The sequence below is a fragment of the Micromonospora psammae genome (genome assembly GCF_036902725.1).
In the GTDB taxonomy this organism is placed as follows: domain Bacteria; phylum Actinomycetota; class Actinomycetes; order Mycobacteriales; family Micromonosporaceae; genus Micromonospora.
Genome location: NZ_JBAKHM010000014.1, coordinates 57,307 through 114,103, shown reverse-complemented (window position 1 = coordinate 114,103; position 56,797 = coordinate 57,307). Strand labels below are relative to the sequence as shown.

The 56,797-nt window shown below is 72.7% G+C and carries 52 protein-coding genes and 1 tRNA gene (1 of these 53 cut by a window edge); 20 read left to right on the top strand and 33 right to left on the bottom strand.

Features of this window, described 5'->3' with window-relative positions; genetic code table 11:
- Positions 1–195, bottom strand: partial view of an excinuclease ABC subunit UvrA gene (gene uvrA / locus V6U79_RS18080; RefSeq protein WP_334522734.1) — the beginning only. Its footprint begins 2,751 nt before the window's first position; 195 of the gene's 2,946 nt are visible here — the first part of the coding sequence; the start codon lies at positions 193–195; the stop codon falls past the left edge of the window.
- Between the two features lie 171 nt (positions 196–366).
- Positions 367–1,419, bottom strand: coding sequence for a ribosome small subunit-dependent GTPase A (gene rsgA / locus V6U79_RS18075; protein ID WP_334615262.1), 1,053 nt, complete (start codon positions 1,417–1,419; stop codon positions 367–369).
- 177 nt (positions 1,420–1,596) lie between these two features.
- Between rsgA and V6U79_RS18070 the strand changes: the two genes are divergently transcribed.
- Both V6U79_RS18070 and V6U79_RS18065 read left to right on the top strand, forming a co-directional pair.
- Positions 1,597–2,313: a maleylpyruvate isomerase family mycothiol-dependent enzyme gene (locus V6U79_RS18070; RefSeq protein WP_334522729.1), complete on the top strand. Its 717-nt coding sequence runs from the start codon at positions 1,597–1,599 to the stop codon at positions 2,311–2,313.
- An 8-nt stretch (positions 2,314–2,321) separates the two neighbouring features.
- Complete coding sequence (locus V6U79_RS18065) at positions 2,322–2,975, top strand: MBL fold metallo-hydrolase (protein WP_334522727.1); 654 nt, start codon at positions 2,322–2,324, stop codon at positions 2,973–2,975.
- A 16-nt stretch (positions 2,976–2,991) separates the two neighbouring features.
- On the opposite strand, the gene V6U79_RS18060 is transcribed toward V6U79_RS18065, so the two are convergent.
- Positions 2,992–3,609, bottom strand: coding sequence for a DedA family protein (locus tag V6U79_RS18060; protein ID WP_334522724.1), 618 nt, complete (start codon positions 3,607–3,609; stop codon positions 2,992–2,994).
- A 90-nt stretch (positions 3,610–3,699) separates the two neighbouring features.
- Positions 3,700–4,383 (bottom strand): class I SAM-dependent methyltransferase, encoded by a 684-nt coding sequence (locus V6U79_RS18055; RefSeq protein WP_334615261.1) that lies wholly within the window; start codon positions 4,381–4,383, stop codon positions 3,700–3,702.
- 184 nt (positions 4,384–4,567) lie between these two features.
- Between V6U79_RS18055 and V6U79_RS18050 the strand changes: the two genes are divergently transcribed.
- Complete coding sequence (locus V6U79_RS18050; protein ID WP_007072071.1) at positions 4,568–4,771, top strand: cold-shock protein; 204 nt, start codon at positions 4,568–4,570, stop codon at positions 4,769–4,771.
- A gap of 48 nt (positions 4,772–4,819) precedes the next feature.
- Here the strand turns inward: V6U79_RS18050 and V6U79_RS18045 are convergent, their stop codons facing one another.
- From V6U79_RS18045 to V6U79_RS18030, 4 genes are all read right to left on the bottom strand, one after another.
- Complete coding sequence (locus tag V6U79_RS18045; RefSeq protein WP_334522718.1) at positions 4,820–6,127, bottom strand: MFS transporter; 1,308 nt, start codon at positions 6,125–6,127, stop codon at positions 4,820–4,822.
- Positions 6,124–6,699 carry an ArsR/SmtB family transcription factor gene (locus V6U79_RS18040; RefSeq protein WP_334615260.1) on the bottom strand — a complete coding sequence of 192 codons (576 nt, stop codon included), beginning with the start codon at positions 6,697–6,699 and terminating at the stop codon, positions 6,124–6,126. Before V6U79_RS18040 ends, V6U79_RS18045 begins: the two co-directional genes overlap by 4 nt.
- A 117-nt stretch (positions 6,700–6,816) precedes the next feature.
- The gene (locus V6U79_RS18035; protein WP_334522712.1) at positions 6,817–7,683 is read right to left on the bottom strand and encodes a hypothetical protein; all 867 of its coding nucleotides are present in this window, start codon (positions 7,681–7,683) and stop codon (positions 6,817–6,819) included.
- 320 nt (positions 7,684–8,003) lie between these two features.
- Positions 8,004–8,516, bottom strand: a complete 513-nt coding sequence (locus tag V6U79_RS18030; RefSeq protein ID WP_334522710.1) for a MarR family winged helix-turn-helix transcriptional regulator — start codon at positions 8,514–8,516, stop codon at positions 8,004–8,006.
- 186 nt (positions 8,517–8,702) lie between these two features.
- Between V6U79_RS18030 and V6U79_RS18025 the strand changes: the two genes are divergently transcribed.
- A complete protein-coding gene (locus V6U79_RS18025; RefSeq protein WP_334615259.1) occupies positions 8,703–10,829 on the top strand; it encodes an MMPL family transporter in 2,127 nt (708 codons plus the stop codon).
- 40 nt (positions 10,830–10,869) lie between these two features.
- Here V6U79_RS18025 and V6U79_RS18020 read toward each other — a convergent pair whose 3' ends face one another.
- Positions 10,870–12,123 carry a transglycosylase SLT domain-containing protein gene (locus V6U79_RS18020; RefSeq protein WP_442933794.1) on the bottom strand — a complete coding sequence of 418 codons (1,254 nt, stop codon included), beginning with the start codon at positions 12,121–12,123 and terminating at the stop codon, positions 10,870–10,872.
- Between the two features lie 134 nt (positions 12,124–12,257).
- Here V6U79_RS18020 and typA point away from each other — a divergent pair, with 134 nt between their 5' ends.
- Both typA and V6U79_RS18005 read left to right on the top strand, forming a co-directional pair.
- A complete protein-coding gene (typA, locus tag V6U79_RS18010; RefSeq protein ID WP_334522704.1) occupies positions 12,258–14,126 on the top strand; it encodes a translational GTPase TypA in 1,869 nt (622 codons plus the stop codon).
- A gap of 130 nt (positions 14,127–14,256) precedes the next feature.
- On the top strand, positions 14,257–15,123 hold the full coding sequence (locus V6U79_RS18005) for a serine hydrolase (protein ID WP_334522702.1): 867 nt from the start codon (positions 14,257–14,259) through the stop codon (positions 15,121–15,123).
- Between the two features lie 51 nt (positions 15,124–15,174).
- Here V6U79_RS18005 and V6U79_RS18000 read toward each other — a convergent pair whose 3' ends face one another.
- Complete coding sequence (locus V6U79_RS18000) at positions 15,175–15,972, bottom strand: tyrosine-protein phosphatase (RefSeq protein ID WP_334615258.1); 798 nt, start codon at positions 15,970–15,972, stop codon at positions 15,175–15,177.
- 44 nt (positions 15,973–16,016) lie between these two features.
- On the opposite strand from V6U79_RS18000, the gene V6U79_RS17995 reads away from it, so the two are divergent.
- Both V6U79_RS17995 and V6U79_RS17990 read left to right on the top strand, forming a co-directional pair.
- On the top strand, positions 16,017–17,114 hold the full coding sequence (locus tag V6U79_RS17995) for a mandelate racemase/muconate lactonizing enzyme family protein (protein ID WP_334522699.1): 1,098 nt from the start codon (positions 16,017–16,019) through the stop codon (positions 17,112–17,114).
- 32 nt (positions 17,115–17,146) lie between these two features.
- Entirely contained in the window at positions 17,147–18,088 is a 942-nt protein-coding gene (locus tag V6U79_RS17990; protein ID WP_334615257.1) for a C40 family peptidase, read from the top strand.
- Between the two features lie 64 nt (positions 18,089–18,152).
- On the opposite strand, the gene V6U79_RS17985 is transcribed toward V6U79_RS17990, so the two are convergent.
- Positions 18,153–19,151, bottom strand: coding sequence for a TerC family protein (locus V6U79_RS17985; protein WP_334522696.1), 999 nt, complete (start codon positions 19,149–19,151; stop codon positions 18,153–18,155).
- 403 nt (positions 19,152–19,554) lie between these two features.
- On the opposite strand from V6U79_RS17985, the gene V6U79_RS17980 reads away from it, so the two are divergent.
- Positions 19,555–19,848 carry an antibiotic biosynthesis monooxygenase family protein gene (locus tag V6U79_RS17980; protein ID WP_334615256.1) on the top strand — a complete coding sequence of 98 codons (294 nt, stop codon included), beginning with the start codon at positions 19,555–19,557 and terminating at the stop codon, positions 19,846–19,848.
- A gap of 128 nt (positions 19,849–19,976) precedes the next feature.
- Here the strand turns inward: V6U79_RS17980 and V6U79_RS17975 are convergent, their stop codons facing one another.
- From V6U79_RS17975 to uvrB, 4 genes are all read right to left on the bottom strand, one after another.
- Positions 19,977–20,879, bottom strand: coding sequence for a helix-turn-helix domain-containing protein (locus V6U79_RS17975; RefSeq protein WP_334615255.1), 903 nt, complete (start codon positions 20,877–20,879; stop codon positions 19,977–19,979).
- A 187-nt stretch (positions 20,880–21,066) separates the two neighbouring features.
- A complete protein-coding gene (locus tag V6U79_RS17970; RefSeq protein ID WP_334615254.1) occupies positions 21,067–21,435 on the bottom strand; it encodes a VOC family protein in 369 nt (122 codons plus the stop codon).
- Between the two features lie 24 nt (positions 21,436–21,459).
- Positions 21,460–22,335 (bottom strand): helix-turn-helix domain-containing protein, encoded by an 876-nt coding sequence (locus V6U79_RS17965; protein WP_334615253.1) that lies wholly within the window; start codon positions 22,333–22,335, stop codon positions 21,460–21,462.
- A 13-nt stretch (positions 22,336–22,348) separates the two neighbouring features.
- Positions 22,349–24,457 (bottom strand): excinuclease ABC subunit UvrB, encoded by a 2,109-nt coding sequence (gene uvrB / locus V6U79_RS17960; RefSeq protein ID WP_334615252.1) that lies wholly within the window; start codon positions 24,455–24,457, stop codon positions 22,349–22,351.
- A 377-nt stretch (positions 24,458–24,834) separates the two neighbouring features.
- Here uvrB and V6U79_RS17955 point away from each other — a divergent pair, with 377 nt between their 5' ends.
- A complete protein-coding gene (locus V6U79_RS17955; RefSeq protein ID WP_334615251.1) occupies positions 24,835–26,475 on the top strand; it encodes a hypothetical protein in 1,641 nt (546 codons plus the stop codon).
- Between the two features lie 4 nt (positions 26,476–26,479).
- Here V6U79_RS17955 and coaE read toward each other — a convergent pair whose 3' ends face one another.
- Positions 26,480–27,661, bottom strand: coding sequence for a dephospho-CoA kinase (gene coaE / locus V6U79_RS17950; protein WP_334615250.1), 1,182 nt, complete (start codon positions 27,659–27,661; stop codon positions 26,480–26,482).
- A 462-nt stretch (positions 27,662–28,123) separates the two neighbouring features.
- Entirely contained in the window at positions 28,124–29,617 is a 1,494-nt protein-coding gene (rpsA, locus tag V6U79_RS17945) for a 30S ribosomal protein S1 (protein WP_334450540.1), read from the bottom strand.
- A gap of 404 nt (positions 29,618–30,021) precedes the next feature.
- On the opposite strand from rpsA, the gene V6U79_RS17940 reads away from it, so the two are divergent.
- From V6U79_RS17940 to V6U79_RS17920, 5 genes are read left to right on the top strand one after another with little or no spacing between them, the layout of a single operon-like run.
- A complete protein-coding gene (locus V6U79_RS17940; protein WP_334615249.1) occupies positions 30,022–30,825 on the top strand; it encodes a class I SAM-dependent methyltransferase in 804 nt (267 codons plus the stop codon).
- A gap of 58 nt (positions 30,826–30,883) precedes the next feature.
- Positions 30,884–31,294, top strand: coding sequence for a Uma2 family endonuclease (locus V6U79_RS17935; RefSeq protein WP_334615248.1), 411 nt, complete (start codon positions 30,884–30,886; stop codon positions 31,292–31,294).
- Positions 31,239–31,487 carry a Uma2 family endonuclease gene (locus V6U79_RS17930; RefSeq protein ID WP_334615247.1) on the top strand — a complete coding sequence of 83 codons (249 nt, stop codon included), beginning with the start codon at positions 31,239–31,241 and terminating at the stop codon, positions 31,485–31,487. The genes V6U79_RS17935 and V6U79_RS17930 overlap by 56 nt, the downstream gene beginning before the upstream one ends.
- A gap of 46 nt (positions 31,488–31,533) precedes the next feature.
- Complete coding sequence (locus V6U79_RS17925) at positions 31,534–31,752, top strand: hypervirulence associated TUDOR domain-containing protein (RefSeq protein WP_334522676.1); 219 nt, start codon at positions 31,534–31,536, stop codon at positions 31,750–31,752.
- The gene (locus tag V6U79_RS17920) at positions 31,739–32,173 is read left to right on the top strand and encodes a DUF3140 domain-containing protein (protein WP_334615246.1); all 435 of its coding nucleotides are present in this window, start codon (positions 31,739–31,741) and stop codon (positions 32,171–32,173) included. Before V6U79_RS17925 ends, V6U79_RS17920 begins: the two co-directional genes overlap by 14 nt.
- An 88-nt stretch (positions 32,174–32,261) precedes the next feature.
- On the opposite strand, the gene polA is transcribed toward V6U79_RS17920, so the two are convergent.
- The 10 genes from polA to V6U79_RS17870 all read right to left on the bottom strand — a co-directional run bounded on the left by polA (position 32,262) and on the right by V6U79_RS17870 (position 44,231).
- Complete coding sequence (gene polA, locus V6U79_RS17915) at positions 32,262–34,961, bottom strand: DNA polymerase I (protein ID WP_334615245.1); 2,700 nt, start codon at positions 34,959–34,961, stop codon at positions 32,262–32,264.
- Positions 34,962–35,109: 148 nt separating this feature from the next.
- Positions 35,110–35,919, bottom strand: a complete 810-nt coding sequence (locus V6U79_RS17910; RefSeq protein WP_334522669.1) for an amino acid ABC transporter ATP-binding protein — start codon at positions 35,917–35,919, stop codon at positions 35,110–35,112.
- Positions 35,916–36,893 carry an amino acid ABC transporter permease gene (locus V6U79_RS17905; RefSeq protein WP_334522668.1) on the bottom strand — a complete coding sequence of 326 codons (978 nt, stop codon included), beginning with the start codon at positions 36,891–36,893 and terminating at the stop codon, positions 35,916–35,918. The genes V6U79_RS17910 and V6U79_RS17905 overlap by 4 nt, the downstream gene beginning before the upstream one ends.
- 2 nt (positions 36,894–36,895) lie before the next feature.
- Positions 36,896–37,807: an ABC transporter substrate-binding protein gene (locus V6U79_RS17900; RefSeq protein ID WP_334615244.1), complete on the bottom strand. Its 912-nt coding sequence runs from the start codon at positions 37,805–37,807 to the stop codon at positions 36,896–36,898.
- Between the two features lie 37 nt (positions 37,808–37,844).
- A complete protein-coding gene (locus V6U79_RS17895) occupies positions 37,845–38,555 on the bottom strand; it encodes an ABC transporter ATP-binding protein (protein ID WP_334522664.1) in 711 nt (236 codons plus the stop codon).
- Entirely contained in the window at positions 38,545–39,390 is an 846-nt protein-coding gene (locus tag V6U79_RS17890; RefSeq protein ID WP_442933289.1) for an ABC transporter ATP-binding protein, read from the bottom strand. The genes V6U79_RS17895 and V6U79_RS17890 overlap by 11 nt, the downstream gene beginning before the upstream one ends.
- Positions 39,383–40,492: a branched-chain amino acid ABC transporter permease gene (locus V6U79_RS17885; protein ID WP_334522662.1), complete on the bottom strand. Its 1,110-nt coding sequence runs from the start codon at positions 40,490–40,492 to the stop codon at positions 39,383–39,385. Before V6U79_RS17885 ends, V6U79_RS17890 begins: the two co-directional genes overlap by 8 nt.
- The gene (locus tag V6U79_RS17880) at positions 40,489–41,439 is read right to left on the bottom strand and encodes a branched-chain amino acid ABC transporter permease (protein ID WP_334522660.1); all 951 of its coding nucleotides are present in this window, start codon (positions 41,437–41,439) and stop codon (positions 40,489–40,491) included. The genes V6U79_RS17885 and V6U79_RS17880 overlap by 4 nt, the downstream gene beginning before the upstream one ends.
- Positions 41,440–41,545: 106 nt before the next feature.
- Positions 41,546–42,706: a branched-chain amino acid ABC transporter substrate-binding protein gene (locus V6U79_RS17875; RefSeq protein ID WP_334615243.1), complete on the bottom strand. Its 1,161-nt coding sequence runs from the start codon at positions 42,704–42,706 to the stop codon at positions 41,546–41,548.
- Positions 42,707–43,610: 904 nt separating this feature from the next.
- The gene (locus V6U79_RS17870; RefSeq protein ID WP_334615242.1) at positions 43,611–44,231 is read right to left on the bottom strand and encodes an ANTAR domain-containing response regulator; all 621 of its coding nucleotides are present in this window, start codon (positions 44,229–44,231) and stop codon (positions 43,611–43,613) included.
- Positions 44,232–44,324: 93 nt separating this feature from the next.
- On the opposite strand from V6U79_RS17870, the gene V6U79_RS17865 reads away from it, so the two are divergent.
- Positions 44,325–44,401: transfer RNA gene (locus tag V6U79_RS17865), tRNA-Leu, on the top strand.
- Between the two features lie 31 nt (positions 44,402–44,432).
- Complete coding sequence (locus V6U79_RS17860; protein WP_334615241.1) at positions 44,433–45,182, top strand: transcriptional regulator; 750 nt, start codon at positions 44,433–44,435, stop codon at positions 45,180–45,182.
- 80 nt (positions 45,183–45,262) lie between these two features.
- On the opposite strand, the gene V6U79_RS17855 is transcribed toward V6U79_RS17860, so the two are convergent.
- On the bottom strand, positions 45,263–46,438 hold the full coding sequence (locus V6U79_RS17855; RefSeq protein WP_334615240.1) for a trans-sulfuration enzyme family protein: 1,176 nt from the start codon (positions 46,436–46,438) through the stop codon (positions 45,263–45,265).
- A gap of 83 nt (positions 46,439–46,521) precedes the next feature.
- On the opposite strand from V6U79_RS17855, the gene V6U79_RS17850 reads away from it, so the two are divergent.
- Positions 46,522–47,001, top strand: coding sequence for an Lrp/AsnC family transcriptional regulator (locus V6U79_RS17850; RefSeq protein WP_334615239.1), 480 nt, complete (start codon positions 46,522–46,524; stop codon positions 46,999–47,001).
- Positions 47,002–47,052: 51 nt separating this feature from the next.
- Here V6U79_RS17850 and V6U79_RS17845 read toward each other — a convergent pair whose 3' ends face one another.
- On the bottom strand, positions 47,053–49,569 hold the full coding sequence (locus tag V6U79_RS17845; RefSeq protein ID WP_334615238.1) for a hypothetical protein: 2,517 nt from the start codon (positions 49,567–49,569) through the stop codon (positions 47,053–47,055).
- A 131-nt stretch (positions 49,570–49,700) separates the two neighbouring features.
- Here V6U79_RS17845 and V6U79_RS17840 point away from each other — a divergent pair, with 131 nt between their 5' ends.
- Positions 49,701–50,711, top strand: coding sequence for an LLM class flavin-dependent oxidoreductase (locus V6U79_RS17840; RefSeq protein ID WP_334615237.1), 1,011 nt, complete (start codon positions 49,701–49,703; stop codon positions 50,709–50,711).
- Positions 50,712–50,934: 223 nt separating this feature from the next.
- Entirely contained in the window at positions 50,935–52,368 is a 1,434-nt protein-coding gene (locus V6U79_RS17835) for a pyridoxal-dependent decarboxylase (RefSeq protein WP_334615236.1), read from the top strand.
- Between the two features lie 320 nt (positions 52,369–52,688).
- On the opposite strand, the gene V6U79_RS17830 is transcribed toward V6U79_RS17835, so the two are convergent.
- The 4 genes from V6U79_RS17830 to pyk all read right to left on the bottom strand — a co-directional run bounded on the left by V6U79_RS17830 (position 52,689) and on the right by pyk (position 56,769).
- Positions 52,689–53,702, bottom strand: coding sequence for a sulfite exporter TauE/SafE family protein (locus V6U79_RS17830; protein ID WP_334615235.1), 1,014 nt, complete (start codon positions 53,700–53,702; stop codon positions 52,689–52,691).
- 209 nt (positions 53,703–53,911) lie between these two features.
- Positions 53,912–54,382 (bottom strand): RrF2 family transcriptional regulator, encoded by a 471-nt coding sequence (locus tag V6U79_RS17825; RefSeq protein ID WP_334522638.1) that lies wholly within the window; start codon positions 54,380–54,382, stop codon positions 53,912–53,914.
- A 57-nt stretch (positions 54,383–54,439) separates the two neighbouring features.
- Entirely contained in the window at positions 54,440–55,324 is an 885-nt protein-coding gene (locus tag V6U79_RS17820; RefSeq protein ID WP_334522635.1) for an acyl-CoA thioesterase, read from the bottom strand.
- The gene (gene pyk, locus V6U79_RS17815) at positions 55,321–56,769 is read right to left on the bottom strand and encodes a pyruvate kinase (protein WP_334522632.1); all 1,449 of its coding nucleotides are present in this window, start codon (positions 56,767–56,769) and stop codon (positions 55,321–55,323) included. The genes V6U79_RS17820 and pyk overlap by 4 nt, the downstream gene beginning before the upstream one ends.
- Positions 56,770–56,797 lie beyond the last annotated feature (28 nt).

Here is a 56,797-nt window from a genome sequence, read left to right as displayed (position 1 = left end):
GAACTGCCGGGCGTACGACGACAGCGACTCGACGTACCGGCGCTGCCCCTCGGCGAAGATCGTGTCGAAGGCCAGGCTCGACTTGCCCGAACCGGAGAGCCCGGTGAAGACGATCAGGGCGTCCCGGGGCAGGTCGAGACTGACGTCACGCAGGTTGTGCTCGCGCGCGCCACGGATGATCAGTCGGTCGGCCACGGTGCGTGTGCTCCCGGAAGAAGAAAGTGAGGCGGATCTGTCCGCTCAGAGCGAGGTCTGTGCGGTTTTCGAGGCGCATACAAGACGCCTCGGCAACCTTAGCCCCGAGGTACGACAACTTCCCGCGCCACCGCATTCCCCCAGCTCAACCGGCCCCGCGGCCCGCGCCGGTCAGGGGCGGGCGGTCCGCTTCCGGCCGCTGCGCCAGCCGCCCCGGCGCTGCGCGGCCAGCCGGGCCTCGCGCCGGCCGCTCTCGTACGCCACCTCGCGTTGCAGCCGGCGCCAGTGCTCCCACCGGCGGGCGGGCAGCTCCCCGGTCGCCAGCGCCTCCCGCACGTCGCAGCCCGGCTCGGCCTCGTGCCCGCAGTCGGCGTACCGGCAGCCGAGGGCCAGCTCGGCGATGTCGGCGAAGGCGCGGTCCAGCCCGGCCGACCCGTCCAGCAGGCCCACCGCCCGCACCCCCGGGGTGTCCAGCACCGCCCCGCCGCCGGGGACCGGGACGAGCGCCCGCCAGGTGGTGGTGTGCCGGCCCTTGCCGTCCACCCGGCGGATCGCCTGGGTCGGCATGACCACCGCCCCGGCCAGCGCGTTGACCAGGCTCGACTTTCCCGCCCCGGAGGGCCCGACGAGCCCGAGGGTCCGCCCGGGGGCGACGAGGGGCCGCAGCGGCTCCAGGCCGGTGCCCCGCTCGGCGCTGACCGGCAGCACCGGCACGCCGGGCGCCACCGCGGCGAACTGCCGGGCGACCGCGGCCGGATCGGCGGCCAGGTCGACCTTGGTGAGCACGACCAGCGGCCGCGCCCCGGACTCGTGGGCGAGGGCGAGCAGCCGCTCGATCCGGGCGACGTCCGGCTCGGGGTGCACCGGCTCGACGACCGCGACGGCGTCGAGGTTCGCGGCGAGCACCTGGCCGCTGGCGTCCTTGCCGGCGGTACGCCGGACCAGCGCGGTGCGGCGCGGCAGCACGGTCTCGACGGTGACCGGGCCGTCCGGCCAGGTGGCCAGGAGCACCCAGTCGCCGGCGCAGGGCAGGGCGGTCAGGTCACGGGCGGCGGCGGCCAGCACCGCCGGGCCCAGCGAGGCGCGGACGGGGCCGTCCGCGCGGAGCACGGTGCACACCCCGCGGTCGACCCGGGCCACCCGGCCGGGCCGGCGGTCCGGGCGCCGCCGCGCGTACTCCGCCCGCTCGGCGTCGAGGCCGAGGGCGGTCAGATCGATGGTCATGGCATCCTCACGAAGGTCGGACCGGGTGGTGGCGGAACACGCGTGCTGAGACCGGCATTCGTGACCACCCCCTCCGACCTCCGGCGCCGCGTACGCCACCGACGGTAGGGGGCGCGCCGACGCGCCGAAAGCGATTTCCCCGGCGACGGGGCGGCCCCGGACCACTAGGGTCGGAGCGTGACCACTGATCCGCTTCTGCTGACCGGCGAGGTGGACGACGCCACGGCCCGCCTGCTCCGCGCGGCGACCGACCTCGACGCCGCCGACATCGCGGCGCCCTCCCTGCTCCCGGGCTGGACCCGCGGCCACGTCCTGGCCCACCTGGCCCGCAACGCGGACGGCTTCGTCAACCTGCTCACCGCCGCCCGCACGGGTGAACGCATCCCGATGTACGCCAGCACCGCGGCCCGCACGGCCGACATCGAGGCCGGCGCCGCCCGGCCGCCCGCCGCCCACCTGGACGACCTGCGCCGCTCCGCCGAGCGGTTCGCCGAGGCGGTCGCGGCGATGCCGGTGGAGGCGTGGACGGCCACCGTCGAGGCGCGGCTCGGGCCGTGGAAGGCCGCCATGCTGGTCTGGGGCCGGCTGCGCGAGATCGAGGTGCACCACGTCGACCTGGACGTCGGCTACCGGTGCGCCGACTGGCCGGAGGCCTTCTCCCACCACCTGCTCCACGAGGTGACCAACGGCCTCGCCACCCGGGCCGACGTGCCGGCGATGGTGCTGCGCTTCGACGGCAGCCGGCACGAGGTGGTCCTGGGTGACCGGGAGAACGCGCCCCTGGTCACCGGTCCCGTCACCGAGCTGGCCGCCTGGTTGATCGGCCGCAGCAGCGGCGACGTGCTGACCGTCACCCCGGACGGTCAGCTGCCGACCCCACCGGAATGGATATAGCCACCGTCATGAGCTACACCGGAGACGTCTCGCCGGGCGGCGCGCCCGCCGTCCGGGACCTGGACCGGCTCACCGTCACCAAGCTGTCGGTCGGTCCGATGGACAACAACGCCTACCTGCTGCGCTGCCGAGCCACCGGCGATCAGGTGCTGATCGACGCCGCGAACGAGGCCCCCCGCCTGCTCGACCTCGTCGGTGACGGCGGGCTGACCGCGGTGGTCACCACCCACCGGCACATGGACCACTGGGTGGCGCTGGAGGAGGTGGTCGCCAAGACCGGCGCGCGCGTCCTGGTGCACGGCGACGACGCCGACGGGCTGCCCATCGCGGCCGAGACGCTCGCCGACGGCGACACCGTGCCGGTCGGTGACTGCGCCCTGGAGGTGATCCACGTCCGGGGGCACACGCCGGGCTCGATCGCGCTGCTGCACCGCGAACCGGCCGGCACCCCGCACCTGTGGACCGGCGACAGCCTCTTCCCCGGTGGCGTCGGCAACACCGACCAGGACCCGGAGCGCTTCGGTCAGCTCATCGACGACGTGGAGCACAAGCTCTTCGACCGGCTGCCGGACGAGACCTGGTTCTATCCGGGTCACGGCAAGGACAGCACCCTCGGCGCGGAGCGGCCGTCGCTGCCGCAGTGGCGGGCCCGCGGCTGGTGAGCGTTCCCGGCGTCGGTCAGCTCGGCTGGCCGACGCCGGTCAGGGCGCGCAGTCGGCGCCGGGTGCCGAGCAGCACCACCCCGGCCAGCGCCAGACCCACCGCCATCGTGACGAGCAGCGGACTGCCCGGCAGCAGCCCCGCCAGGGACCGGGACGCGGTCCCCAGCGCCAGGTAGAGGCCGGCCCAGAGCGCCGCGCCGACGGTCGCGCAGCCCAAAAACCTCCGGTACGACATCCGCAGCCCGCCCGCGGCCAGCGGCAGCAGGGCGTTGAGGACCGGCAGGAAGGGCGCGATCAGCACCATCCGCCCGCCGCCGGAGCGCAGGACGCTCTCGGCGGCCGCCCAGCGGGACTCGCCGATCCAGCCGCCGATCCGGCTGTGCCGCAGCCGATCGCCGTACAGCCGGCCGGCCAGGAAGCTCAGCGACCAGCCGGCGACGCAGCCGGCGACCACCGCGGCGACGGTTGCCGCCCCGGTGGCCGGGCGACCCGCCGCCACCGCGGCGAGGATCGCGACGTCGCCGGGGACCAGCACCCCGAGCAGCGGCACGGCGTCGAAGAGCATGACCAGCCCCAGCGCTCCCATGAGGAGGATGACGGGCAACTCCCCGACCTGTGCCAACGAATCCAGCATGGCCTGAACGCTATGGCCGCGGCGGGTCGGGCACATCCGGTCCGATCCCCCACCGTCCCCTGAACCCACCTCGGGGTTCAGCCCTGAGCGTCAGCGGGGACGCAGCACCTGGACCCGGCGCACCGGCGAGTCGACGAACGGCTCGGTGGTCGGCACCGGGTAGCTGGCGACGACCTCCAGGGCGTCCGGCGGCACGTGCCCGCGGTCGGGGTCGCCGACGAGCACCTGCGCGCCGCCGGCCACGACCCGACGCAGGAACGGCAGCACCCGCCCGACCAGCGCCTCGTCGTAGAGCACGTCGCCGGCGAGCAGCAGGTCGACGTCGCCGCCGTCGCCCTCGAGCAGGTCGCCCTCGCTCGTGGCGACCGTCACCCCGTTGGCCCGGGCGTTGACCGTGACCGCGGCCAGCGCGTACGGGTCGATGTCGTTGGCGACGACCTGGTCGGCGCCGGCCAACGCGGCGGCGATGGCCACCAGGCCGGACCCGGCGGCCAGGTCGAGCACCCGACGTCCGGCGACCAGTTCCGGGTGGTCCAGCAGGTGGCGGGCGAGCGCCTGCCCGCCGGCCCAGACCGAGGCCCAGTACGGCGGGGGCAGGGTGCGGCCGGCCGCCGCCTCCATCCGGGCCCACCAGACGATCGCGTCCTCGGCCAGGTGCAGCCGGACCTCGGGCACGAACAGGGTGGGCACCAGCCGCAGCCGGTCCAGCCCGTCCCCGGAGGCGGCGATTTCACGCTCCAGAACGGACAACGCCGACGTGCTCGGTGCGGTCACCGGTCGAGTGTGCCGGAGCCGACCGGACGCCGCGCGGGTTTTCCGGCGCGACCCGCGGATGTTTTCGGTTCGCGCCATGCGGCACTTCAGCCAGCGAACGGCGGATTCGCCGGTTACTGTCGGGGAGGCACAGGGCGATCATCCGCCGACGCGGTGATGGCCCGTCTTGAGCAGGGAGAGATGCATGGCAACCGGCACGGTCAAGTGGTTCAACTCGGAAAAGGGCTTCGGCTTCATCGAGCAGGACGGCGGAGGTCCGGACGTGTTCGTCCACTACTCGGCGATCGCGACGAGCGGTTACCGGGAACTGAACGAGGGCCAGAAGGTCGAGTTCGAGGTGACCCAGGGGCAGAAGGGTCCGCAGGCGGACAACGTCCGCCCGATGTAGCAGCCGTGCCGGGTGGCGGCGGCCGAACGGCCGCCGCCACTGGGCGCATCAGGCCGCACCGGCCCTGGCCGGCAGATCCCGCTGCCGCCACAGGGGACCGAACAGCAGGATCAGCGGGGTCAGCGCCAGCCACCCGGTCATCGCCAGGACGGCCGGGCCCGGCCCGTACGCCGCACCCAGCGCCCCGGCCAGCAGCGCGGCCAACGGGATCGTCCCGTAGTTGAGCAGGTGCCCGCTGACCGTCACCCGCCCGAGCAGGTGGTGCGGCGTGTAGGTCTGCCGGAAGCTGCCCTTGACGACGTTGCCGACGGCCACGCCGAGGCTCACCAGCACCCCGCCCAGCGGCAGCCAGAGCAGCCGCGCCCCGGCGCCGGTCAGCGGGATGAGCAGCGCCGGGGGCCCGGTCAGAGCCCCGGCGAGCAGGACCGTCCGGGCGGTGCCGATCCGCCGGGCGACGACGGGGGCGACGAGTGCGCCGGCCACACCGCCGAGGCTCGACCCGGCGATCAGCACGCCGACCAGGCCGGGGGCCACCCCGACGTCGCGGACCAGGAACACCACCAGCACCGCCTGATAGCCGACGAGCCCGATGTTGCTGGCCGCGCCGAAGGCGGTCAGCACCCGCAGGTAGGGATCCCGGGCGACGAACCCGATGCCGTCGGCGATCTCCCGACGCAGCGACGCCGAGCGGTCGCGCCGGGCCGGTGGCGGCTCGGTCGTCCGGATCCGCAGCAGGCAGAGCGCCGAGAGCAGGAAACTCACCGCGTCCACCAGCAGCGCGGTCACCGCGCCCGCGAGCTGGGCGATCACGCCGGCGAGCCCCGGCCCGACCACGTAGCCGACGGTCTGGGTGGCCTGGAGCTTGGCGTTGCCCTCCGGCACCTCCTCGGGCCGCAGCAGCACCGGCAGGTACACCTGGTCGGCGGTCTCGAAGACGACCCGGGCCGCACCGGCGCCGCACGCCACGGCGAGCAGCTGGCCGACGGTCAGCAGGTCGAGGAGCGCGGCCACCGGGACGCTCAGGAACAGCAGCGCGGAGATCAGGTCGCAGGCGACCATGACGGGCCGACGGCGGACCCGGTCCACCCAGACGCCCACCGGCAGCCCGATCACCAACCAGGGCAGCCAGGCGGCGGCGGTGAGCACCGCCACCTGGAAGGTGCTGGCGTCCAGGACGGCGACCGCGACCAGCGGCAGCGCCACGGCGCTGACGTTGCTGCCGACCGCGCTGGCGGTCTGGCCGGCCCAGAGCAGCCGGAAGTCCCGGTGCCACAGCAGTCCCCCGCGGCGCCGCGCCGGCGGCTTCGTCGTCGTCCCGGACGGGCTCGTCGGGCGGGGCCGGGCGACGGCGGTCACGGCCGGGCCGGGACGCCGTGGGCGAACAGGAAGACCGGCCGGCGCTCCCGGCCGTCATCCGGGATCTCCCGGTCGCCCCAGCGGGCCAGCAGGTCGATCACCTCGCGGCCGAGTTCGGCCAGCTCGTCCGGGGTGAGGTGCAGCCACCGGTCGGTGGAGAACGGCCCCTGCCCCCAGGCGGCCCGCTCCTCGTCGGCGGCGGCGTGCCAGGCCCGGGCGTGGGCGACGTGGCGGTCCAGGTTGAGGGAGGTGGCGGCGTCGGCGACCGCCCGCGCGGCCGGGTCGGCCTCGAAGTCGGCGTGGGACCAGCGCAGCCCCCGGGTGGCCAGCCGCCACCACCTCTCCCGGCGGTCCCGGGCCAGCTCGGGGGCCTCGACGACGAGGTCGCCGGCCGCCAGCACCTTCAGGTGGTGGCTGATGTTGGCGGGCGCCTGCCCGGTTCGTTCGGCCAGCATGCCGACGGTCGACGCCCCGTGCACCTTGAGCACGTCCAGCAGCCGGCGGCGCAGCGGGTGGGACATGGCGGCCAGCACCCGCGAGTCCGTGATCTGACGTACCTGGATCGGTTCCACGAGGCCAGCGTGAGATCCCGAACCCACTTACGCAAGAGGTGTTGCGCAATGCTCATTGCTGACTGGGGCCTCCGCACCTCCCCGGCATCGACCCGGAGAGGTGCGGAGGCGATGGGGTCAGGCGACCATGCGGCGGGCCAACTCGTCGGCGACCTGCTTGGCGATGGTCGGCGGTATCGCCGCCGCGATCTTCTCCGGGGTGAGCCCGGCGAGAACGCCGGTGACGATGGCCGCCTCGTCGGTCACGTCCCGGTTGGCGAGAGCGGTCAGCTGCGCTCCGATCGCGTCCGTACGCATCATGAGGTAGTCCAGCTTGGCGACCAGGCTGTTGCCGCTGGGCCGGGGGCCGGAGCCGTCCGGGTCGACGCTGCGCCCCATGCTCGACCCGCCGTTGAACATGCCGGTGAAGATGCTCTGGATCTGATTCTCGGCGGTCGTGCTCATGGTGTCCTCCAGGAGACCGATGGTGGTGAGGTAGCGGCGGAACAGCGGGGTCTGGTCCCGGCCGGCCCTGGTCGAGTCGCGGAAGAAGCTGAAGTGGGTGTGGAAGAGGTGGGAGTCGTCCCCGCTGGTACGCCGGCGGAGGCGGTCCCACCGCCGGACGGTCCGGCCGTCCGGGGAGTAGATGATCTCGCGTACGTCGCGGCTGTCCGATGTGTTCGCCACGCACTGCGCGACGCACCAGGTCGAGAAGCTGTAGAGGGTGTGGGTGCGGCCGCCGGAGCGGACGGTGAACAGGCCGACGTCCAGCGCGGAGGCGTTCAGGGTGAGGCCGGAGGAGTCCCGGGTGGACTCCACCACCGAGTAGTCGTTGGTCACCACCCGGTCGGAACCGCAGTGGTATCCGCCGCGGTGGCTCGGGTCGCCGACGATGCCGACCTCGGCCGGTTCGAGGTCGTCGCCGCGGACCGTGTCGGGATCGATGTTGAGGTGGGCGAGGAGCAGCCGACGGACGGCCAGCAGGTTGGCTGGAGCCGTTGTCATGGTTCCCCTTTCCGTCTGGTCAGGGGTCGGGCGCGACGTGACACCGGGTGAGCGATGTCGAAGCCCAGCGGCGAGCCCGACCTGTGGTGCACAGCGCCGGGCGTCGATTAGGACGGTAGCCCTCAGGTGGAATCAATCCCCAGCTCAAAGGGCCTATTTTCAGATGGATCGAACCTGTGAGAACGCTGGGACGAGCGATTTGTCGCTCGGAACGATCACCACAGTCTTCACCAGTCCAATGCGGAGGGTGACATTCGCACGTGACAATCGGGGGCGACGGCGAATCCGGGGCTCCGCCGGGCGGCCGGGAAACGGACCGCTCAGCCCGGCCGGCCGGGCGAGTCGGGACGGGCGGCGCGGACCGCGTCCCGGTGTTCCCGCATCGAGGCACCCATCGTCGCCATGAACCGGTGGACGACCTCCAGCTCCTCGTCGCTGAAGCGGGCCATCACCTCGTCGGTGCGCCGGCCGAGCGGGCCGAAGAAGCTCATCGCCAGGGCGGCGCCCTGGTCGGCGTAGTGCAGGAAGACCTTGCGGCGGTCGGCGGTGTCCCGGTCGCGCCGGATGTGCCCGGCCCGCTCCAGCCGGTCGACCAGCGCGGTCACCGACCCGGAGGAGATGTTGAGCTGCTCACCCAGCCGGCCGGGGGTGATCGGGTCGCCCGTCAGCTCGGCGTCCATCACGGCGATCAGGGCGTGCAGGTCGGTGGCGTTGAGCCCGTGCAGGCCGGCGAAGGCGTGCCCGACGTGCTGCGCGTCCACGGCGTAGCGCCGAAGGTCGTTGGTGATCTCCGCGATCATCCGCGCGCGCGGGTCGTCCCGTCGCCGATACATGCCGTGCGCTGCCACGTCTCGTCGCTTCCCCCTGTCGGAACGGCCGGTTGCAGCATAGAGCAGCCGGAAATAACCTCGGCTGTCAAGATACTTGAGATTCGCGAATTCACCCGTGTCGCCGTACTCTCGACAGGCGAGACTCTCGGCAGTCGAGATTCTAACGTCGAAGGACCATGAGGGCATCCGATGTCTCTGTTCACCCGCGTCGCCCGTAGCCGGCTCGCCGCCTGGCTCACCGTGGTGGCCGCCATCGTCGTCGGCGCGGCCGTCTTCGGGCTGCCGAAGCCCGACAACCCCGCCCCCGTCTCCTCCACCGGCCTCTCCGTCCAGTGGCAGTCGACCCAGGTGGAGCGCCTCCAGGACCAGTTGCCCTCCAACGAGGTCCAGCCGGCCGTCGTGGTGGTCAGCCGCGCCGACCGCGGCGCGCTCACCGAGGCCGACCGGGCCACGCTCGCCGGGGCGTCGGGCGAGCTGAGCCGCTTCGCCGTCGGCGGTCGGGTCAGCCCACCGCAGGTGTCCCCGGACGGCACGGTGGCGCTGGTCGCCGTCCCGCTCTCCACCGCCGGCGGCCAACAGGCCGTCGCCGACTCGGTCGCGCAGGTACGCGACTCCCTGGCCGCCCTGCCCGACGGCCTGACCGTGGAGGTGACCGGCGCGCCGGCGTTCACCGCCGACCTCACCAAGGTCTTCGAGGGCGCGGACGTCACGCTGCTCGTCGTCACCGCCGCCGTGGTCGCGCTGCTGCTCCTCATCACCTACCGCAGCCCGTTCCTCTGGATCGTCCCCCTGGTCGTCGTCGCGGCCACCGAGCAGCTCACCCTCCGCGCGGTCGACACGATCGTCCCGGCGGTCGGCATCCACCTCCAGGAGGGCGCGGTCACCGGCATCGCGAGCGTCCTGGTCTTCGGCGCGGCCACCGACTACGCCCTGCTGCTGATCGCCCGGTACCGCGAGGAGCTGCACCGCGAGGAGGACCGCTTCGCCGCCATGCGCGCCGCCGTGCGCCGCACCGCCGAACCGATCCTCGCCAGCGGCTTCACCGTGGTCCTCGGCGTGCTCACCCTGCTCCTGTCCGAGCAGGAGACGAACCGGGCGCTCGCCGTGGCCTGCGCCACCGGCGTCGTGTTCGCCATGCTCTCGGCCCTCTTCGTCCTGCCCGCCGTCCTGGTGATCTTCGGCCGGGGCCTGTTCTGGCCGTTCGTGCCGCGGGTCGGCGGCGCGGTTCGCGAGGGCCGGCTCTGGGGCCGGCTCGGCGCCGCCGTGGTCCGTCGTCCGGCGCCGGTCGCGGTGCTGGCGACCCTGCTGCTGGCCGGGCTCGCCCTGGGTGGGCTCGGCATCCGCACCGGCCTGTCGGAGACCGGGCAGTTCCGGGTCGAGCCCGAGGCCGTCGCCGGCGCGGAGACCCTCGCCCGGGCCTTCCCCGCCGGGACGACCCAGCCGGTCGCCGTGCTGACGTCCCCCTCCGCCGTAGCGGCCGTCACCCGGGCCGCCACGGCCGTCCCCGGCGTCGCCTCCGCACGTCCCGGTACGGCCGGCGCCGCCGTGGCCCAGGTCGACGTCGTCCTGACCGCCGAACCCGGCACCACCGCCTCCGACCGGACCGTCGAGGCGCTGCGGGACGCGGTCGCCGCGGTCCCCGACTCCGCCCCGCCGGCGGCACCGGGCGCCGACGCCCCGCGCGGCGCCCTGGTCGGTGGCACCGTCGCCGCCACCTACGACAGCGACGAGGCCAACGCCGAGGACCAGCGGCTCATCCTGCCGATCATCCTGCTGCTGGTCGGCGCCGTGCTGGTGCTGCTGCTGCGCGGCCTGCTCGCGCCACTGCTGCTGGTGCTCACCGTCATCGCGTCGTTCTTCGCCAGCCTCGGCGCGGCGTGGCTGCTCTTCGCACACGTGCTGGGCTTCCCGGCGCTGGACAGCGGCGTCCTCCTGCTCGCCTTCGTGTTCCTGGTGGCGCTCGGCGTGGACTACAACATCTTCCTCGTCACCCGGGCCCGCGAGGACGCGCGGCGGACCGGCACCCGGGACGGCATGCTCTCGGCGCTGCGGGTCACCGGCGGCGTGATCACCAGCGCGGGTGTGCTGCTCGCCGCGGTCTTCGCCGTGCTCGGCGTCCTGCCGCTGATCACGCTCACCCAGATCGGGATCATCGTCTGCATCGGCGTCCTGCTCGACACCCTGCTGGTGCGGACGGTCCTGGTCCCGGCGCTGGCCTTCATGCTCGGCGACCGGTTCTGGTGGCCGGGCCGGATCGCGCGGGGGACCGCGGCGGCCCCTCCGGCCGCGTCGGAACCGGTGACGGCGCGGGACTGACCGGCCCCCGGGGGTCGCGGCGCGCCGCGGCCCCCGGGCGTCAGTAGTCCAGGCAGACGCAGTCGCGCATCAGCGCACGCACGTTGTAGACGTACTGGGAGTTGGGGATCACGATCGGCCCCTGTTCCTCCTGCGGGATCACCGCGCCCACCCCGAAGTTGTACGCCGCGATCACGGCGTTCAACAGGCAGGAGTTCAACTCCTCTCCACACAGGGCGGAGTCGAGCCGGTAGTCCGAGGCGAAGTGGGTGTCGCCGATCTTCTTGGTGAGCCAGGCCAGGTACGTGCCGCCGAGGTAGGCGTTGTCCTGGTGGTCGTACACGTCGTAGTCCCGCTCGAAGCGCTGGTTCATCCACTCGGCCGTCTCCGGCTGCACCTGCATCAGCCCGATGCCCTTGTCACAGGCGATGATGTTCGACTGCCAGCCGCTCTCCTGCCAGGCGGTCGCCTTGACCAGGCTGACCGGGATCCTGATCTCCGGCGCGGAGACCGGCCAGTAGCTGCGCTGCGCCGCGTCGGTCAGTGCGGCCTTCACCTGGCTGCGGCTCACCGCGGAGCCCCGGTAGCTGGGCGCGCACCCGGTGGGCGCCGGAGGCCGCGGCGCGGGCGGGGCCCCGGTCTCGGTCAACGGCTTCGTCGGAGGCCGCGGCGCGCCGGCCCGGGTCGGGGCACCGGTCGACTTCGGCTTCGGCTTCGGAGCGGCCGAGCGGCTGGGCGCGACCCCCATCGACTCCACCGCCGGCGGCGTCGCGGTCGGCTCGTCGACGGGCGCGTCGACCGCCCCGGGGGTGGGCAGCTCCACCGGCGCGGCCACCTCGACCGGACGCTGCTCCGCCCGGGCGCAGCCGACCCCCGCCGTCGTCAGCAGCAGGGCGGTGAGCACCGCCGGCGCCAGCCGACCAGACCGTCGACGCATGTCAACCCCTCCCCGTGGTGGCCAACGGCACCGTAACAGGGGTGCGGCGCCGCGCGGGGCCCCGCGCGACCGCGTCCTGGCCCACCGCTCGGGCCCGACCCGGGCGCCCGGCCCGCCGGTCCGCAACCGGGGGCCGTGGCGGCGACCGGACCGGGAGGCGAGTGTGTCTCCCATCACCGCGACAATGATCATTACGAGCAGCGCCGGCACGAGCCGCAGCGTGCCCGCGTACGCTAGGAAGCCGACCAGCAACAGGGTCGCCTCGCCCGGCACCAGCAGACCGAAGATCACCGCGGTCTCCCCCGCGACGATCGTCGCGGCGATCACACAGATCAGCAGGGACGACAGGCCCTGCAGCGAGGTCAGCAGGTCATGCATCCGGTCCCCCTGCACACGGGGGCCGGCATGCCAGCCGCTGGAACGGTCGGAACAGCAGTTCCGGCACAGATCCGGGCCATCTGGGGGTGACCCCGACACGTGCCCCGGCAACCGTAGACAGGAGTATGGAGGGTATGCAGCTTCGCACCGACCTCCGCAACGTCGCCATCATCGCTCACGTCGACCACGGCAAGACCACCCTGGTGGACGCCATGTTGCGGCAGGCCGGCGCCTACGGCGCCCGCGGCGAGACGACCGAGCGGGTCATGGACTCGATGGACCTCGAGCGGGAAAAGGGCATCACCATCCTCGCCAAGAACACCGGCGTGCGGTACCTGCCGGCGGACGGGTCCGACCCGGTCACCATCAACATCATCGACACTCCCGGGCACGCCGACTTCGGCGGCGAGGTGGAGCGCGGCCTGACCATGGTCGACGGGGTGGTGCTGCTGGTCGACGCCAGCGAGGGCCCCCTGCCGCAGACCCGGTTCGTGCTCCGAAAGGCGCTGCGCGCCCGGATGCCGATCATCCTGGTGATCAACAAGGTGGACCGTCCGGACGCCCGGATCAAGGAGGTCGTGGACGACACCTACGAGCTCTTCCTCGACCTGGACGCCGACGAGGAGCAGATCGACTTCCCGATCGTCTACGCCTGCGCCCGCGACGGCATCGCCTCGCTCACCCAGCCCGCCGACGGCTCGGTGCCCAGCGACAGCAACTCCCTGGAGCCGCTGTTCCGCACCCTGCTCGACACCATCCCGGCTCCCGCGTACGAGGCGGACGCGCCGCTGCAGGCGCACGTCACCAACCTCGACGCCTCGCCGTTCCTCGGCCGGCTGGCGCTGTGCCGGGTCCGGCAGGGCACGATCAACAAGGGCCAGAGCGTGTCCTGGTGCCGCACGGACGGCACCACCCAGCGGGTCCGCATCTCCGAGCTGCTGATGACCGAGGGGCTGGAGCGCAAGCCGGCCGACTCGGCCGGCCCGGGCGACATCATCGCGGTCGCCGGCATCCCCGAGATCATGATCGGTGAGACGCTCGCCGACGCGGAGAACCCGATCCCGCTGCCGCTGATCACCGTCGACGAGCCGGCCATCTCGATGACCATCGGCACCAACACCTCGCCGCTGGTCGGCCGGGTCAAGGGCGCCAAGGTCACCGCCCGGATGGTGAAGGACCGGCTGGACAAGGAGCTGATCGGCAACGTCTCCCTGCGGGTGCTGCCGACCGAGCGGCCGGACGCCTGGGAGGTGCAGGGCCGTGGCGAGCTGGCGCTGGCCATCCTGGTCGAGCAGATGCGCCGGGAGAACTACGAGCTGACCGTCGGCAAGCCGCAGGTGGTCACCCGGGAGATCGACGGCAAGGTCTGCGAGCCGGTGGAGCGGCTGACCATCGACGCCCCCGAGGAGTACCTGGGCGCGATCACCCAGCTGCTGGCCACCCGCAAGGGCCGGATGGAGCAGCTGGTCAACCACGGCACCGGCTGGATCCGGATGGAGTGGCTGGTCCCCGCGCGCGGGCTGATCGGCTTCCGTACCGAGTTCCTCACCGACACCCGGGGCACCGGCATCCTGCACCACGTCTTCGAGTCCTACGAGCCGTGGTTCGGTGAGCTGCGCACCCGCAACAACGGCTCGCTGGTCGCCGACCGCTCCGGCGCCGTCACCGCCTTCGCCATGATCAACCTCCAGGAGCGTGGGCAGCTCTTCGTCGAGCCGACCACCGAGGTGTACGAGGGCATGATCGTCGGGGAGAACTCCCGCTCCGACGACATGGACGTCAACATCACCAAGGAGAAGAAGCTCACCAACATGCGGGCGTCGACCTCCGACGAGACCGAGAAGCTGATCCCGCCGCGCAAGCTCTCGCTGGAGCAGGCGCTGGAGTTCTGCCGCGAGGACGAGTGCGTCGAGGTCACCCCGAGCGCGGTGCGCATCCGCAAGGTGGTGCTCGACCAGCAGCTGCGCGGCCGGGCCGCCGCCCGTCGCAAGCACGCCGGCTGACCGGCGTACCCCGATCGCTCCGGAGCCCGGACCGCCCCGCGCGGTCCGGGCTCCGCCGCGTCACCCGCCCACGGACGCGGCCGGCGCCGCCCCGCGCGGGCCGGTGAGCCGATCGGCTACGGTCACCGGCATGACGTGGGATGATCTCGACGCTCACCTGGACAAGGTGCCCGGCACCGTCTCGGCCTACGTGGGTCGGCTCAACGCCGCCCCCACCTGGACCCGGCACGCCGACGCGACCCACTACGCGGCCAGCACCATGAAGGCCGCGGTGCTGCTGGCGCTCTGGCGGGCCGCCGAGGCGGGCACCCTCGACCTCGACGCGCCGACCCCGGTCACCAACGAGTTCGCCTCGGCGTTGCCCGGGGCGCCCCGGTTCTCCTGCGCCCGGCACTACGACAACGACGAGGCGGTCTGGGATCGGGTGGGCGGGACCGCCCCCCTGCGCTGGCTCGCCGACCGCATGATCACCCGGTCCAGCAACCTGGCCACCAACATCGTCCTGGACCGGGTCGGCCTGCCCGCGGTGGCGCAGGCGTGGGCCCTCGCCGGGGCCCGGCACAGCGTCACCGGACGCGGCATCGAGGACTTCGCCGCCCGGGAGGCCGGGATCACCAACGTCGTCACCGCCGCCGACCTGGCCGCTCTGCTCGGCGGCCTGGCGACGGGGGCGGAGCGCCCCGGGCCGCTGGCGACCCCGGCCGGGTGCGCGGCGATGGTGGACGTGCTGCTGGCCCAGGAGTACCGCGAGGACCTCGCCTCCGGACTGCCCGACGGCACCCGGATCGCGCACAAGAACGGCTGGGTACGCGGCGTGCGGCACGGCGCCGGCGTGGTCCTTCCGGACGACGCGCCGCCGTACGTGATCGTCGTCTGCACCACCACCGACCTGGCCGACGGCGGCGCGACCGGCGAGGAGGTCGAGGACGACGCCTGCCGGCTGATCGCCAACGTCTCCGCGGCGGTCTGGGCCGCCCGGCACGAGCTGGCCGGCTGAGGTACCGCGGCTGCCGACCGGCCCGCGGTCGGCAGCCGACCCCGGGCCGGGTCACTCCAGCAGGTTGTCCCGCAACGCCTCGCGCAGCTCGTCGGTGACGCCGAGCCCGTCGCGCAGGTACGCGTCGAACGAACCGTGCACCCGCCGCACCTCGTCGTACGCGGCGTCCAGGTACTCCGCACGCACCTCCAGCACCGGCCGGACCGTCTCCGGGTCCAGCGTCGGATGGCGGCTCACCATCGCCTCCAGCAGCACCTCGCGCAGGCTGGCCGTCAGCTCGTTGTTGCACAGGTAGTCGTCCCGGATCGCCGCGTCGTCCACCCCGAGCGCGGTCAGCAGCACCACCGCCAGCCAGCCGGTGCGGTCCTTGCCGGCCGAACAGTGGAACAGCAGCGGCAGGTTGCCCGGCTGGGCCGCCAGGCGCACCGCGCCGCCGAACCCGGCCCGCGCCGACTCCCCCGTGACGAACCAGCGGTAGATCGCCGCCATCGCCGCCGGCGTCCCCTGCTCGGCCAGCTGGTCGTACGCCTCCAGGTCGTGCCCGAGCAGCACCGCCGAGACATACGTGAAGACCGGGTGGGCCGGGTCGTGCACCGGCAGGTGCACCACCGTCGGCTCACCGACCAGCCGGTCCGGCGGGGCCACCGACATCTCGGACGCGTCGCGCAGGTCCACCACGCAGGCCGGGGCGAGCTTGCCCAGCACCGGCAGGTCCTCGTCGGTGAGCCGACCCAGCGCCGGGGTCCGCAGGAGCCGGCCGGCGCGTACCCGGCGCCCGTCGACGGCGACCAGGCCGCCCAGGTCACGCGCGTTCGGCGCACCCACCAGTTCCCATTCCCGCAGGCTCATCGCCGCTCCCCTCCGCTGCCCGTCTGCCGTATAGGGTGCCGCACATGACGATCGCCGCGGTACGCACCCACCGGCTTTCCGCCCCCTTACACACCCCGTTCGTCACCGCGCTGCGCCGCACGACGACGGTGGAGACCCTGGTGGTGGAGGTGATCGACGACGACGGGCGGTCCGGCTTCGGGGAGGCGCCGCAGGTCTGGAAGGTCACCGGCGCGTCGGTCGCCGGCGCGGAGGCGTGCGTCCGCGACATGCTCGCCCCCGCGGTCGCCGGCCGGGACGCCGACGACCTGGTGGCCCGCTGCGGCGAGGTCCGGGACGCGGTGACCGGCAACGAGTCCGCCAAGGCGGCCGTCGACGTCGCGCTGCACGACCTGGCGGCGCGGCGGCTCGGCGTACCCCTGGTGCGGCTGCTCGGCGGCACGGACCTGCGCGTGCCGACGGACGTCACCCTGGCGGCCGGGGACGCGGTGGAGCTGGCGGCGGCGGCCAAGCAGCGGAGCGCGGAGGGCTTCGACGTGCTGAAGCTGAAGGTCGGCACGGACGCGGCCGGCGACCTGGACCGGGTCCGCGCCGTCCGGGCCGCCGTCGGCCCCGGGGTGCGGATCCGGTTGGACGCCAACCAGGGCTGGACGCCGCGCGAGGCGGTCCGGGTGATCCGCGGCATCGAGGACGCCGGGCTCGACGTCGAACTGGTCGAGCAGCCGGTGGCCCGCTGGGACCTGGACGGCCTGGCCTGGGTCAGCGACCGGGTCCAGGTGCCGATCCTCGCCGACGAGTCGGTCTTCGGCGCCCGCGACCTGGTCGAGGTCATCCGGCGGCGGGCCGCCGACATGGTCAACGTCAAGCTGGCCAAGTGCGGCGGCCTGCACGCCGCCCGGACCCTGCTCGACCTGGCCCGCGACCACGGTCTCGGCACGATCGTCGGCTCCATGATGGAGAGCCCGGTGGGGGTCGGCGCGGCGGCCAGCCTGGTCGCCGCCTACCGGACCACGGCCGTCTCCGACCTGGACGCCGCCTGGTGGCTGGCCTGGTCGCCGGTGCGCGGCGGCCTCCGGTACGACGGCGCCGCGGTGGTGCTGCCGGACGCGCCGGGACTCGGCATCACCGGGCTCGCTGAAACAAAGATGCAGCGGCGCGGTTGATGATCGTATGTTTCTTTCATAGGGTCCGGTAGGTGTCCACCCGCGAACCGGAGGTCGATGTGGAGCTGCAACCGGGCCACGAGGCCGCCGTCCGGGTCGCCGTCGCCACGCTCTGGTCCGCCCCCGAGGCGGTCCGCCCGATCGACCGCCCCGCCCTCGGCGCGCACACCGACATCCCCGGCTGGATCGCCGGCATGGACGCCGAGCAGCAGGTCGGCGAGTGCGTGCTGAGCCAACTGCTGCTCGGGGAGCGGGTGCTGGTCACCCAGGTCCGCCCGGACGGCTGGGCGCACGTGGTCGCCGTGCACCAGCCCGCGCCCCGGCTCGACCCGCGCGGCTACCCCGGCTGGCTGCCCACCGCCCACCTCGCCCCGCTCACCCCGACGCAGGGGGGCGGGCCGGGGATCGTGGTGGACACCGGGGTGACCGGGCTGCGCGCCACCCCCGGCGGTCCGGTCGCCGTCGCCGGCGTCGTCCTCGGCACCCGGCTGCACCGCGCCGGGCCGCCCCGGGACGGCTGGCTGCCGGTGCACGTCCCCGGGCACGACCGGCCGCTCTGGATCCGCGAGACCGACGGGGTCCCGCTCCCCGCCGCGGCGCCCGAGGCCGCCGAGGTGCTGGCGGTCGCCGAGCGGCTCCGCGAGGTGGCCTACGTCTGGGGCGGGGTCTCCGGACACGGGATCGACTGCTCGGGGCTGGTGCACCTGGCCTGGCGACGGTTCGGCGTCACGCTCCCCCGCGACGCCCGCGACCAGGCCACGGCGACCACCCCGGTGCCAGCGGGCCAGGAGCGCCCCGGCGACCTGTACTTCTTCGCCCGCCCCGGACGCGGCATCCACCACGTCGGGATCGTCAGCGCCGCACCCGGGGACGACCGGCGGATGCTGCACGCCTGCTACCGCCGACGGCAGGTGGTGGAGGAGGCGCTCCCGGCCGAGCGGGTCGCCACCCTGGTGGCCGCGCACCGGGTCTGATCCCCCGACCTACGCCGAAGGGGCACCCCCGCTCGCGGGGGCGCCCCTTTTCGGCATGCCGTGGTCAGCGGCGGGCTTCGGCCAGCTCCCGCCGCCGGTCCCGCGACGACTTGATCAGGCTGGCGGCGGTCGCCACGGCGAGGGTGCCGAGGATGACCGTCAGCGACAGCCAGATCGGGATGTGCGGGGCCCAGCCGACGTGCTCGCCGCCGTTGATGAACGGCAGGTTGTTGTCCGCAAGGGCCTCCAGCACCAGCTTGACGCCGATGAAGCCGAGCACCACGGCGAGGCCGTAGCTCAGGTAGATCAGCCGGTCCAGCAGGCCACCGAGCAGGAAGTAGAGCTGCCGCAGCCCCATCAGCGCGAAGACGTTCGCGGTGAAGACCAGGTACGGCTCCTGGGTGATGCCGAAGATCGCCGGGATCGAGTCCAGCGCGAAGATCAGGTCGGTGGTGCCGATCGCGATCATCACGATCAGCATCGGGGTGAAGAGCCGCCGGCCGGCCTGGTGCGTGGTGAGCTTCGCGCCGTCGTAGTCCTTGGAGATCGGCAGCGCCTTGCGGCTCCACCGGATCAGCATGTTCTCGCTGAACTCGTCCTCGTTCGGCTCACCCTGCCGGGCGAGGTTGACCGCGGTGTAGATCAGGAACGCGCCGAAGATGTAGAAGACCCAGGAGAACTGGGAGATCAGCGCCGCGCCGGCGGCGATGAAGCCGCCGCGCATGACCAGGGCCAGCACGATGCCGATGAGCAGCACCTTCTGCTGGTACTGCCGGGGCACCCCGAACCGGGCCATGATGATGACGAAGACGAAGAGGTTGTCGACCGACAGGCTGTACTCGGTGAGCCAGCCCGTGTAGAACTGGCCGGCGTAGCTCGCCCCGGACGTCAACCAGAGACCCGCGCCGAAGACCAGGGCGAGGGCGACGTAGAAGCCGACCCAGAGGCTCGACTCACGGACACTGGGCTCGTGCGGGCGTCGACCGACGACGAGCAGGTCGACGAGGAGCACCGCCGTCATCGCGACGAGCGTTACTCCCCACACCACTCCGGACACGTTCAAATCAATCCTCCGGCAGACACGCTGCGTGGGCACACCGTACGCCGCAGCGCGGGCGGGACGGGTGGTGACGCGAACTCTGGTGACTGTCGGAGGTCTCTTCCGCCGACGACCCGCAGGCGGGACGTCGACCGACGGGGCCGGGTCGGGTGCCGAGGGTTGGCGATCGACCGTGCTGACGACTCCGTCGCGAGGGAATACTCCCCTCCTCCGCCGCCATTCTTCCCCATCCGGGGTGGCGGGCGCACCTTCAGGGTCCTCGATTGCCGACAGCATCACGTTCGGACACGCTGCGGAGCGGCGCACACCCGCTATCGCTTCCTAGGAGGCTAGGTGTCATGTCCCGGGCGTCGGACAGGGAGCCCCGGGCCGATTCGGGCACTGGGGGGCGTGCGACGCTTCCCGGATGGTTCTTGAAGTCGCGCTCATCGACGTACTGCCCGGGCACGAGGACGATTTCGCCGCCGCCTACGCGCAGGCGCGCCCGCTCCTCGCCGGCGCCGAGGGGTGCTGGTCGGTCCGGATGACCCGGGGCATCGAGACCCCCACCCGCTTCGTGCTGCTGGTCGAGTGGGACTCCGTCGAGGCGCACGACCAGAACTTCCGGGCCACCGAGGCGTTCGGCAAGTGGCGGGCGCTGATCGGCCCGCACTTCGCCGGCCCGCCCCGGGTCGAGCACTTCGTCGACGTGCCGGCCTGACCAACCGATCCACGGCCGTCGTTGTCGCACCCCTGGGCTACCGTGCGGCGCACGCGCGGCACACCGGCCCCGACGCGTTCGGGGGCGCCGGGTCCGGTGGTCGCGGCTGGCGCCCCGGCTGCTGAGCTTCAGCCGGCGTCGGCCCGCACCGCCTCCACCACCGGCGCGTCCGCCCTGTCCGCCAGCCGGCCCAGCAGCGCCCTGGTCTCCTCGACGGTCAGCGCCGCCGCCGACAGCCATCCGGTGAGCCGCTCGTAGCGGCCGACCTCGACGTCGGCCGCCAGCCGGACGTCGGTGGTGAGCGCCTCCAGCATCACCGTCCGCGGGTCCGCCGGGTCCGGGAACGAATAGACCGAGTACCCGGTCAACGGGTGCACGCCGCCGGGGGGCGTGGCCCCCACCGGCACGACCCGCAGCGTCACGTTCGGCAGGTCGCCCAGCGCCAGCAGGTGGTCCACCTGCTCACGCCACACCCCCGGCGGCAGCCCGGCCGGCTCGAAGATCCGCGCGTCGAGCAGCCCGGTGTAGCGCGGCGGTTCAGGACGGCGCAGCACCTCCTGGCGAGCGAGCCGGGCCCGCACGTCGGCGTCCACGTCGACGTCCGGGTGCAGCAGCCGCCCCGCCGCGACCCGCGTCCGGGCGTAGCCCGGGGACTGGAGCAGCCCCGGCACGACGGCCGGCTGGTACTCCACGATCGCCGCCGCCCCGGCCTCCAGCTCGGCGTAGGTGCGCTGGCGCTCGCTCATCTCGCCCAGCGCCTTCCACCACCCGCGGCTGGTCGCCGCGTCCCGGGCGATGACGATCAGCGCGTCCCGCTGCGGGGGCGGGACCGCGTAGACGTCGAGCAGGTCCAGCACGTCGGCCAGATCCGGTCGGCTCTGCCCCAGCTCGATGCGGGACAGCTTGGAGGTCGAGGCCCAGCCCAGCCGGCCGCACACCTGCTCCAGCGTCAGCGCCTCCCTCCTGCGCAGCTGGCGCAGCTCCGCGCCCAGCCGCGCCCGTCGGATGACAGGACTTGATGACAATGGCATCCCGGCCTCCCCACGACGGAGGGTACGCAGGACAGTCACGCAGGGCAATACCTCGCTCGCGCACCGCAACGACCGGTGCGGTGGCTTCCAGGAGGGCGGCACGCGCGCGGTCCGCAAGCGGCGGCCGTCCCGCCGGCACGGTGGCGGCGGCCGGCGCCCCCGTGACGCCGGCCACCGCGCCGTCGGGTCAGGCCCGGTACGTCCCGAACGACCAGACGTTGCCGGCCAGGTCCCGGGCCACGTAGTCCCGGGAGCCGTAGTCGGTGTCGAACGGCTCCCGGGCTACCTCCGCCCCGGCCGCCCTCGCCCGCTCGTGGTGTGCGTCGACGTCGTCGACGCACACGTAGACGGCGTAGTCGTCGTCGGCCGGCCGAGCCCCCGGCCCGGTCCCCGCACCGACCATGATCATGCCGGTGCCGAAGACCAGCTCCGCGTGCGCGACCGTCCCGTCGGGCCCCTCGTGCACGGCGTGGACGCGAAAGCCGAACGCGGCGCAGAGCCAGTCGGTGGCGGCGCGGGCGTCGGCGTACCGGAAGACCGGGTAGATGGTTCGCATGGGCACAGCCTGCCGCCGGGACGGTCAGCCCGGATTGGACGAATGCGATCCGGACGACGCCAGGGCCGCCGGGGTGGCGCCGGCGAACTCACCGAAGTCCCGGATCAGGTGCGACTGGTCGTAGTAGCCACACTCGACGGCGAACTCGGCCCAGCCGCCCGGCCGCCCGAGCCGGTCCTCGCCGCCGGCCTCGTCCGGGGTGGGGGCGGGCACGGCGAGGGAGCGGCCCACCGCGGCGTACGCCCGCTGGAAGCGGAGCAGCCGGCCGGTGGTCTTCGGCGCCAGGCCCAGCTCCTGCCGGAACCGGACCGCCAGGTGCCGCCGGCTCCAGCCCAGCTCGTCGGCCAGCTCGCCGATGCCGACCCGGCCGCCGGTGCCGGCGAGCCGACGCCAGGCCCGGCCCAGGCGCGGATCGACCGGCCGGGTGGCGGCCAGCCGCGCGCCGATCGCCCCGTCGAGCAGGGCGAACCGCCGGGGCCAGTCCGGCGCCTCGGCCAGCCGGCCGCGCAGCCGGTCGAGCCAGGCGTCGGGCAGCCGCTCGACGGCCACCGCCCGGTTGGCCAACTCCCCCAGCGGCACGCCGAGGATCCGGCGGGCCGCCGGCGGGGTGAGCAGCAGCTGCACCCCGAGGCCCACCCCGACGGTCGAGGTGGTGCAGTACGCGTCGAAGGGCCCCGCCACGAAGGAGTCGACCCGGTACGCCCCGCGCGACGCGGCCCTCGGGTCCACCACGTCCAGCGGCGCGCCCCAGCCGAGGATGACGACCACGAAGGCGCCGGCGACCTCCCGGCGAACCAGTGGCCGCGGCGCGTACTCCCGGTAGCCCAGGTAGCGGCCCACGAAGGGACGCAGCCGGGGATCGGGCACGCCGACGACCACCTGGTCGACCGTCGCGGTCATCGCCGCCCTCCCGTCACTTCACGCCGGCGGCGTCCATCCCCCGCAGCTCCTTCTTGAGGTCGGCGACCTCGTCCCGGATCCGGGCGGCCAGCTCGAACTGCAGCTCGCGGGCCGCGGCCAGCATCTGGTCGTTGAGCTCCTGGATGAGCTGCGCCAGGTCGGCGCGGGCCATCCCCTCCCGGGAGGGGCCGGTGGCGCCGGCGCGGCTGCGACTGCGGGTCTCCTTGACCGGGGCCTTGCCGCGGGAGAGCTGCCGCACGGCGCCGCCGACCCGCGAGTTCTCGGTGTCCTCCGCCTCGCGGTAGATGTCGTCCAGGATGTCGTGGATCTTCTTGCGCAGCGGCTCGGGCTTGATCCCGTGCGCCTCGTTGTGGGCGATCTGCTTGGCCCGCCGCCGGTTGGTCTCGTCGATCGCGTCGGCCATCGACGGGGTGATCTTGTCGGCGTACATGTGCACCTGCCCGCTGACGTTACGGGCGGCCCGGCCGATGGTCTGGATCAACGACCGGCCGCTGCGCAGGAAGCCCTCCTTGTCGGCGTCGAGGATGGCCACCAGGGAGACCTCGGGCAGGTCGAGGCCCTCCCGGAGCAGGTTGATGCCGACCAGCACGTCGTAGTCGCCCTTGCGCAGCTCGCGCAGCAGCTCCACCCGCCGCAGGGTGTCAACCTCCGAGTGCAGGTAGCGCACCCGGATGCCGTTCTCCAGCAGGTAGTCCGAGAGGTCCTCGGCCATCTTCTTGGTCAGCGTGGTGACCAGCACCCGCTCGTCCCGCTCGGTGCGCAGCTTGATCTCGTGCATCAGGTCGTCGATCTGCCCCTTGGTGGGCTTGATGACCACCTCCGGGTCGATCAGGCCGGTCGGGCGGATCACCTGCTCGACGAACTCGCCCTGGGCCTGCTCCATCTCCCAGGGGCCCGGGGTCGCCGACAGGAAGACCATCTGGCCCACCCGCTCCAGGAACTCGTCGAAGCGCAGCGGCCGGTTGTCGGCGGCGCTGGGCAGCCGGAAGCCGTGGTCGATGAGCATCCGCTTGCGGGAGGCGTCGCCCTCGTACATGCCGCCGATCTGCGGGATCGTCACGTGCGACTCGTCGACCACGGTGAGGAAGTCGTCGGGGAAGTAGTCCAGCAGGCAGTGCGGCGGGCTGCCGGGCAGCCGGCCGTCCATGTGCATCGAGTAGTTCTCGATGCCGGAGCAGAACCCGACCTGGCGCATCATCTCGATGTCGTACGTGGTGCGCATCCGCAGCCGCTGCGCCTCCAGCAGCTTGCCCTGCCGCTCCAGCTCCGCCAGCCGCTCACCCAGCTCGTTCTCGATGTCGCGGATCGCCCGCTCCATCCGCTCCGGGCCGGCCGCGTAGTGCGTGGCCGGGAAGATCATCAGGTGGTCGACCTCCCTGACCACGTCGCCGGTGAGCGGGTTGAGGTAGTAGAGCTTCTCCACCTCGTCGCCGAAGAGCTCGATCCGGACGGCCAGCTCCTCGTAGGCCGGGATGATCTCCAGGGTGTCACCGCGGACCCGGAAGGTGCCGCGCTGGAACGCCATGTCGTTGCGGGTGTACCGGATGTCGACCAGCCGGCGCAGCAGCTGGTCACGGTCCAGCTCCTGGCCGACGGCCATCCGCACCGCGCGGTCGAGGTACTCCTCCGGGGTGCCGAGGCCGTAGATCGCCGACACGGTCGCGACCACCACCACGTCGCGGCGGGTGAGCAGCGACATGGTCGCCGAGTGCCGCAGCCGCTCGACCTCCTCGTTGATCGAGGAGTCCTTCTCGATGTAGGTGTCGGTCTGCGGGATGTACGCCTCGGGCTGGTAGTAGTCGTAGTACGAGACGAAGTACTCCACCGCGTTGTGCGGGAGCAGCTCGCTGAACTCCTTGGCCAGCTGGGCGCAGAGCGTCTTGTTGGGGGCGAGCACCAGGGTCGGCCGCTGCAACCGCTCGACCAACCACGCCGTGGTGGCGCTCTTACCGGTGCCGGTGGCGCCGAGCAGCACCGTGTTGCGGTCGCCGCGGCGCACCCGCCGCTCAAGATCGTCGATGGCGGCCGGCTGGTCGCCGGCGGGCTGGAACTCGCTGACCACCTGGAAGCGGCCGTCGAGGCGGGGAATGTCGAGCGCCATGACCTCAACGGTACGCCGGAGGTCCGACACTCCGGCTCGAACGCCGTCCGCGCGTGATCGGCTTCGATATTCTCATTGTGGCGCACATCCCATCGCGCTAGCCTGTACACCGTAGGCCGCTCGCGGCGGCCGACCGGGCAGGTGGCCGAACCCTCACGGGAGGCCCGCCCCCGGCACGAGGGTCGCAGCACCCGGACATCACCGGCGTGCGCACCCGTGTGGTCGCGCTGAGAGCGCAGACCGGCCGCCGCGAGCGCCCCACCTCCCCACCGTCACCGCCGCCTCCGCGAGCCGTTCAACCTCTCGTGGACACCTCCCCCGAACAGCCGTCACGTCCGCCGCCCGCCGACGTGTCCCCGGCCACAACCGGCCGTACCGTGACCGTCCGCGGCCTGGCCGACGGACCGGGACCGACCGGCCACGCCGCCCGGGGCCGGCGTCGGGCCGGCCGGCACCACCGCCGGGACGGTCGACACGGCGTACCCCCGGCCTCGCCGCCGCCCCTCCGTGACGGTCCCGTCGAGGTCCCACCGACCCACCGCCGCGGCACCCTGGTCGCGCTCTGCGTGGTCGCCACCGCCACCGCCACCGCGCTGGTCGCCGGCCTGCTGGGCTGGACGCCGGAATCGGCCGGGCCGGCGCGCGCGCTCACCGTCGGCGAGTCCGAGCGGCTCGCCGCGGCCCGGGTCACCAACTACCGGGACCTGCGGGCCGGCGTACGGGTCACCGCCGGCACCGGCGGAGCCCGCGTCGACCTGGTGGGCTGGGTCGACTGGGCCCGGCAGCTCGCCTACCTCGACGTGGGCGGCCCGGGGGCCGGACCGCACCGGGGCCTGCTCCAGGCGACACCGACGGTCGTCGTGGCGCGCCCCGACCCCACTGCGGTGCTGACCCCCGCGCCGCCCCCGCTGATCCCACCCACCGACCGCTGGCGACTGCGCGACCTGCCCGACGGTCGGGGCCCGGGGGCGGTGCTGGAGCTGCTCTTCGGGCTGGCCGCCGACCGGCCGGAACCGACCGACCCGCTGCTGCGCGGCGGCGGCCGGTGGGTGGGGCGGACGCGCATCGGCGGCGAGCAGGTGGACGTCCTCCAGGCCCCGCTGCCCCGCCCGGCCACGGCCGACCGGAACGTCACCCCGTCCGCCCCGCCCGCCGCCGGTGACCGGGACCCCCGCTGGTGGGTCGACGGCGACGCCCGGCTGCACCGGTGGGAGGGGCGGTTGCCCGACGGGAACCCGGTCACCGTCGAACTGGAGCGCAGCGACCGGCCCACCCTCTGGGCGGTCGACGCGCTGGGCGGCCGCCCCGGGCTGCCCCGCGCGCTCACCGACGCCGAAGCCGCCCGCCTGGACCGGCTACCGACCCGGCTGCGCGCCGTGGCCGGCGCGGCCGTCACCGTGGCCGCCCCCCTGGGCGCCGCCGCCAACCTGCGCGGCTCCGGCTGGCTGCGCTGGACCGGCCAGCTGGCCTACCTCTCGGTGGCCGACCTGGACACCCTCGGCCGGCACACGCTGCTGCGCCGCGACGCCGCCGGCTTCGCCCGGGCGGAGGTGCCGCTCGGCGCCGGCCCCACCGGCGCGCCGGACACCCCGCCGCTGCCACCGCCCACGGCGGCCGGCTGGCGGCCCGCCGCGGGACCCACCGACGACCTCGACCGGCTGGTCGACGCGGCGCTGCGGGCCGGCGGGACCGCCGTGCGGCCCGGTTCGGCGGTACGGCTGCGCGGGGACCGGGTGGCCGGCCACCCGGTGGACGTGCTGGAGCTGCGCGCCCAGGGCCTGCGGCTGCGCTACTGGATCGACCACACCGGTCTGCTGCGCCGACTGGAGCTGCGGACCGGGCAGGGCGCCTGGGCGCAGCTCGACCTGAACCCCGGGCCGGTGCCGGCCGGGATGGCGCCGACCGGCCCGACGGCCCCGGCGACGCGCCCGAAGGCGCCGGGCTCGGCGCGGAAGGCCGCCACGGCGCCGGCGACGCCGGAGGCCCGGCCGACGAGGCGGGCCGGCACGACCCGCTGACCCGTCAGGGTCGCCAGCCGGTCCGCGTGGCCCACTCCTCGGCGCGCAGGTGCTCCTCGTCGAACCAGGGGTCCCGCGCCGTGGCGGAGGTGCCGCCGGCCGGGGCCCCGGCCGCCAGCTCCCGCTTCAACAACAGGTACGCGGCCCGCTGGTCGGGATCGGCGCGCAGGTGGTCCCGCGTCAGCAGCGCGTACCGCCACCCGGGCGAGCCGGCCACCCGCAGGTGCAGGTTGACCGGGCGAGCCGGATCGGCGCTGCCGTGCAGCCGCTTCTCCCAGCGCCCGCTCCCGGCGGGACGGGGACTGTCCCACCACTGCCCCGGCAACCGGGGGAAGCCCGCCTCGGCGAGCCGCTCGGCCAGCGGCCCGTCCGCCTCGGCCAGCGACGGCACGGTCAGCTGGATGTCGATCACGTCCTGGGCGGCGAGACCCGGCACGGCGGTCGACCCGATGTGGTCCACCCGCAGCTCCGCCGGGGCCACGGCGTGCCGGATCCGGGCGGCGAGGCGGGCGTACTGCTGAGGCCAGCTGGGGTCGGGCCCGGTGAGCGCCACCGGCTGCGCCGCAACCGCACGCCGCTGCCGCACGTTGCGCTCGTACGGCACCAGGCGGTCCCGCCAGAGGGCGTCCACCGCCGCGTGCAACTGCTCGAGGCTGCCGTCGTTGGCGAGCTCCACGTCCGCGGCGGCCCGCCGGCGGGCGTCGTCGGCCTGGGCGGCGATCCGCCGCTCGGCCTCCGTACGCGACATGCCGCGGCCGCGTTCGAGCCGCGCCAGGCGGGTGGCGACGTCCGCCCGGACGACCAGCACCAGGTGGTACGTCGGTGCCAGCCCCACCTCGACCAGCAACGGCACGTCGTTGACCACCACCGCGTCGGCGGACGCCCCGGCGATCAGCTCCGCGGTCCGCGCCCGCACCCGGGGATGGGTGATCGCCTCCAACCGGCGGCGGGCCGCCTCGTCACCGAAGACCACCGCGCCGAGCGCCGCCCGGTCCAGCGCGCCGTCCCGGTCGAGCACGCGCGCGGAGAAGGCGGCGACGATCTCGGCCAGCCCCTCGCTGCCCGGGGCGACCACCTCCCGGGCGATCCGGTCGGCGTCGACGACGACCGCGCCGCGCTCGGCCAGCCGGGCCGCCACCGCGCTCTTGCCGGACCCGATCCCGCCGGTCAACCCCACTTTCAGCACCGGACCAGTCAACCGGATCACCATCCGCCCCGCCACACCGGACCCGTCCCCGTCGCCGGGGCGGCCGACCGGAAGCGGTGGGATCAGCTGTCCGCTTGCGGCGGGTGACGGTGTCCGGCGCCGAGAAGACCGCGACATGCCCGCAGACCGGGGGCCCGACGGGGCCGGGCGGGCGGCGAGCACGGGAACCGCCGACCGGACTGGCGGCGTCCGGCCCCCCTTGCGGCATCTCGGGGTATCCCGCGTGGGGAACACCGCGACACGTCGCGATCGGGGCCGGTCACGCCGGGCCGGCGGCGGCGGGCAGGCGGCCAACGCGGGCGGGGTCGCCGGGTACGGCGAGGGCCCCGCCCCCGGCGACCCGGTGGAACCGGATCGCGGGGACGGGGCCCGTCGTCGTGTCAGTGACGGCTCCAGGTCGCTGCGCGGCGTCAGCCGCACCGAACTGGAGTTGTCACAGGGTCACTTGCCGCCGGCGAGCTTCTCCCGCAGAGCGGCGAGCGCCTCGTCGGTGGCCAGGGTGCCGGCCGGCTCCTCGGCCTGACGGCTGGGGGCCGTGCTGGTCGTGGTGGTGGTGCCACCGGTCGACACGGCCGGAGCCGGGTTGGCAGCGGCCTCGGCGTCGGCGGCGCGGGAGGTCTGCACCTGCTTGGTGTGGGCCTCCCAGCGCTGACGGGCCTCGGCGTACTGGTTCTCCCAGGTCTCGCGCTGCTTGTCGTACCCCTCGAGCCACTCGCCCGTCTCCGGGTCGAAGCCCTCCGGGTAGATGTAGTTGCCCTCGGCGTCGTAGGTCGCGGCCATGCCGTAGAGGGTCGGGTCGAAGTGCTCCTCGCCCTCGACGAAGCCCTCGTTGGCCTGCTTGAGCGACAGCGAGATCCGGCGGCGCTCCAGGTCGATGTCGATGACCTTGACCATGACCTCGGAGCCGACCTGCACGACCTGCTCCGGGATCTCCACGTGGCGCTCGGCCAGCTCGGAGATGTGGACCAGGCCCTCGATGCCGTCGTCCACCCGGACGAAGGCGCCGAACGGCACCAGCTTGGTGACCTTACCCGGCACGATCTGCTGGATCGCGTGGGTGCGGGCGAACTGACGCCACGGGTCCTCCTGGGTCGCCTTCAGCGACAGCGAGACCCGCTCGCGGTCCAGGTCGACGTCCAGGACCTCGACCTCGACCTCCTGGCCGACCTCGACGACCTCGGACGGGTGGTCGATGTGCTTCCAGGACAGCTCGGAGACGTGCACCAGGCCGTCCACGCCACCCAGGTCGACGAACGCGCCGAAGTTGACGATCGAAGAGACGACGCCCTTGCGGACCTGCCCCTTCTGCAGCTTGTTGAGGAACTCGGTGCGCACCTCGGACTGCGTCTGCTCCAGCCAGGCCCGGCGGGACAGGACCACGTTGTTGCGGTTCTTGTCCAGCTCGATGATCTTGGCCTCGAGCTCACGGCCGACGTACGGCTGAAGGTCGCGCACCCGCCGCATCTCGACCAGGGAGGCGGGCAGGAAGCCGCGCAGCCCGATGTCGAGGATGAGGCCACCCTTGACCACCTCGATGACCGAACCGCGGACGACGCCGTCCTCGTCCTTGATCTTCTCGATCGTGCCCCAGGCCCGCTCGTACTGCGCCCGCTTCTTGGAGAGGATCAGACGACCCTCCTTGTCCTCCTTCTGGAGGACCAGGGCCTCGATGTGGTCACCGACCGAGACGACCTCGGCGGGGTCCACGTCGTGCTTGATCGACAACTCCCGAGAGGGGATGACACCCTCGGTCTTGTAGCCGATGTCGAGAAGGACCTCGTCCCGATCGACCTTGACGACGGTGCCTTCGACAATGTCGCCGTCGTTGAAGTACTTGATGGTCTCGTCGATCGCGGCGAGGAAAGCCTCCTCGGAACCGAGATCGTCGTGGGTGACCCGGGTGGCGCTCGAGGGGGCCTCGATGCTGCTCGTCATGTGGGCGGTTGCTCCGGTCGGATGGGTTGTCACAGCAGGCGTGGTGTCGCGGTGACCATTTCGCGCCAACGGATCCGCCGCCGGGCACACCGAACGATCGCCAAGTGAAGATCATTAGTGGCTCCGGTGACCGCGCACCTGCTCCCTGCCGAGGCACACGATCCGCGAGCGCATCGTCTAGCCTACCCGCTGCATTACCACAGCGTGCAAGGCATCCCGGGTCCTCGCAGACTCGCCAGCTGCGAAAGCGGAGATTTCAGTGGGAAACCGTCCCGATTGTCTCTTGCGTCACACCGGCCCCACGCGGAGAAGGTAGCGCACCGGCCGACCGGTCGCCGGACTCCCCCGACCGGCACCGGCCCGGCGCCGTCGGTCCCCACCGGGGCAGGGCCTAGCGTGGGCGCGTGGACGACGACAACCGGGTGATCCGGCGCCGGGTCGGCGACGCGGAGACCCGCCGCGCCAACCGCGGCTGGTGGGACGCCGACGCCGACGACTACCAGGCCCAGCACGGCGCCTTCCTGGGCGACGTGGACTTCGTCTGGTGCCCGGAGGGGCTGCGGGAGGCCGACGCCCGCCTGCTCGGCGACGTCGCCGGCCGCCGGGTGCTGGAGGTGGGCTGCGGCGCCGCGGCCTGCGCCCGCTGGCTGGCCGGCCAGGGCGCCCGACCGGTCGCCTTCGACCTCTCCGCCGGCATGCTGCGGCACGCCGCGCACGCCGGCGGGACCACCGGGGTACGCGTGCCGCTGGTGCAGGCCGACGCGTTGGCGCTGCCCTTCAGCGACGCGGCCTTCGACATCGCCTGCACGGCGTTCGGGGCGATCCCGTTCGTGGACGACTCCGCCGCGCTGATGGCCGAGGTGCACCGGGTGCTGCGCCCGGGCGGCCGCTGGGTCTTCGCGGTGACCCACCCGATGCGCTGGATCTTCCTCGACGACCCCGGGGAGCGCGGGCTCACCGCCGTGCACTCGTACTTCGACCGCTCCCCCTACGTGGAGCAGGACGACAGCGGCGTGGCCACCTACGTCGAGCAGCACCGCACCCTGGGCGACCGGGTGCGCGAGCTGGTCGCGGCGGGGTTCCGGCTGGTCGACCTGGTGGAGCCGGAGTGGCCCGAGGGACACGAGGGCGTCTGGGGGCAGTGGAGCCCGCTGCGCGGGCGGCTCTTCCCCGGCACCGCCATCTTCGTCACCGAGAAGCCGCTCTGACGGGCTCGCCGCACTCGGAGTCCGGCCTCGTCGACATCGACAGCGTTACGCTGTGCCGGTGAGCGCCGAGCCGATCGCGACACCAGCTCGCCCCTGGTTTCCGGATCCGACTCGACAGCAGCGTGCCGACTACACGCTGGAGGACCTGCTCAAACTGCCGGACGACGCGCCCCGCGTCGAACTCGTCGATGGAGTCGTCCAGGTGACACCCTCCCCCACCCTGGACCATCAGGACATCTCCAGTCTGCTCTGGATGTGGCTGCGGGCCCACGCGCCCGGGCATCTCCGCGCCGCCCAGGCGGTCGGCGTGGCCCTCGACGCCAACGCCAGCCGACAGCCGGACGTACTGCTCTGTCGCGCGGACGTGTCCGCCGACCGCCCCCCGGCTCCTGCCGGAGGACGTCGTCCTTGCCGTGGAGGTCGTGTCGCCCGGCACGCGGCGGACGGACCGGTTCGCCAAACCCGGTGAGTACGCCGCCGCGGGCATTCCGTTCTACTGGCGGGTGGAGCAGGACCCCGTGCACCTCCACGCCTACCGTCGCGGCTACCGGATCGGGCCCGGCGGCGAGCGGCAGTACGAGCTGATGGCCGACAGCGACGGGCTGATCGAACTCTCCGAGCCGTTCGACATCAAGTTGCCGATCACCGAGATCACGCCGTAGCCCCGCTCCGTCGTTTCGCGGCATGGCCGGCGGGTACCCGTCGGGCATGGCCGAGAAGGAGTTCCAGACGGGCGACCACGTCTCCTGGGCCAGCCACGGCGGCCGGGCGTACGGCGTGGTCAAGGACAAGATCACCGAACGGACGCACGTGCGGGGGCGCACCGTCAACGCGTCGCCGGAGGACCCGCAGTACCGGATCCGCAACGACCACTCCGGCCGGGACGCCGCCCACCGACCGGAGGTGCTGCGCCATGAGCCGAGCTGAGGACGGGCGGGACACCTACCAGGAGTTCACCGAGGCGGTGAACATGAAGCCCGGTGAGTTGTCGAGCTGGCTGAAGACGGACGAGTCCAAGCAGGTGGGCTGGCACAAGGGCGGCCGCTCCGGGGGCGGCGAGTCCGTCGGCCACGAATCCGGCCGGAAGATCATCGAGCTGTTGCGGCGCAAGCGCGGCGACCTGTCCGAGGGCGACTACAAGCACATGCGCAAGGTGGTCGGCTACGTCCGCCGGCACATGGCCCAGCGCCCCTCCGGCGACGTCCGCGAGACCAAGTGGCGCTGGTCCCTGATGAACTGGGGCCACGATCCGCTCAAGGGTCCGCTTCCGCCCCCGGGCGGCCCGTCCCGGAAGGCCCTCGATCGGCACGGCACCCCGCCGAAGGAGCGCCGGGGACCCGGACGCTGACCCACGCCCCTCCGCCGCACACGCGGAGAGGGGCCGGCGAGGCCGCGAGGCGCTGCCTCGCGGCCCGGCGGACCCGGCCGAGGCCCGGTCAGTGGTCGGCGCTGTTCCAGTCCCGGCCCTCGCCGACGGAGACCTCCAGCGGCACGGAGAGCGGGTACGCCTCGCCCATCTCCCGCCGCACCAGCGCCTCCAGGGCCTCCCGTTCGCCCGGGGCCACCTCGAAGACCAGTTCGTCGTGCACCTGCAACAGCATCCGGGACCGCAGCCCGGCGTCGCGCAGCGCGCTGTCGACGTGCAGCATGGCGACCTTGATGATGTCGGCCGCGGAGCCCTGGATCGGGGCGTTGAGCGCCATCCGCTCGGCCATGTCCCGGCGCTGCCGGTTGTCGCTGACCAGGTCGGGCAGGTAGCGGCGGCGGCCCAGGATGGTGGAGGTGTAGCCGTCCTGCCGGGCCCGGGCGACCACCTCGTGCAGGTAGTCGCGGACCCCGCCGAACCCGGCGAAGTAGTTCTCCATCAGCCCACGCGCCTCGTCGGCGCTGATCCCGAGCTGCTGGGAGAGGCCGAACGCGCTCAGCCCGTACGCCAGGCCGTAGTTCATCGCCTTGATCTTGCGCCGCTGGTCGGGGGTGACCTCGGCGACCGGCACCTCGAAGACCGAGGAGGCGGTGGCGGCGTGGAAGTCGTGGCCGGAGTTGAACGCCTCGATCAGCGCGTCGTCCGACGACAGGTGCGCCATGATCCGCATCTCGATCTGGCTGTAGTCGGCGGTGAGCAGGCGCTCGTAGCCCTCCCCCACCACGAAGGCGCGCCGGATCCGGCGCCCCTCCTCGGTGCGGATGGGGATGTTCTGGAGGTTGGGCTCGGTGGAGGAGAGCCGGCCGGTGGCCGCCACCGTCTGGTTGAAGGTGGTGTGGATGCGGCCGTCGTCGGAGACCGACTTGAGCAGGCCGTCCACGGTCGACTTGAGCTTGGCGACGTCACGGTGGCGCAGCAGGTGGGCCAGGACCGGGTGCGGGTTCTGCGCGTGGAGCCACTGGAGGGCGTCGGCGTCGGTGGTGTAGCCGGTCTTGATCTTCTTGGTCTTGGGCAGGCCCAGCTCGGTGAAGAGGATCTCCTGGAGCTGCTTGGGCGAGCCGAGGTTGAACTCCCGCCCGACCGCCTCGTACGCGCCCTGCGCCGCGGCCTTCACCTCGGCGGCGAAGTGCGCCTCCAGCTCCGACAGGTAGTGGGTGTCGGCGGCGATGCCGATCCGCTCCATGTCGGCCAGCACCCGCATCAGCGGCAGCTCCACCCCGGCCATCAGCCGGGCGGACTGCTCGCCGTCGCGGGACAGCTCGGCGTCGATCGCGTCGGCCAGGTCGAGGGTGGCCCGGGCCTGGAGCATGAGGTTCTGCTCGGCGGCGCCGTCGTCGCCCAGCCCGTCGAGGGTGAGCTGGCCGGTCTCGGGGGCGTCCACCCGCAGCTCGCGGTGCAGGTAGCGCAGCGCCAGGTCGGTCAGGTCGTAGGAGCGCTGGTCGGGGCGGGCCAGGTAGGCGGCGATCTGGGTGTCCCGGGCGATGCCGTCCAGGGACCAGCCGTGGGCGGCGAAGGCCAGCACCGCCGGCTTGCTGTCGTGCAGCACCTTGGGGCGGGTGGCGTCGGCGAGCCAGCCGGCCAGGGCCGACTCGTCGGCGGGCTCCAGCCGGGCCGGGTCGAACCAGGCCGCCGCGCCACCGGCGGTGGCCAGGGCCATCCCGGTCACCGAGGCGGTGTGCCGGCGGTTGGGACCGGTGTCGAGCTTGACCGCCAGCCCCACCGGGGCGCCGGCCGGGGCGTGCGTGGCGAGCCAGCCGGCCAGCGCGCCCGGCTCGGTGAGCACCTCGCCGGTCAGGTCGAACCCGGCCTCGGCCTCCGGCTCCACGGCCTCCAGGTACTGGTAGAGCCGGTCGCGCAGGATCCGGAACTGGAGGGTGTCGAAGACCTGGTGCACGGCCTCCCGGTCCCAGCCCTGCCAACGGGCGTCCTCCGGGCGGATCGGCAGCTCCAGGTCGGAGACCAGGCAGTTGATCTCGTAGTTGCGGATCACGTCGGCGAGCCGCTCCCGCAGGCTGTCGCCGGCCTTGCCCTTGATCTCGTCGGCCCGGGCGATGATCCCGTCCACCCCGCCGTACGTGTTGATCCACTTGGCGGCGGTCTTCGGGCCGACGCCCGGGATGCCCGGGAGGTTGTCGCTGGTCTCGCCGACCAGGGCGGCCAGGTCCCGGTACTGCTGGGGGCCGACCCCGTACTTCGCCTCGACCGCCGCCGGGTCCATCCGGGCCAGGTCGGAGACGCCCTTGCGCGGGTAGAGCACGGTGACCCGGTCACCGACGAGCTGGAACGCGTCCCGGTCGCCGGTGGTGATCAGCACCGACATGCCCTGGTCGCGGGCCTGGCAGGCCAGGGTGGCGATGACGTCGTCGGCCTCGTACCCCTCCTTCTCCACCACCGGGATGCGCAGCGCCGCGAGCACCTCCTTGACCAGGCTGACCTGGCCGTGGAAGTCGGTCGGGGTCTCGCTGCGGCCGGCCTTGTACTCCGCGTAGCGCTCGGTGCGGAAGGAGCGGCGGGAGACGTCGAAGGTGACCACGATGTGGGTGGGCTGCTCGTCGCGGAGCACGTTGATCAGCATCGAGGTGAAGCCGTAGACGGCGTTGGTCGGCTGCCCGGTCGTGGTGGAGAAGTTCTCCACCGGCAGGGCGAAGAAGGCCCGGTATGCCAGGGAGTGTCCGTCGACGAGGAGCAGGCGCGGCGTCGTAGCTGTCACCCGAGCGACTCTAGTCGCACCCCCCGACAGCAGCCGCTGCGACATCGCCCACGCCGGCCGCGGGGGTGCACCCGGCGCCGTGGTGGTCGTCGGACGACCGGTGGACGGCGTCCCGGTGCGGCCGGACGGCCGCACCGGGAGCACCGGTTCAGAGCACCTTGGCCAGGAACGCCTTCGTCCGGTCGTGCCGGGGGTTGGCGATCACCTCGCGCGGGTTGCCGGACTCGACCACGACGCCGCCGTCCATGAAGACCAGCTTGTCGCCGACCTCACGGGCGAAGCCGATCTCGTGGGTGACCACGATCATCGTCATGCCGTCGCGGGCCAGGTCCTTCATCACGTCGAGCACCTCGCCGACCAGCTCCGGGTCGAGCGCGCTGGTGGGCTCGTCGAAGAGCATCAGCTTCGGCTGCATCGCCAACGCCCGGGCGATCGCCACCCGCTGCTGCTGACCGCCGGAGAGCTGGCCGGGATAGTTGCCGAGCTTGTCGCCCAGCCCCACCCGCTCCAGCAGGGCGGCGGCCCGGTCCCGGGCGGCGGCCTTCTTCTCCCGGCCCAGCAGCACCGGCGCCTCGGCGACGTTCTGCAGGGCGGTCATGTGCGGGAAGAGGTTGAACCGCTGGAACACCATGCCGATCGCACGACGCTGGGCGGCCACCTCCTTCTCCCGCAGCTCGTGCAGCTTGCCGCCGCGCTCCCGGTAGCCGATCAGTTCGCCGTCCACCCAGATCCGACCGGCGTTGATCTTCTCCAGGTGGTTGATGCAGCGCAGGAAGGTCGACTTGCCGGAGCCGGAGGGCCCCAGCAGGCAGCACACCTCCCCGGAGCGGACCTCCAGGTCGATGCCCTTGAGCACCTCGATCGAGCCGAACGACTTGTGCACCTGCTCGGCCCGGACCATCATGCCGTCGCCCGCCGTCGTCGCGCCGGCCTGCGCCGGAGTCGTCACGCCGGTCATTCGCCCCCCGCCCCTCCGGTAGCGCCGCCGCCACCGACCGCCATGCCCCGCAGTTTGGTCTTCGCCTGGCTGCTGCGATCGAAGCCCTTGGAGAAGTGCCGCTCCAGGTAGTACTGGCCGACCAGCAGCACGCTGGTCAGCAGCAGATACCAGATGGTCGCCGCGACCAACATCGGGAAGACCTGGAAGGTCCGGCTACCGACGGCCCTGAGCTGGAAGAACAACTCGGCGGAGACCGGCACGAAGGCCACCAGCGAGGTGTCCTTGAGCATGGCGATGGTCTCGTTGCCGGTCGGCGGGACGATCACCCGCATGGCCTGCGGCAGCACGATCCGGCGCAGGATCTGGCTCCGGCGCAGGCCGAGGGCCTGGGCGGCCTCGGTCTGCCCCTCGTCCACCGACTGGATCCCGGCCCGGACGATCTCCGCCATGTACGCGGCCTCGGACAGGCCCAACGCCAGCATGCCGGCGACGAACCCGGTGAGGATCTCCACCGCCGAGAACCCGAACAGCCGCGCCTCGAAGTCCTGCACACCGAAGAGCGCGCCGATCTGCCGGTCGAAGGGCAGCCCGAACTCGATCCGGGCCCAGAGGATGCCCAGGTTGCCGAAGAGGATCGCCAGCACCAGCCGGGGCACCGCCCGGAAGAACCAGGTGTACGCCCAGGAGACCCCGCGCAGGATCGGATTCTCCGACAGCCGCATGATGGCGATGACGACGCCCAGCCCGACGCCGATCAGCATGGCGGTCACGAGCAGCGCGATGCTGCCGCGCACCCCCTGCATGATCGGTGGCCGGAACATCTCGTCGACCATGAACGACCAGTTGAACGCCTTGTTCGTCACCAGCAGGTGGACGAACATGGCAACCAGCACCCCGATCACGGCGACGGCGAGCCACCGCCCGGGATGCCGCACGGGCACGGCCTGGATGGGTTCCGGCCGTGCCCGCTCGGTTGTCTCTGTTGCCGCCATGCTCAGCTGGCGGGGTTCAGCGCCGGGGTGGTGATGGCGCCGCCCTCGACGCCCCACTTCTTCAGCGCGCTCTGGTACGAGCCATCGGCGATGACCGCCTGCACGGCCTCCTTGAGCACCTCGGCGAAGGCCTGCTGGTCCTTCTTCACCGCGTAGCCGTACGGGGCGGCCTCGTAGATGTCACCGAGCAGCTCCAGCTGGCCGTTGCTCTGCTTCACCGCGTACGCCCCGACCGGGGAGTCGGCGAGCATGGCGTCGTCCTTGCCGCTGACCACGGCGGCGGTGGCGTCGCTCTGCGCCTGGTACTGGTCGATGGTGATCGCCGGCTTGCCGGCGTCGGTGCACTTCTTCGACCGGGCGGTGATGTCGTCGAGCTGCACGGTGCCGACCTGCACCGCGATCTTCTTGCCGCAGGCGTCGTTCGGGTCGATCTTGGCCGGGTTGCCGGCCTTGGTGGCCCACTGGGTGCCGGCGGAGTAGTAGCTGACCATGTTGACGCTCTTCAGCCGGTCGGCGTTGATGGTGAACGAGGAGACGCCGATCTCGTACTTGCCGGAGTCCACGCCAGGGAGGATCGAGTCGAACGGCGCCGCCTCGTACTGGGCCTTCAGGCCGAGCTTCTGCGCCACCGCGTTGAACAGCTCCACGTCGAAGCCGACGATCGTCTTGCCGTCCTGGTCCAGGAACTCATTCGGGGCGTAGGTCGAGTCGGTGCCGACCTTGATCACGCCGTCGGCCTTGATCGCGTCGGGCACCTTCGCGGCCAGCGCCGAGTCGGCGGCGGCGGTGACGGAGGGGCCGGCGCCCGGCTGCCCGGTGTTCTCCTTCGCGCCGCAGCCGGCGAGAGGGAGGGCGAGCAGCGCGGCGCCGGTGACGCCGAGGACGACCCGGCGGCCACCACTGGTGTTGAACATGTCGTTGCGCTCCTTGCGATAAGGGGTGGCGGTGCGGTCAGGCCACGCCGAGGTAGGCCTCTTTGACCGCGGGGTCGTGCAGCAGCTCGGCACCGGTGCCGCTCTTGACGATCCGGCCGGTCTCCAGCACGTACGCCCGGTGGGCCCGGGCCAGCGCCTGCTGGGCGTTCTGCTCCACCAGCAGGATGGTGGTGCCCTGCTGGTTGATCTCCGTGATGATGTCGAAGATCTGCTGGATCAGCATCGGCGCCAGACCCATCGAGGGCTCGTCGAGCAGCAGCAGCTTCGGCCGGCTCATCAGCGCCCGGCCGACGGCCAGCATCTGCTGCTCACCGCCGGAGAGGGTGCCGCCCGGCTGCTTGCGCCGCTCGGCCAGGCGCGGGAAGAGCTCCAGCACCCGGTTCAGGTCCTGCGCGATGCCGGACCGGTCCCGCCGGGTGTACGCGCCCATGTCGAGGTTCTCCAGCACCGACATGCCGGGGAAGATGCCCCGACCCTCCGGCGCCTGGCAGAGCCCACGCCGGACCCGCAGGTCCGCCCGGAGCTTGGTGATGTCCTCACCGTTGAACCGGATGCTGCCGCTGGCGACCGGCCGGATGCCGGAGATCGCCCGCATCGTGGTCGACTTGCCGGCGCCGTTGGCGCCGATCAGGGCGACGATCTCGCCCTCGTCCACCGTCAGGCTGATGCCGTGCAGCGCCTGGATCCGCCCGTAGAGCAGGCTCACATCGTCGATCTCAAGCAGCATCGTCCGGCACCCCCAGGTACGCCGCGATCACCTTCGGGTTGTCCCGCACCTCGGCGGGGAGCCCCTCGGCGATCTTCTTTCCGAACTCCAGCACGACGATCCGGTCGGTGACCCCCATGACCAGGCGCATGTCGTGCTCGATCAAGAGCACGGTCACGCCGGTGTCCCGGATCTGCCGGATGAGCTGGAGCAGTTCCTCCTTCTCCGCCGGGTTGAAGCCGGCGGCCGGCTCGTCCAGGCAGAGCAGCGCCGGGTCGGTGGCCAGCGCACGGGCGATCTCCAGCCGCCGCTGCTCGCCGTAGGAGAGGTTGCGGGCGAACTCGTGCATCCGCTTGCGGATGCCGACGAACTCCAGCAGGCGCTCGGCCTTCTCCCGACCCTCGCGCTCCTCCCGCCGGTGCCGCGGCAGCCGGAACAGCGCCGAGATCACGCTGGTCTTGTGGTGCGCGTCCGCGCCGACGAGGACGTTCTCCAGCGCGGTCATCTCCGGGAAGAGGCGGATGTTCTGGAACGTCCGCGCCATACCCATCTGGGTGATCTGGTGCCGCTTCTTGCCACTGATCTTCTGGCCGCGGAACCGGATCTCCCCCTGCGTGGGCTGGTAGATGCCGGTCATGGCGTTGAAGCAGGTGGTCTTGCCCGCGCCGTTCGGCCCGATCAGGCCGAGGATCTCACCCTTGTAGAGGGTGAAGTCCACCTCGTTGAGGGCCACCACGCCGCCGAAACGGAGCGTGACCTTGTCGACCTCCAGCAGCGGCTCACGCTGCGGAACCGTCTCCACTGCCGGCGCGCCGGCCTGCGCCGGAACGCCCGGCGTCTGTTCGGTGTCACTCACCGACGGTCACCTCCTTGCGACGATCCTTGAACTCCGCCGCGCGTCGCCGGTTCGGAATCAGACCCTCCGGACGGAAGATCATCATCACCACGAGCACCAGGCCGAAGAAGAGGAAGCGGTACTCGTAGAGCTCCACGCCGAACAGCTCGATGCCACGGAACCGCTCGATCATGTACGCGACCAGACCGCCGCCGACGATCGCCCCGACGATGTTGCCGGAGCCGCCGAAGATGACCGCGGCCAGGATGATGATCGAGTTGAGCAGCTCGAAGTTCTGCGAGTTGACGAAGTTCTGCTTGCCCGCGAAGAGCGCACCGGCCAGACCGGCGATCGCCGCGCCCGCCGCGAACGCCCACAGCTTGAACTTGAACGTCGGCACGCCCATGACCTGGGCGGCGTCCTCGTCCTCGCGGATCGAGATCCAGGCCCGGCCCACCCGGCTGTGCGTCAGGTTCCGCACCCCGATCACCACCAGGATGATCACCGTGAGCACCAGCCAGTAGTACGGCCGGGCGTCCAGCACGCCGAAGAACGGCTTGCCGTCGGCGTACTGGCCGGGCGGGTGCGGGATCTGGTTGAAGCCCCGCTGGCCCTTGAGGAACTCGGAGCTGACCGCCCCGATCCGGATCATCTCGGCGAAGCCGAGGGTGACCAGTGCCAGGTAGTCGCCGCGCAGGCGCAGCGTCGGCGTACCGAGCATCACACCGGAGACCATGGTCAGCGCGATCGCCACCGGCACCGCCAGCAGCCACGGCCAGAGCGTCTTCAGGTCGCTGCTCGGCGAGGTCAGCACCGCCACGGTGTACGCGCCGACGGCGAAGAAGCCGAAGTAACCGAGGTCGAGCAGGCCGGCGAAACCGACCACGATGTTCAACCCGACGGCCAGCAGCACGTAGATCGAGACGGTGAACATCACCTGCGTGAAGTTCGCACCGGGGGTCGGAATCGGCCCGAGGTACTGGTAGAACTCCTTGTTCGGCAGCGCGTAGAAGAACGCGATCACCGCGGCCAGCAGCGCCCAGCGCACCCAGCGCGGCGCTCCGCGCCACCGTTCCCCGGCCGCCTCGCGGCCGGAGCGCACCCTCTCCAGGACGGTCGTCATGCCCGTGCCCTCCCCAGCGATTCACCCAGCAGACCGGTCGGCCGGAACATCAGCAGCACCACCAGCAGCGCGAACGCCGCGAAGTCCTTCCACTCGCTGCCGAACAGGCCGGAGGCGTAGTTCTCCACCACGCCCAGCAGCAGGCCGCCGAGCAGGGCGCCCCGCAGGTTGCCGATGCCGCCGAGCACCGCCGCGGTGAACGCCTTGAGGCCGAGCAGGAAGCCGACGCTGTAGGTCAGGGTCTGGATCCGCACGTCGTAGAGCAGACCCGCGACGCCGGCCATGGTGCCACCGGCGATGAAGACCATCAGGATGATCCGGTCCTTGTTGACGCCCATCAGGGCGGCGGTGTTGGCGTCCTGGGCCACCGCCCGGATGCCGCGACCGACCCGGCTGCGGTTGATGAACATGTCCAGCCCGATCATCATCACCAGCGCGGCACCGAGGGTGAGCAGCTGGATGGCGTCGATCGGCGCCCCGAACAGGTGGAACAGCGGCTTGGGGCTGACGAGCTGCGGCGCGCCCTGCGGAAGCCGGCGGGTCCAGATGCCGAAGGCCTCGGAGATGGCGATCGACGCGCCGATCGCCGTGATCAGGAAGGCCAGCGGAGGCGCGTTGCGCTTACGCAGCGGCCGGTACGCCACCCGCTCGATCACCGTGGCGGTGCCCGCCGACGCGATCGCGGCGACGATCATCGCCACCAGCAGGTAGAACAGGATCGAACCGATGCCGGTGACCTGGGAGTTCTGGTCGAGGCCGAATCCGTTCCAGGTCCACAGCGCCGCGAACGCACCGGCGATGAAGACCTCGGAGTGGGCGAAGTTGATGAGTCTGAGCACGCCGTAGACCAGCGTGTAGCCCAACGCGACCAGGGCGTAGATCGCGCCCTGCGTCAGGCCGGTCGTGGTGAGTTCTCCGAAGTTGGAGAACAGTCCGTCGAAGTTCAAGGGAGGGACGCTCCATCGGGTCAGGACAGAAAAAGGGGATGCGGCCGGGAGCGAGCTCCCGGCCGCACCCGCGATCACAACTCAATCGCTGTAGCAGCGACCGGCATCAGGCCTTCGGGATCTCCTGGTCCGGGACGACCTTACCGCCCGTAACCTTGAACGCCCACACCTTGACCTGCGCCGGGTCCAGCTCGCCGCCCTCGACGAACTTGTAGTTCGCGGCGACGCCCTCGCCGCTGTAGCCCTTCACGAACTCCAGCAGACCCTCACGGGTGGTCTTACCCGCCTTGATACCGGCGAGCAGGATGTTCGCCGCGTCGTACGCGGTGTCGCTGTAGGTGCCCGGGTCGGTGCCGTTGAGCGCCTTGTACTCCTGGGCGAAGCTGCCGCGCGCCTCGGTGGCGGGCTGGCAGGGGCAGGTGAGGATGGTGCCCTCGGCCGCCGCCGCACCGGCGGAGGTGATGTAGGCGCCGTCGTTGACGCCGTCGCCGGCGACCAGCGGCGCGGTGACGCCGGCAGCGGTGAGCTGCTTGCGGATCAGGCCCGCCTCCTGGTAGTAGCCGCCGTAGAAGACCGCCTTGGCGCCCGAGGCCTTGACCTTGGTGACCACCGCGGAGAACTCGGTCTGCTTGCCCTCGCCCTGGACCTTGTCCGAGCCGACGACCGCCGGGCCGAGCACCTTCTTGACCTCGTCGGCCAGACCGGCGCCGTAGGCGGACTGGTCGTCGATGACGTAGACCTTGTCGGCCTTCATCACGTTCTTGATGTAGCTGCCGGCGGCCGGGCCCTGGCTGAAGTCGTTGCCGACCACGCGGAAGAAGGTCTTCCACTTCTGCTCGGCGAGGCTGGGCCGGGTGGCGGACGGGGTGATGGCGACCAGGCCGGCCTCGTTGAACAGCGGACCGGCGGCCTCGGACTCACCCGAGTAGGCCGGGCCGACGATGCCGAGGATCTTGGTGTCGTCGATGGCCTTCTGGGCCAGACCCGGCGCCTGGTCCGGGCTGCCCTGCGAGTCGAGCGCGACCAGCTCGACCTTGCAGTCGGCGTTCTCCTTGTTGTACTTGTCGACCGCCAGCTTGACGCCGTTGTTCTCGTTGATGCCGAGCGCCGCCGAGCTGCCGGTCAGCGCGCCGAAGAACGCGATCTTGTTGCCGCACTTGTCGCCACCGGCGGCGGTGTCGTCACCGCCGCTGGAGCATGCGGTGCCGCCGGCGACGAGCGCCAGCATGGCCGCTCCACCAATCACACGCGCGAGCTTCTGCCTCAAGGCCCGAACCCTCCTCCGTCCCATGGTTCGAACCACCCGCTGCTCACTGGCACTTGCGGGGGCGGACGAACCAGACCGTCGTCGCCGGTCTGGGGCCGGACGCTATCCCACCGCAGAGCCAGGATGAAAGCCCCGAGGGAGTGCGTTGACCGAACCGTTACACGGCGTGGCGGATCGGAAGCGATCGCTGTAAGAATCATCGGCTGTGAAGCTTCTTCACCTTTGATTCGTCGGTAACGGGTCAACCGGCAACGACCCGCTACCGATCGATGGTTGACAACGCCGCCCACCAGGCACGGGGCGCCTGACCGTCGTCGGCGACCACCAAGAATCGATCTTCCTGGCCGGCCGTCCCGACCGCCGCGTCCCCGGTGTCCGGTACCGCGCTCGGCATCGTCACCGTCCGCCACGAATCGCCCGAATCCGCGGAGAACCACAGTCCGTGACCACCACCGTCAGCGGTCACCGCCGCCAGCTGAGACCGTCCGCCGAGGCCCAGGCCACCGGCGCCGCTGCACCGGCCGGCAGGACCGCCCCCCACCACCAGCCACCCCGACGGTACGGCCACCGCGTCGTACCCGACCGTCCGACGGGGCGGGCGCCTCCCGCAGCGTCCCGTCCGACGCCTGCGACCACGTGCCGGTGCGCGGGTTGCCGTGCACCCCGCCGGTGCTCGCCCCGAGCCCCGCCAGCCGCCCGTCCCGGCAGGCCGCCGCGGCGAGCACGTGCCGCCGCCCTTGACCGCCTGCCGGGGCGTGCACCGTGACACACCCGGAACGCGCCAAATCGACGCCGGCCCCGGGAGCGGGTGCAGGCGGGTCCCGCCGGCGCCCGCGGGCGGGAGGGCGGCGAGCCGTGGCCTCCCCCGGCCGGGGCGTCGGCGTCGGGTGTTCGGGGTCCGGCGTCAGGAGGCCGGCAGGGCCACCTCGCCGCCGGCGGTCTCGGCGAGGATCCGCTCGGCGACCTCCTTCATGGTCATCCGGTGGTCCATCGCGGTGCGCTGGATCCACTTGAACGCCTGCGGCTCGGTCATCCCGTACGTCGTCATCAGGGCGCCCTTGGCGCGCTCGACGGTCTTGCGGATCTCCAGCCGGTCGGTGAGGCCGGCGACCTCCGCCTCCAGGGCGGCGATCTCGGAGTAGCGGGAGAGCGCGATCTCCACCGCCGGCACCAGGTCGCTCTTCTGGAACGGCTTGACCAGGTAGGCCATCGCGCCGGCCGCCCGGGCCCGCTCCACCAGGTCGCGCTGGCTGAAGGCGGTCAGGATGATCACCGGGGCGATCCGGGCGCCGGCGATCCGCTCGGCGGCGGCCAGCCCGTCCATGATCGGCATCTTGATGTCGAGGATGACCAGGTCCGGCTTCAGCTCCTCGGCGAGCCGGACGGCGGTCTCGCCGTCGCCGGCCTCGCCGACCACCTCGTAGCCCTCCTCGACCAGCATCTCGGCCAGGTCCAGTCGGATGAGCGCCTCGTCCTCGGCGATCAGTACGCGCCTGCGCTCGGCGTCCGTCTGCGTGTCGGCCACGAGCCACTCCCACCAGTCTGAGCCCGACACCCGCCGTGCCGGGTGTCGCCGCCTATAGCCTAGTAGGTAGTCTGTTAAGGCCGGATCACGGAAGCCCCTGTACTCCAACCGGAAGAGAGACGGAGCTCAAACCTCCGACAGTGTGGGTTCGAGTCCCACCGGGGGCACCAGACTGTCGCACGGACGCTCGAAGATGGCCGCGTGCATTCCCTTGAGATCCGCTCCCGCGCCCGTCAGCAGTACCTGGCCGGCAGCACGGTCGCCGAGGTCGCCCGCCGGTTCGGCCTGCCATATCCGACCGTTCGTCACTGGTGCGAAGATCGGCTCGAACCGAAGCGGCAGGGCAGCCAGGCGCGCTGCTTCCGCTGCCGGACCGACGTCGACAATCCGACAAAGCCCACCGCCTACGCGTACCTCCTCGGTCTCTATCTCGGTGATGGTCACCTGGTCACCACAGCCCGTGTGCCGGTGCTGCGGATCTACTGCGCCGATGCCTGGCCAGACCTGATCACGCTCTGCGACAAGGCGATGCGGGAGGTGCTGGCCGGTTCGGTTCAGCGGGTGCAGCGGCAGGGTTGTGTCACGCTGCAGAGCTACGGCGTGCACTGGCCATGCCTGTTTCCGCAGCACGGCCCGGGCAAGAAGCACGAACGGCCGATCGTCCTCGCCGACTGGCAGCGTCAGATCGTCGAGCGCCACCCGGGCGCCTTCCTGCGGGGCCTCTTCCACTCCGACGGCTGCCGGGTCAGCAACCGGGTCACCGTCCGCGGCAGGGCCTACGTCTACCCGCGCTACATCTTCAGCAACGAGTCCTCCGACATCATGGGCCTCTGCCAGTGGGCCCTCGACCTGCTCGGCATCGCCTGGAAGATGAACCGCCGCAACTGCCTCTCCGTCGCCCGACGGGAGGCGGTCGCGGTCCTCGACCGGCACGTCGGCCCGAAGTCGTGAGCCCGAGCTGACGGACCGCAGGCGAAGTACGGGTCGCACCGGCCGCCCGCGGCGAGCGTGCCAGGCACGGCGAGTGCCGGTCAGATCACCGCGAGCGCCCGCGCCAGGTCCGCCCGCAGGTCCTCCGGGTCCTCCAGACCGACGGAGATCCGCAGCAGTCCGCCGGACGGCTTCGCCGCCCCCTCCACCGGTCGGTGGGTGAGCGAGGCCGGGTGCTGGATCAGCGTGTCCACCCCGCCGAGCGACACCGCGTGCGTGATCAGCTTGCACGCTCCGGCGACCGTGGCCGCGGCGGTGGCGCCGCCGCGCACCTCGAAGGCGAGCAGGCTGCCGGTGCCGGACATCTGCCGGCCGACCAGCCCGGCCGGGTCGTGGACGACCGGGTGGTGCACCCGTTCGACGGCCGGGTGCCCGCAGAGCCAGAGGGCCAGCTTCTCGGCGCCGGCCTGCTGCGCGCGCACCCGCAGCGGCAGCGTCTGCAACCCCCGGTGCAGCAGGTACGCGCCGAGCGGGTGCAGCACGGCGCCGGTGACGGCGCGGACCTGACGCAGCCGGGCGGCCCAGCCGGTGTCGCAGGCCACGACGCCGGCGAGCACGTCGCCGTGACCGCCGATGCTCTTGGTGGCGCTGTGCAGGACGAGCGCCGCGCCGTGCCGGGCGGGCTGCTGGAGCACCGGGGTGGCGACGGTGTTGTCGACGAGCAGCGGGACGTCGCCGGCGGAGGCGGCGAGCGCGGCGATGTCGACCAGGTCGAGGGTGGGGTTGGCCGGGGTCTCGACGATGACGAGGGCGGTGTCGGGGCGGACCGCGGCGGCCACCTCGTCGGGGCGGGCCCAGCTGACCTCGGTGCCGAGCAGCCCGGTGGCGAGCACGTGGTCGGTGCCGCCGTAGAGGGGGCGGACGGCGACCACGTGCCGCTTGCCGTCCCGGACGGCGGCGAGCAGGGCGGCGGTGAGGGCGGCCATGCCGCTGGCGAAGGCGACGGCTTCGGCGGTGCCCTCGAGTTCGGCGAGGGCGGTCTCGAAGCGGGCCACGGTGGGGTTCCAGAGCCGCTGGTAGACGGCGCTGGCGCCGGGCGGGCGGGTACCGCCGGTGGCGAGCAGTTCGTACGCGTCGCCGCCGTCGCCCACCGAGGGCAGCGGGTTGGTGGTGGAGAGGTCGATCGGCGGCACGTGGACGCCGAGGCCCGCGAGATCGTCGCGGCCGGCGTGCACGGCCCGGGTGTCCACGGTCGTCATGGGCGAAGCGTCGAACATCAGCACGACGTGAGGCAATAGAGGCGCAGAAGATTCTTCAGTTGCGGCTTTTCTCCCCACCATATTCGGGGAAGGATGGCGTGATGGCCCCTGCACCGAACGATGTGCGGCGCTTCGCCGCGCTGGACGACGTCGACCGCGCGATCCTCACCGAGCTGGCCGTGGACGGCCGGCTGCCCAACAACGCCCTCGCCGAGCGGGTCGGGGTGGCCCCGTCCACCTGCCTGACCCGGACCCGGGCCCTGCGCGAGTGCGGGGCGATCCGGGGCTTCCACGCGGAGGTGGACCCGGCCGCGGTCGGGCTGCCGTTGCAGGCGCTGGTGTCGGTCCGCCTCACCGCGCACGAGCGGGCGGCGGTGGACGCCTTCCGGGCCCGGTCGGTGCGGCTGCCCGGAGTGGTGTCGGTGTTCCACGTCGCGGGCGCGGAGGACTACGTGCTGCACGTGCGGGCCGCGTCCGGCGACGCGCTGCGGGACTTCGTGCTCGACCACCTGGCGGTGGACCCGGCCGTGCAGCACACCCAGACCAGCCTGATCTTCGAGCAGGCACGCGGCGTGGGCTGACGGTGCCGACGCCCCGGCCGGCTCGGAACGCGGCCGGCCGGGGCGCCGGCATCAGGGGACGTACCGGTGCAGCCGGTCGTAGCGGCTGTAGTAGAGGTTGCCGTGCTCGTCGGCGGTGAGACCGTTGACGCCGGTGGAGACCAGCTTCGTCACGGCGAGCGTCGATTTGTTGATCTTGAAGACGTGGTCGCCGATGGTGCCGTAGACGTGCGCCGGGTCCCGGGCGATGGTCAGCAGCTCGGCATCCGACCAGGAACCGTAGGTATAGGCGATCTCGGGGAACTTCTGCGTCGGCGCGGTGGTGAAGGTCCTGGTCGCCGGGTCGAAGACGAACAGGTAGCCCTCCGCCATGCCCCAGATCCTCCCGTCCACGACGGCCAGCGCGGTGATCGCGGTGAGCTTCCGGGCGGTCGGCGGAAGGGCCCAGGTCTCGGTCACACCGGTCGCCGGGTCGTGGCTGAAGAGCTTCGCCTCGGTGGCCTTCGGTGTGGTGTCCACACCGAGCGCGCCGCGGATGGTGCTGCCGCCCCAGACCTTCCCGCCGTGGTACGCCAGGGCCACCACGCTCTGGTCGGGAACGATGTTCCGCAGCACCGTGTGCGCCCCGCTGGCCAGGTCGTACACGGTCAGCGCGCCGTCGTGCCGGCCGTAGCCGGCGACCGTGCCGACGAAGAGACGACCGCCGCCGGCGGTGATCGCGACGGGACGGTCCTGCCCGTCGCCGGCGAGCGCCACGAGTTGCCGGGGATTGGTGCCGGGCCGCCAGGGTTGGCCCGGGTCGTACTCGTGGACCTTGGCGCCGGAGTAGGTGCCGACATAGAGCTTCCCGGCGTAGCTGGTCATCGAGTCGGTCTGGGAGAGCCCCCGGTACAACTGATCCGGCCGGCTGTCGTCACCGTCGCCGCTCAGCGGGCGGTACATCCCGGTGGCCCCGCTGAGGTAACCCCCCGTGTAGATGTTGCCGTCCGGTCCGGTGGCGAGGGCGTTGATGTGGGTGGGCTGCGTCGGGGTGCCGGTGACCTGGGTGACCGAGGACGCGCCGTTGGTCGGGTTGTACTTCAGCAGCACGGTCCGGCCGTCCTCGTTCCCGATCACCACCAGCGTCTGACCGGGGTGGCCGGCCTGGTCGGCCAGGCTCACCCAGCCGAAGTGCCCGTAGTCGCCGGTGACGGTCACCCCGACCGGCGTGACCTGCCGGGTGGCGATGTCGTAGGAGGAGAGCACCCCGCCGGAGGCGACGAAGTGGACGCGGCCGTCGCGGGCCGGTGAGACGGTCTTCGCCCCGAAGCTCGCCTCCTCGACCGCGGTGACCGTGCCGTCGGCGTGCTCCGTCACGTTGAGCACCGACATCGTGCCGTTGGCCATGCTGGCGAAGAGCCGACCGCCGGTGTGGGTGAGGTTGCCGACCATGGAGATGTCGGCGTACTTCGCGGGCAGGATGTCCTGCTTCGCGCCGGTCACCCGGTCGAAGCGGATCAACGCGGCGTTGGTGCCGACACCGAGGTAGGTGGCGCCCTGGACGGGGTCGAAGGCGATGCTGCGGACGTACTGCCGGCCCGGCCAGATGGGCTTGCTGCCGAGCTGCGTGAAGCCGTGCGCCGGCTCGTACTTGAAGTAGCCGGCGCCGCGGTAGGTGCCGCCGTAGATCCGCCCGTCGGTGCCGGGAGTCAGGCACCAGACGAACTCCTCACCGGCCATCGCCTGGCCGAGGTCGGTCACCCCGCTGCCGCCGGGCACGTGTCGGTACAGGTGCCCGTTGGAGTACGAGCCGAGGTAGACGCTGCCGTCCGAGGCGGTGGTGGCGGCCCAACCACCGATCGCGCCGGTCAACGGGTAGGTGCTCCCGACGATGCTGGCCGTGTCCACGTCGATCACCCCGAACCGCGCCGGGTTGGTGGCGTGGTCGTTCGAGCCGGTGAAGATGCCGTACGCCTTGTCCTGGTGGGCGCCGATGCCGAACGTGGTGCCGTTGATCTGGGACGTGTCGATCTGGACGCCGAGGTCGGTCACGGCGGCGCTGAGCGACACCTGGTCGACGTAGGCGGTGGCGACGCTGGACCTGCCCGAGTACGGCAGCACCGACATCCGCGTCGTGCCGGCGGGCGCGGTGCCGCTCACCTGGACGGCGGCCCACGTGCCCGGCGCGGCGGTGGTGGCGGCGTAGTGGTTGCCGACGAGCGTGCCGCCGGAGTCGTAGAACCTCAGGTAGAGGTCGATCCCGCCGACCTCGACGAAGATCCGGGCGAAGGCGGTGTAACGGGTGCCCGCGGTCGCCACCGACCGGCCGCTCTCCAGCCCGGTCCCGTCGACGGCGCTGGTGTCGACGATCTTCGCGCTCAGGGTGCCCTGGTAGGCCCGCTCGGCGCTGGCGGAGTTGCCACCCGCGGCGAATTGCGTCCACCCGCTCAGGCCGCTCTCGAAGCCGCTGTTGGTCATCGCCAGATCGGCGGCGTACGCCACCGGTGCGGTCGGTGTGAGCACGGCGAGCGCCGCCGCCACCGCCGCCGCGAGCAGGGGCCTGGTCCTGCTTCTCCGCCGCGGCTCCCCGCGCCCGTCGCTACCCGCCATCGAGGTCCCCCCGCTCTGCCGACTGTCGATGGCCGGACGCTAGCGAAGGGGCGGCCGCCGCGCTGCCCCGCCGGCGGGCGTGACGTGCCCCGGGCCGGAACAACTCCGGCGCGGACCCGGTTGGCACAGACGTGATCGACGTACCCTTGTCTGTTCTTGATCTTGCTCCGGTCGCGGCCGGCGCCGACGCCGGCGAGGCGCTGCGGCACACCACCGAGCTGGCCCGCCGCACCGAGGAGCTGGGTTACCGCCGGTTCTGGGTGGCCGAGCACCACAACATGCCGGCGATCGCGAGCTCCGCGCCCGCGGTGCTGCTCGCCCACCTGGCGGCGCACACGTCGACCATCCGGCTCGGCTCGGGCGGGGTGATGCTGCCCAACCACGCGCCGCTGGTGGTGGCCGAACAGTTCGGCACCCTGGAGGCGCTGCACCCGGGGCGGATCGACCTGGGCATCGGCCGCGCGCCCGGCACCGATCAGGTGACCGCGCTGGCGCTGCGCCGGACCATGGAGGGGCTGTCGGCCGAGGGTTTCCCCCGCGAGCTGGCCGACCTGATGAACTACTTCAGCGGCGACGAACCGGGCCCGATCACGGCCACCCCGGGGCTCGGCCAGGCACCGGCGGTGTGGCTGCTCGGCTCCAGCGGCTTCAGCGCCCAGCTCGCCGGCCTGCTCGGGTTGCCGTTCTCCTTCGCGCACCACTTCAGCGCGCAGCACACGCTGCCCGCCCTGGCGCTGTACCGGCAGCACTTCCGGCCGTCGCGCTGGCTGGAGCAGCCGTACGCCATGGTCGCGGTCAACGCGGTCTGCGCGGAGACCGACGAGCGGGCCGAGTGGCTGGCCGGGCCGAGCGCCCTGTCGTTCCTGAAGCTGCGATCGGGCCACCCGGAGCCGCTGGCCAGCCCCGACGAGGCGGCGGCGTACCCGTACAACGAGTTCGAGCGGGAGTTCGTCCGGCAGCGCCGGGACGGCCAGGCGATGGGCTCGCCGGAGACCGTCGGCCGGCAGCTGACCGACCTGCTGGCCCGCACCGGCGCCGACGAGCTGATGCTCACCACGATGGTCTACGACGTGGCCGACCGGATCCGCTCGTTCGAGCTGATCGCCGAGAAGGTGGCCGGTGGCCTGCGGCGGGATGCCTGAAACACGCTCTTCATACCCGCGTCACCCGGCCGTCGCGCAGCCCGCCTAGGTTTGTCCCCGGTGGTGGTACGGCACTCCCGGTCGGGACGGGTCGGGGGTGCTGCGGTGTGGTGCACCGGGTCGCCAGCTGTGCGGATTCCGCGGCTGGCGATCCGGTGTCTGCTTCCGTGCGGGTACCCGGGTAGCCCTTGCTCCCGGCCGGCCCGGCTGGTCGACTCGTCGGATGGCTGAGCACATGACCCCGGACGAGTTCCGCCGTGCCGGGTACGCGGTGGTGGACTGGATCGCCGACTACTGGACGACCCTCGGGCAGCGCCCGGTGACCTCCCAGGACCCGCCCGGCGCGGTGGCGGCGGCGCTGCCCGCGAGCCCGCCCGAGCACGGCGAGCCGGTCGAGGCCGTGCTCGCCGACCTGGACGCGCTGATCACGCCCCGGCTCACCCACTGGCAGCACCCCGGATTCTTCGGCTACTTCCCGGCGAACACCAGCGGCCCGAGCGTGCTCGGCGACCTGGTCAGCTCCGGCCTCGGCGTGCAGGGCATGCTCTGGGCGACCGGCCCGGCCTGCACCGAGCTGGAGACGGTGATGCTGGACTGGCTCGCCGGCCTGATGGACCTGCCGGAGCGGTTCCGCTCCACCGGCCGCGGCGGCGGGGTGATCCAGGACTCCGCCTCCTCGGCGACGCTGGTCGCCACCCTCGGCGCCCTGCACCGGGCGAGCAAGGGCCGCTGGCGGGAGGCGGGCGTCGACCGCCGCTACCGGGCGTACACCTCCACGCAGGGGCACTCGTCGATCGAGAAAGCGGCCCGGATCGCGGGCCTCGGTGAGGACGGGGTCCGCCCGGTCGAGGTCGACCCGGCGACGCTCGCGATGCGCCCGGAGGCGTTGCGGGCCGCGATCGAGGCCGACCGCGCCGACGGCGACGTGCCCGCCATCGTGGTGGCCACCATCGGGACGACCTCCACCACCGCCGTCGACCCGCTGCCGGAGATCGGTGCGATCTGCGCCGAGTACGGGGTCTGGCTGCACGTGGACGCCGCGTACGCGGGCGCGGCGGCGCTCTGCCCGGAGCTGCGGTGGTCGCACGCCGGGCTGGAGTACGCCGACTCGTACTGCTTCGACCCGCACAAGTGGCTGCTCACCGGCTTCGACTGCGACGCGTTCTGGGTGGCCGACGCCGGCGAGCTGATCGAGGCGCTGACAGTGCTGCCGGAGTACCTGCGCAACGCCGCGACCGAGTCCGGCGCGGTGATCGACTACCGGGACTGGCAGGTGCCGCTGGGCCGGCGGTTCCGGGCGCTGAAGCTCTGGTTCGTGCTGCGCTGGTACGGCGCCGAGGGCCTGCGGGCGCACATCCGCACCGGGGTGGCCCTCGCCGACGGCTTCGCCGCCCGGGTGGCCGAGGACGACCGGTTCGAACTGGCCGCGACGCACCCGTTCTCCCTGGTCTGCTTCCGGCTGCGGGCGGGCGACGAGACGAACGCCGCGTTGCTGTCCCGGGTGAACGCCAGCGGACGGGTGCACCTGACCCACACCCGGGTCGCCGGGCGGTACACGCTGCGGCTGGCGGTCGGTTCGCCGCTGACCACCGCCGCACACGTCGACGAGGCCTGGGAGCTGCTGTCGGCGGCCGCGACCGAACTCCTGGCCGGCTGACAACTCGAGCGGGCGCCACGGGCAGGTGGCACCTGGCGGCCGGCGGGCAGCCACCGGGGGCAGTCAGGCAATCTCCCGAAGAGCGTGATACCTCAGAGGCATCAATATTCCTCTGAGGTATCACGCTCACAGGGGCATCCGCCTCCGGCGCGGTGACACCGCGTGACGGGCCGCTCGTCGCGTCGACCGGTCACGCCGGCGGCGAGCAACAGCCGACCCCCGGTCCGCCTACCGCCGTCCAAGCCGTCCTCCGTGGAGTCGCCCAACGGGAAGGCGAATCCTCGTGGCGGTGCGGGCACGGGTGGGCCGTACCTCTGGGGTCAGCGGTCGGCGGCGGCCAACCGCGTCGTGTCCCGGAGCGGCGCGGTGGCCGGCACCCCGGGGACCGACCCGACCGCCGGCACCGCCGGCGTCGCGGCGTGCGCCGGTGTGGCCCCGCCGGTCGCGGCGCGGGCGGTGTCCACCGTGGTCCGGGCCCGGCGGGTACGGCGCAGCGCCCGCACCGCCAGCACCACCGCGACCAGCCAGCCGAGGGTGAGCAGCGCGTAGACCACGGGCGGGAGCGCGCCACCGGCGTCGCCGGCGCGCAACAGGGTGCGTGCGTTGGTCAGCACGATCACCCCACCGATCGCCGCGCCGAGCAGTTGGGCCGGGACGATCCGCACCAGCCAGGCGGCGACCGGCGCGGCGATCAGGCCGCCGGCCAGCAGGGCGGCGACGGTGGGCAGCAGGAAGCCCTCGCTGCCCAGGCCGATCAGGAAGCCGACGCTGGCCGCGCCGGCGACCACGAACTCGGCGGTGTCGACCGAGCCGATCACCTTGCGCGGCTCCATCCGGCCGGAGACCAGCAGGGCGGGGGTGGCCACCGGGCCCCATCCCCCGCCGCCGGTGGCGTCGACGAAGCCGGCGACCAGGCCGAGCGACCCGAGGAAACGGCCGCGCAGCCGCCCGGCGGCCCGATTGGCGCGCAGCGGGCGGGAGAACCGCACCAGCAGGTACACGCCGAGGGCGAAGAGGATGCCGGCCATCCAGGGGGCGGCGGACTCGGTGGAGATGGAGCTGAGGAAGGTCGCCCCGGCGAAGGCGCCGAGCGCGCCGGGCCCCGCGATGCGGCCGACCACCCGCCAGTCGACGTTGCCGAAGCGCCAGTGCGCGACGCCGGCCGCGAACGTGGTGCCGATCTCGGCCAGGTGCACCGAGGCGGAGGCGGCGGCCGGGGCGACGCCGGCGAAGAGGAGCAGGGTCGACGAGGTCAGCCCGTACGCCATGCCGAGCGCCCCGTCGACGAGCTGCGCGGCCAGCCCGACCAGGGCGAGGACCAGAAGCTTGCGCACGAGCCCCTCCGAACTTTTCGGCATCTCCTATCGACTTGGTCGACAATGCGGCACGAGAAGGCCGCGGTCAAGAGCCCGATCGGTGGGTGGGACGCCGCCAGCCGACGGAGGCGCGGAGACCGCCCTGGAGTCAGGGCCGGCTCAAGTCAGGGCCGGTCGCGAATCAGGGCCGGCTGAGAGTCAGGCCGGTGCGGGGCCGGATCCGCCGCTCAGGTCCAGGCGCGCGGGTCGGCCGCCAGCTCGTTGATCCGGGCCGGGAGCGTGCCGGCGGCCACGTCGCCGACGGTGACCTGCTCGAGAATCTCCCGCTCGCTGGCCCGCAGGGCGATCCAGACGTCCTGCAGGGCCCGGGCCGCGCCGTGGTAGCCGAGCTCCTCGGGCCGCTGCCCCCGGACGTGGGCCAGCGGCCCGTCGATCACCCGGATCACCTCGGCGAGGGAGATCTCCCCCGCCGGGCGGGCCAGCCAGTAGCCGCCCTCGGGGCCCCGCTGGGCGTGCACGATGCCGCCCCGCCGCAGCTGGAGCAGGATGCTCTCCAGGAACTTCGGTGGGATCTCCTGGGCGCGGGCGATCTGCTCGGCGGTGACCGGCCGGGACCGTCCGGCGCTCGCGCCACCGGCGACCGACGCGAGTTCGGCGGCCGCGCGGAGGGCGTAGTCGACCCGGGCGGAGAGACGCATGACGGCAAGGTTAGTCGGCCGGTGGGCCGACCGGCCGACCGGCCCTCACCCGTTCGATCACGCGCCGACGCGGCGCAGCAGACCCTCCTGCACGGCGCTGGCGATGTGCCCGCCGTCTCTGGTGAACATCCGACCGGTGGCCAGGCCACGCGCCCCCGAGGCCGACGGGCTCCAGCAGTCGTAGAGGAACCACTCGTCGGCCCGGAACGGCCGGTGGAACCAGAGCGCGTGGTCGAGGCTCGCGCCGACCACGCCGCCCGGACCCCAGACCTCGCCGTGCACCGAGAGGACCGAGTCCAGCAGGGTCAGGTCGGAGGCGTACGTCAGGGCGCACGCGTGCAGCAGCTGGTCGTCGGGGAGCTTGCCGTCGATGCGCATCCAGACCCGCTGGTGAGGGTCGGCGGGACGGTCACCGGGGCGGACCCAACCGGGCTCGCCGACGTAGCGGACGTCGATCGGGCGCGGGATCTGCCCCCAGATGCCCAGCCGCTCCGGGTAGCGGGAGAGCCGGTCGGTCATGGTCGGCACGTCGTCCGGGCCGGGCACGTCCGGCGGGGTGGGGGCCTGGTGGTCCAGCCCCTCCTCCTGCCGCTGGAACGAGGCCGACATGAAGAAGATCGGCTTGTCGTGCTGGAGGGCGACCGAGCGGCGGACCGAGAAGGACCGGCCGTCGCGGATGTTCTCCACCTGGTACTCGATCGGCTCGGCCGGGTCGCCGGGGCGGACGAAGTAGCCGTGCAGGGAGTGCACGAAGCGCTCCGGGTCGACGGTGCGCCCGGCGGCGACCAGGGCCTGGCCGGCGACCTGACCGCCGTACACCCGCTGCGGGCCCACCGGCGGGCTCATCCCCCGGAAGGTCATCTCGCCGGTGTGGTCCAGGTCGAGGACCTCCAGCAGCTGGTCGACCGCGGCCTGGCCGGTCGCCGCCGGATGCTCGGTCACTGCAGGGCCCGCGCGGACGCGGCGTCGACCAGCGAGCCGAGCTGGTGCACCCGCAGCGTGTTGGTGGAGCCGGGGGTGCCGGGCGGCGAGCCGGCGACGATCACCACGTAGTCGCCCGGGTTCGCCCGGTTGAGGCCGAGCAGCGCCTGGTCGACCTGGCGGAACATGTCGTCGGTGTGCTCGACGAACGGCATCAGGAAGGTCTCCACGCCCCAGCAGAGCGCGAGCTGGTTACGCACCTCCGGCACCGGGGTGAAGGCCAGCAGCGGCAGGTCGCAGTGCAGCCGGGAGAGCCGCTTGACGGTGTCGCCGGTCTGCGAGAAGGCGACCAGTGCCTTGGCGCCGATGGCCCGGGCGATCGAGGAGGCGGCGACGGTGAGCGCGCCGCCGTGGGTACGCGGGTCGTGCTGGAGCCGGGGCACCCCGATCGAGCCGGCCTCGGTGGTGGTGACGATCTTGGCCATGGTGCTGACCGTGAGCACCGGGTACTTGCCGACGCTGGTCTCACCGGAGAGCATCACCGCGTCCGCGCCGTCGAGCACCGCGTTGGCGACGTCCGAGGCCTCCGCGCGGGTCGGGCGGGAGTTCTCGATCATGGAGTCGAGCATCTGGGTGGCCACGATGACCGGCTTGGCGTTCTCCCGGCAGAGCTGCACGGCGCGCTTCTGCACCAGCGGCACCTGGTCCAGCGGAAGCTCGACGCCCAGGTCGCCGCGGGCCACCATGATCCCGTCGAAGGCCAGGACGATCGCCTCCAACTGGTCCACCGCCTCGGGCTTCTCGACCTTGGCCAGCACCGGGCGGTACACGCCCACCTCGGCCATGACGCCGTGCACCAGCTTGATGTCCTCCGCTGAGCGGACGAAGGAGAGCGCGATCAGGTCGACGCCCAGGCCGAGGGCGAACCGCAGGTCCTCGGCGTCCTTCTCCGACATCGCCGGGACGCTGACCGCCACGTTCGGCAGCGAGACGCCCTTGTTGTTGGAGACCGGGCCGCCCTCGGTGACCAGGCAGCGGATGTCGTTGCCGGTGACGTCGCTGACCTCGACGGCGACCCGGCCGTCGTCGATCAGCAGCCGGTCGCCCGGCTTCACCTCCTGCGGCAGCTTGCGGTAGGTGCAGGAGACCCGCTCCTTGGTGCCGATGATGTCGTCGCCGGTGATCACGACCGAGTCGCCGGTGCGCCACTCGTGCGGGCCGTCGGCGAACTTCCCGAGCCGGATCTTCGGGCCCTGGAGGTCGGCCAGGACGGCGACGGGGTTGCCCGCGGCCTCGGCCGCCTCGCGCACCATCCGGTAGACCGACTCGTGGTCGGCGTGGCTGCCGTGGCTGAAGTTGAGCCGGGCCACGTTCATGCCCGCCTCGACGAGCCCCCGGATCCGCTCCGGCGACGAGGTGGCAGGACCAAGAGTGCAGACGATCTTCGCGCGGCGTGTCACGCCCATCAGGCTAGTATCTCCTCCGGGTCGACCT

Excerpts from the sequence above, each read along its gene's own strand:
- V6U79_RS18060 (WP_334522724.1), bottom strand. The coding sequence starts at position 3,609 with ATGCTGGATTCGTTGGCACAGGTCGGGGAGTTGCCCGTCATCCTCCTC.
- V6U79_RS17850 (WP_334615239.1), top strand. The coding sequence starts at position 46,522 with ATGGCCCCTGCACCGAACGATGTGCGGCGCTTCGCCGCGCTGGACGAC.
- V6U79_RS17975 (WP_334615255.1), bottom strand. The coding sequence starts at position 20,879 with ATGCCATTGTCATCAAGTCCTGTCATCCGACGGGCGCGGCTGGGCGCG.
- V6U79_RS17965 (WP_334615253.1), bottom strand. The coding sequence starts at position 22,335 with ATGACCGCGACGGTCGACCAGGTGGTCGTCGGCGTGCCCGATCCCCGG.
- V6U79_RS17980 (WP_334615256.1), top strand. The coding sequence starts at position 19,555 with ATGGTTCTTGAAGTCGCGCTCATCGACGTACTGCCCGGGCACGAGGAC.
- V6U79_RS17995 (WP_334522699.1), top strand. The coding sequence starts at position 16,017 with ATGACGATCGCCGCGGTACGCACCCACCGGCTTTCCGCCCCCTTACAC.
- V6U79_RS18025 (WP_334615259.1), top strand. The coding sequence starts at position 8,703 with ATGTCTCTGTTCACCCGCGTCGCCCGTAGCCGGCTCGCCGCCTGGCTC.
- V6U79_RS17910 (WP_334522669.1), bottom strand. The coding sequence starts at position 35,919 with ATGACCGGCGTGACGACTCCGGCGCAGGCCGGCGCGACGACGGCGGGC.
- V6U79_RS18050 (WP_007072071.1), top strand. The coding sequence starts at position 4,568 with ATGGCAACCGGCACGGTCAAGTGGTTCAACTCGGAAAAGGGCTTCGGC.
- V6U79_RS17845 (WP_334615238.1), bottom strand. The coding sequence starts at position 49,569 with ATGGCGGGTAGCGACGGGCGCGGGGAGCCGCGGCGGAGAAGCAGGACC.
- V6U79_RS17900 (WP_334615244.1), bottom strand. The coding sequence starts at position 37,807 with ATGTTCAACACCAGTGGTGGCCGCCGGGTCGTCCTCGGCGTCACCGGC.
- typA (WP_334522704.1), top strand. The coding sequence starts at position 12,258 with ATGCAGCTTCGCACCGACCTCCGCAACGTCGCCATCATCGCTCACGTC.
- V6U79_RS17855 (WP_334615240.1), bottom strand. The coding sequence starts at position 46,438 with ATGTTCGACGCTTCGCCCATGACGACCGTGGACACCCGGGCCGTGCAC.
- pyk (WP_334522632.1), bottom strand. The coding sequence starts at position 56,769 with ATGGGCGTGACACGCCGCGCGAAGATCGTCTGCACTCTTGGTCCTGCC.
- V6U79_RS17905 (WP_334522668.1), bottom strand. The coding sequence starts at position 36,893 with ATGGCGGCAACAGAGACAACCGAGCGGGCACGGCCGGAACCCATCCAG.
- V6U79_RS18035 (WP_334522712.1), bottom strand. The coding sequence starts at position 7,683 with ATGACAACGGCTCCAGCCAACCTGCTGGCCGTCCGTCGGCTGCTCCTC.
- V6U79_RS17885 (WP_334522662.1), bottom strand. The coding sequence starts at position 40,492 with ATGACGACCGTCCTGGAGAGGGTGCGCTCCGGCCGCGAGGCGGCCGGG.
- V6U79_RS18065 (WP_334522727.1), top strand. The coding sequence starts at position 2,322 with ATGAGCTACACCGGAGACGTCTCGCCGGGCGGCGCGCCCGCCGTCCGG.
- rsgA (WP_334615262.1), bottom strand. The coding sequence starts at position 1,419 with ATGACCATCGATCTGACCGCCCTCGGCCTCGACGCCGAGCGGGCGGAG.
- rpsA (WP_334450540.1), bottom strand. The coding sequence starts at position 29,617 with ATGACGAGCAGCATCGAGGCCCCCTCGAGCGCCACCCGGGTCACCCAC.
- V6U79_RS18030 (WP_334522710.1), bottom strand. The coding sequence starts at position 8,516 with ATGTATCGGCGACGGGACGACCCGCGCGCGCGGATGATCGCGGAGATC.
- V6U79_RS17925 (WP_334522676.1), top strand. The coding sequence starts at position 31,534 with ATGGCCGAGAAGGAGTTCCAGACGGGCGACCACGTCTCCTGGGCCAGC.
- V6U79_RS18005 (WP_334522702.1), top strand. The coding sequence starts at position 14,257 with ATGACGTGGGATGATCTCGACGCTCACCTGGACAAGGTGCCCGGCACC.
- uvrB (WP_334615252.1), bottom strand. The coding sequence starts at position 24,457 with ATGGCGCTCGACATTCCCCGCCTCGACGGCCGCTTCCAGGTGGTCAGC.
- V6U79_RS18020 (WP_442933794.1), bottom strand. The coding sequence starts at position 12,123 with ATGCATGACCTGCTGACCTCGCTGCAGGGCCTGTCGTCCCTGCTGATC.
- V6U79_RS17970 (WP_334615254.1), bottom strand. The coding sequence starts at position 21,435 with ATGCGAACCATCTACCCGGTCTTCCGGTACGCCGACGCCCGCGCCGCC.
- V6U79_RS18000 (WP_334615258.1), bottom strand. The coding sequence starts at position 15,972 with ATGAGCCTGCGGGAATGGGAACTGGTGGGTGCGCCGAACGCGCGTGAC.
- V6U79_RS17825 (WP_334522638.1), bottom strand. The coding sequence starts at position 54,382 with ATGCGTCTCTCCGCCCGGGTCGACTACGCCCTCCGCGCGGCCGCCGAA.
- V6U79_RS17895 (WP_334522664.1), bottom strand. The coding sequence starts at position 38,555 with ATGCTGCTTGAGATCGACGATGTGAGCCTGCTCTACGGGCGGATCCAG.
- V6U79_RS17920 (WP_334615246.1), top strand. The coding sequence starts at position 31,739 with ATGAGCCGAGCTGAGGACGGGCGGGACACCTACCAGGAGTTCACCGAG.
- V6U79_RS17835 (WP_334615236.1), top strand. The coding sequence starts at position 50,935 with ATGGCTGAGCACATGACCCCGGACGAGTTCCGCCGTGCCGGGTACGCG.